Annotated in this window: 54 protein-coding genes, 1 tRNA gene and 1 riboswitch (1 of these 56 running past the window's edge); of the genes, 26 read left to right on the top strand and 29 right to left on the bottom strand. The window is 65.9% G+C overall.

The window, feature by feature from the left end; translation table 11 throughout:
* The 6 genes from B161_RS19835 to B161_RS0108640 all read right to left on the bottom strand — a co-directional run.
* A partial coding sequence (locus tag B161_RS19835; RefSeq protein ID WP_040789526.1) for a translation initiation factor IF-2 associated domain-containing protein occupies window positions 1-740 on the bottom strand: 740 nt, incomplete at its 3' end.
* Between the two features lie 71 nt (window positions 741-811).
* Complete coding sequence (locus B161_RS0108665) at window positions 812-1,453, bottom strand: RNA-binding protein (protein ID WP_018632987.1); 642 nt, start codon at window positions 1,451-1,453, stop codon at window positions 812-814.
* 3 nt (window positions 1,454-1,456) lie between these two features.
* On the bottom strand, window positions 1,457-3,139 hold the full coding sequence (gene nusA / locus B161_RS0108660) for a transcription termination factor NusA (protein ID WP_018632985.1): 1,683 nt from the start codon (window positions 3,137-3,139) through the stop codon (window positions 1,457-1,459).
* An 87-nt stretch (window positions 3,140-3,226) separates the two neighbouring features.
* Window positions 3,227-3,904, bottom strand: coding sequence for a ribosome maturation factor RimP (rimP, locus tag B161_RS17475; RefSeq protein WP_018632982.1), 678 nt, complete (start codon window positions 3,902-3,904; stop codon window positions 3,227-3,229).
* A gap of 420 nt (window positions 3,905-4,324) precedes the next feature.
* On the bottom strand, window positions 4,325-4,702 hold the full coding sequence (locus B161_RS17470) for a hypothetical protein (RefSeq protein WP_018632979.1): 378 nt from the start codon (window positions 4,700-4,702) through the stop codon (window positions 4,325-4,327).
* Between the two features lie 660 nt (window positions 4,703-5,362).
* On the bottom strand, window positions 5,363-5,809 hold the full coding sequence (locus tag B161_RS0108640) for a DUF1489 family protein (RefSeq protein ID WP_018632976.1): 447 nt from the start codon (window positions 5,807-5,809) through the stop codon (window positions 5,363-5,365).
* Window positions 5,810-5,976: 167 nt separating this feature from the next.
* Here B161_RS0108640 and B161_RS0108635 point away from each other — a divergent pair, with 167 nt between their 5' ends.
* Together B161_RS0108635 and B161_RS0108630 are read left to right on the top strand one after the other, a co-directional pair.
* A complete protein-coding gene (locus tag B161_RS0108635; protein WP_018632974.1) occupies window positions 5,977-6,285 on the top strand; it encodes a hypothetical protein in 309 nt (102 codons plus the stop codon).
* A 198-nt stretch (window positions 6,286-6,483) separates the two neighbouring features.
* The gene (locus B161_RS0108630) at window positions 6,484-8,406 is read left to right on the top strand and encodes a TSCPD domain-containing protein (protein WP_018632973.1); all 1,923 of its coding nucleotides are present in this window, start codon (window positions 6,484-6,486) and stop codon (window positions 8,404-8,406) included.
* Window positions 8,407-8,442: 36 nt separating this feature from the next.
* Here B161_RS0108630 and hslU read toward each other — a convergent pair whose 3' ends face one another.
* From hslU to B161_RS0108615, 3 genes are all read right to left on the bottom strand, one after another.
* The gene (gene hslU / locus B161_RS0108625) at window positions 8,443-9,759 is read right to left on the bottom strand and encodes an ATP-dependent protease ATPase subunit HslU (protein ID WP_018632972.1); all 1,317 of its coding nucleotides are present in this window, start codon (window positions 9,757-9,759) and stop codon (window positions 8,443-8,445) included.
* Window positions 9,756-10,331 (bottom strand): ATP-dependent protease subunit HslV, encoded by a 576-nt coding sequence (hslV, locus tag B161_RS0108620; protein ID WP_018632971.1) that lies wholly within the window; start codon window positions 10,329-10,331, stop codon window positions 9,756-9,758. Before hslV ends, hslU begins: the two co-directional genes overlap by 4 nt.
* Before the next feature lie 69 nt (window positions 10,332-10,400).
* Window positions 10,401-10,616 carry an excalibur calcium-binding domain-containing protein gene (locus tag B161_RS0108615; protein WP_157755588.1) on the bottom strand — a complete coding sequence of 72 codons (216 nt, stop codon included), beginning with the start codon at window positions 10,614-10,616 and terminating at the stop codon, window positions 10,401-10,403.
* Between the two features lie 156 nt (window positions 10,617-10,772).
* Between B161_RS0108615 and B161_RS0108610 the strand changes: the two genes are divergently transcribed.
* A complete protein-coding gene (locus B161_RS0108610; protein ID WP_018632968.1) occupies window positions 10,773-11,327 on the top strand; it encodes a hypothetical protein in 555 nt (184 codons plus the stop codon).
* Here the strand turns inward: B161_RS0108610 and B161_RS0108605 are convergent.
* The 10 genes from B161_RS0108605 to B161_RS19600 all read right to left on the bottom strand — a co-directional run bounded on the left by B161_RS0108605 (window position 11,324) and on the right by B161_RS19600 (window position 18,459).
* Window positions 11,324-12,070 carry an ABC transporter permease gene (locus B161_RS0108605; protein WP_018632966.1) on the bottom strand — a complete coding sequence of 249 codons (747 nt, stop codon included), beginning with the start codon at window positions 12,068-12,070 and terminating at the stop codon, window positions 11,324-11,326. The genes B161_RS0108610 and B161_RS0108605 overlap by 4 nt on opposite strands.
* Window positions 12,067-12,870 (bottom strand): ABC transporter ATP-binding protein, encoded by an 804-nt coding sequence (locus tag B161_RS0108600; RefSeq protein ID WP_018632965.1) that lies wholly within the window; start codon window positions 12,868-12,870, stop codon window positions 12,067-12,069. Before B161_RS0108600 ends, B161_RS0108605 begins: the two co-directional genes overlap by 4 nt.
* Entirely contained in the window at window positions 12,860-13,810 is a 951-nt protein-coding gene (locus B161_RS0108595) for an ABC transporter substrate-binding protein (RefSeq protein ID WP_018632964.1), read from the bottom strand. Before B161_RS0108595 ends, B161_RS0108600 begins: the two co-directional genes overlap by 11 nt.
* Window positions 13,811-13,872: 62 nt before the next feature.
* A riboswitch (TPP riboswitch) is annotated at window positions 13,873-13,975 on the bottom strand.
* A 266-nt stretch (window positions 13,976-14,241) separates the two neighbouring features.
* A complete protein-coding gene (locus B161_RS0108585) occupies window positions 14,242-14,721 on the bottom strand; it encodes a F0F1 ATP synthase subunit B family protein (RefSeq protein ID WP_018632962.1) in 480 nt (159 codons plus the stop codon).
* Window positions 14,722-14,725: 4 nt separating this feature from the next.
* Window positions 14,726-15,265, bottom strand: coding sequence for a F0F1 ATP synthase subunit B family protein (locus tag B161_RS0108580; protein ID WP_018632961.1), 540 nt, complete (start codon window positions 15,263-15,265; stop codon window positions 14,726-14,728).
* A gap of 81 nt (window positions 15,266-15,346) precedes the next feature.
* Entirely contained in the window at window positions 15,347-15,586 is a 240-nt protein-coding gene (locus B161_RS0108575) for a F0F1 ATP synthase subunit C (RefSeq protein ID WP_018632960.1), read from the bottom strand.
* Window positions 15,587-15,627: 41 nt separating this feature from the next.
* Window positions 15,628-16,353 carry a F0F1 ATP synthase subunit A gene (locus tag B161_RS0108570; RefSeq protein ID WP_026310304.1) on the bottom strand — a complete coding sequence of 242 codons (726 nt, stop codon included), beginning with the start codon at window positions 16,351-16,353 and terminating at the stop codon, window positions 15,628-15,630.
* A 72-nt stretch (window positions 16,354-16,425) separates the two neighbouring features.
* On the bottom strand, window positions 16,426-16,767 hold the full coding sequence (locus B161_RS0108565) for an AtpZ/AtpI family protein (protein ID WP_018632958.1): 342 nt from the start codon (window positions 16,765-16,767) through the stop codon (window positions 16,426-16,428).
* A gap of 178 nt (window positions 16,768-16,945) precedes the next feature.
* Complete coding sequence (locus B161_RS18815; RefSeq protein ID WP_018632957.1) at window positions 16,946-17,833, bottom strand: DsbA family protein; 888 nt, start codon at window positions 17,831-17,833, stop codon at window positions 16,946-16,948.
* Window positions 17,830-18,459, bottom strand: a complete 630-nt coding sequence (locus tag B161_RS19600; protein WP_018632956.1) for a DUF721 domain-containing protein — start codon at window positions 18,457-18,459, stop codon at window positions 17,830-17,832. Before B161_RS19600 ends, B161_RS18815 begins: the two co-directional genes overlap by 4 nt.
* A 166-nt stretch (window positions 18,460-18,625) precedes the next feature.
* On the opposite strand from B161_RS19600, the gene B161_RS0108550 reads away from it, so the two are divergent.
* The 7 genes from B161_RS0108550 (at window position 18,626) to B161_RS17435 (ending at window position 28,702) form a co-directional block, all read left to right on the top strand.
* Window positions 18,626-19,759 carry an A/G-specific adenine glycosylase gene (locus B161_RS0108550; RefSeq protein ID WP_018632955.1) on the top strand — a complete coding sequence of 378 codons (1,134 nt, stop codon included), beginning with the start codon at window positions 18,626-18,628 and terminating at the stop codon, window positions 19,757-19,759.
* Entirely contained in the window at window positions 19,759-21,060 is a 1,302-nt protein-coding gene (locus B161_RS20190) for a DUF2927 domain-containing protein (RefSeq protein WP_018632954.1), read from the top strand. The genes B161_RS0108550 and B161_RS20190 overlap by 1 nt, the downstream gene beginning before the upstream one ends.
* Window positions 21,061-21,179: 119 nt before the next feature.
* Window positions 21,180-21,368, top strand: a complete 189-nt coding sequence (locus B161_RS0108540; protein WP_018632953.1) for a hypothetical protein — start codon at window positions 21,180-21,182, stop codon at window positions 21,366-21,368.
* Between the two features lie 33 nt (window positions 21,369-21,401).
* Window positions 21,402-21,911, top strand: coding sequence for a DUF1993 domain-containing protein (locus B161_RS0108535; RefSeq protein ID WP_018632952.1), 510 nt, complete (start codon window positions 21,402-21,404; stop codon window positions 21,909-21,911).
* Window positions 21,908-23,035: a pyridoxal phosphate-dependent aminotransferase gene (locus B161_RS0108530; RefSeq protein WP_018632951.1), complete on the top strand. Its 1,128-nt coding sequence runs from the start codon at window positions 21,908-21,910 to the stop codon at window positions 23,033-23,035. The genes B161_RS0108535 and B161_RS0108530 overlap by 4 nt, the downstream gene beginning before the upstream one ends.
* A 466-nt stretch (window positions 23,036-23,501) precedes the next feature.
* Window positions 23,502-24,974 (top strand): efflux RND transporter periplasmic adaptor subunit, encoded by a 1,473-nt coding sequence (locus B161_RS17440; protein WP_018632949.1) that lies wholly within the window; start codon window positions 23,502-23,504, stop codon window positions 24,972-24,974.
* Window positions 24,971-28,702 (top strand): efflux RND transporter permease subunit, encoded by a 3,732-nt coding sequence (locus B161_RS17435; RefSeq protein ID WP_018632948.1) that lies wholly within the window; start codon window positions 24,971-24,973, stop codon window positions 28,700-28,702. The genes B161_RS17440 and B161_RS17435 overlap by 4 nt, the downstream gene beginning before the upstream one ends.
* Window positions 28,703-28,744: 42 nt before the next feature.
* Here the strand turns inward: B161_RS17435 and B161_RS0108510 are convergent, their stop codons facing one another.
* Window positions 28,745-30,571 (bottom strand): SLC13 family permease, encoded by a 1,827-nt coding sequence (locus B161_RS0108510; RefSeq protein WP_018632947.1) that lies wholly within the window; start codon window positions 30,569-30,571, stop codon window positions 28,745-28,747.
* 592 nt (window positions 30,572-31,163) lie between these two features.
* Between B161_RS0108510 and B161_RS0108505 the strand changes: the two genes are divergently transcribed.
* The 3 genes from B161_RS0108505 to B161_RS0108495 all read left to right on the top strand — a co-directional run bounded on the left by B161_RS0108505 (window position 31,164) and on the right by B161_RS0108495 (window position 32,484).
* Window positions 31,164-31,535, top strand: a complete 372-nt coding sequence (locus B161_RS0108505) for a DUF2442 domain-containing protein (RefSeq protein ID WP_240471614.1) — start codon at window positions 31,164-31,166, stop codon at window positions 31,533-31,535.
* Between the two features lie 122 nt (window positions 31,536-31,657).
* On the top strand, window positions 31,658-31,990 hold the full coding sequence (locus B161_RS0108500; protein WP_018632945.1) for a type II toxin-antitoxin system PrlF family antitoxin: 333 nt from the start codon (window positions 31,658-31,660) through the stop codon (window positions 31,988-31,990).
* 2 nt (window positions 31,991-31,992) lie between these two features.
* The gene (locus B161_RS0108495; protein WP_018632944.1) at window positions 31,993-32,484 is read left to right on the top strand and encodes a type II toxin-antitoxin system YhaV family toxin; all 492 of its coding nucleotides are present in this window, start codon (window positions 31,993-31,995) and stop codon (window positions 32,482-32,484) included.
* Window positions 32,485-32,598: 114 nt separating this feature from the next.
* Here B161_RS0108495 and B161_RS19190 read toward each other — a convergent pair whose 3' ends face one another.
* Both B161_RS19190 and B161_RS17430 read right to left on the bottom strand, forming a co-directional pair.
* Complete coding sequence (locus tag B161_RS19190; RefSeq protein ID WP_083922934.1) at window positions 32,599-32,889, bottom strand: type II toxin-antitoxin system Phd/YefM family antitoxin; 291 nt, start codon at window positions 32,887-32,889, stop codon at window positions 32,599-32,601.
* A 57-nt stretch (window positions 32,890-32,946) separates the two neighbouring features.
* Window positions 32,947-33,153 (bottom strand): hypothetical protein, encoded by a 207-nt coding sequence (locus tag B161_RS17430; protein WP_018632943.1) that lies wholly within the window; start codon window positions 33,151-33,153, stop codon window positions 32,947-32,949.
* Between the two features lie 337 nt (window positions 33,154-33,490).
* Between B161_RS17430 and B161_RS19435 the strand changes: the two genes are divergently transcribed.
* The 7 genes from B161_RS19435 to B161_RS19595 all read left to right on the top strand — a co-directional run bounded on the left by B161_RS19435 (window position 33,491) and on the right by B161_RS19595 (window position 40,691).
* The gene (locus B161_RS19435) at window positions 33,491-33,634 is read left to right on the top strand and encodes a hypothetical protein (protein WP_018632942.1); all 144 of its coding nucleotides are present in this window, start codon (window positions 33,491-33,493) and stop codon (window positions 33,632-33,634) included.
* On the top strand, window positions 33,631-35,178 hold the full coding sequence (locus B161_RS0108480; protein WP_018632941.1) for a recombinase family protein: 1,548 nt from the start codon (window positions 33,631-33,633) through the stop codon (window positions 35,176-35,178). Before B161_RS19435 ends, B161_RS0108480 begins: the two co-directional genes overlap by 4 nt.
* Window positions 35,179-35,608: 430 nt before the next feature.
* Window positions 35,609-35,809: a helix-turn-helix domain-containing protein gene (locus tag B161_RS20275; protein ID WP_018632940.1), complete on the top strand. Its 201-nt coding sequence runs from the start codon at window positions 35,609-35,611 to the stop codon at window positions 35,807-35,809.
* A complete protein-coding gene (locus B161_RS19185) occupies window positions 35,806-37,068 on the top strand; it encodes a DNA cytosine methyltransferase (protein ID WP_083922933.1) in 1,263 nt (420 codons plus the stop codon). Before B161_RS20275 ends, B161_RS19185 begins: the two co-directional genes overlap by 4 nt.
* Entirely contained in the window at window positions 37,061-39,385 is a 2,325-nt protein-coding gene (locus B161_RS0108470) for an ATP-binding protein (RefSeq protein ID WP_018632939.1), read from the top strand. Before B161_RS19185 ends, B161_RS0108470 begins: the two co-directional genes overlap by 8 nt.
* Entirely contained in the window at window positions 39,382-40,296 is a 915-nt protein-coding gene (locus tag B161_RS0108465) for a response regulator (protein WP_018632938.1), read from the top strand. The genes B161_RS0108470 and B161_RS0108465 overlap by 4 nt, the downstream gene beginning before the upstream one ends.
* Window positions 40,297-40,412: 116 nt before the next feature.
* The gene (locus B161_RS19595) at window positions 40,413-40,691 is read left to right on the top strand and encodes a hypothetical protein (RefSeq protein ID WP_157755586.1); all 279 of its coding nucleotides are present in this window, start codon (window positions 40,413-40,415) and stop codon (window positions 40,689-40,691) included.
* A gap of 9 nt (window positions 40,692-40,700) precedes the next feature.
* Here B161_RS19595 and B161_RS0108455 read toward each other — a convergent pair whose 3' ends face one another.
* Window positions 40,701-41,204, bottom strand: a complete 504-nt coding sequence (locus tag B161_RS0108455; protein ID WP_083922932.1) for an HD domain-containing protein — start codon at window positions 41,202-41,204, stop codon at window positions 40,701-40,703.
* Window positions 41,205-41,605: 401 nt separating this feature from the next.
* On the opposite strand from B161_RS0108455, the gene B161_RS19590 reads away from it, so the two are divergent.
* The gene (locus B161_RS19590; protein WP_157755585.1) at window positions 41,606-41,860 is read left to right on the top strand and encodes a hypothetical protein; all 255 of its coding nucleotides are present in this window, start codon (window positions 41,606-41,608) and stop codon (window positions 41,858-41,860) included.
* A gap of 17 nt (window positions 41,861-41,877) precedes the next feature.
* Here B161_RS19590 and B161_RS0108450 read toward each other — a convergent pair.
* Window positions 41,878-41,968 (bottom strand) — tRNA-Ser (locus tag B161_RS0108450).
* Window positions 41,969-42,003: 35 nt separating this feature from the next.
* Window positions 42,004-42,507 (bottom strand): nucleoside deaminase, encoded by a 504-nt coding sequence (locus B161_RS17425; RefSeq protein ID WP_083922931.1) that lies wholly within the window; start codon window positions 42,505-42,507, stop codon window positions 42,004-42,006.
* A gap of 65 nt (window positions 42,508-42,572) precedes the next feature.
* Here B161_RS17425 and B161_RS17420 point away from each other — a divergent pair, with 65 nt between their 5' ends.
* The 3 genes from B161_RS17420 (at window position 42,573) to B161_RS0108430 (ending at window position 45,167) form a co-directional block, all read left to right on the top strand.
* Entirely contained in the window at window positions 42,573-43,580 is a 1,008-nt protein-coding gene (locus B161_RS17420; RefSeq protein ID WP_240471603.1) for a pseudouridine synthase, read from the top strand.
* On the top strand, window positions 43,577-44,725 hold the full coding sequence (locus tag B161_RS0108435; protein ID WP_018632933.1) for an aminodeoxychorismate synthase component I: 1,149 nt from the start codon (window positions 43,577-43,579) through the stop codon (window positions 44,723-44,725). Before B161_RS17420 ends, B161_RS0108435 begins: the two co-directional genes overlap by 4 nt.
* Before the next feature lie 172 nt (window positions 44,726-44,897).
* Complete coding sequence (locus B161_RS0108430) at window positions 44,898-45,167, top strand: hypothetical protein (RefSeq protein WP_018632932.1); 270 nt, start codon at window positions 44,898-44,900, stop codon at window positions 45,165-45,167.
* 39 nt (window positions 45,168-45,206) lie between these two features.
* Here B161_RS0108430 and lpdA read toward each other — a convergent pair whose 3' ends face one another.
* From lpdA to B161_RS0108410, 4 genes are read right to left on the bottom strand one after another with little or no spacing between them, the layout of a single operon-like run.
* On the bottom strand, window positions 45,207-46,604 hold the full coding sequence (lpdA, locus tag B161_RS0108425; protein ID WP_018632931.1) for a dihydrolipoyl dehydrogenase: 1,398 nt from the start codon (window positions 46,602-46,604) through the stop codon (window positions 45,207-45,209).
* A 1-nt stretch (window position 46,605) separates the two neighbouring features.
* Window positions 46,606-47,928 carry a dihydrolipoamide acetyltransferase family protein gene (locus B161_RS0108420; RefSeq protein ID WP_018632930.1) on the bottom strand — a complete coding sequence of 441 codons (1,323 nt, stop codon included), beginning with the start codon at window positions 47,926-47,928 and terminating at the stop codon, window positions 46,606-46,608.
* A 15-nt stretch (window positions 47,929-47,943) separates the two neighbouring features.
* Entirely contained in the window at window positions 47,944-48,957 is a 1,014-nt protein-coding gene (locus tag B161_RS0108415; protein ID WP_018632929.1) for an alpha-ketoacid dehydrogenase subunit beta, read from the bottom strand.
* A gap of 2 nt (window positions 48,958-48,959) precedes the next feature.
* Window positions 48,960-50,198 carry a thiamine pyrophosphate-dependent enzyme gene (locus B161_RS0108410; protein ID WP_018632928.1) on the bottom strand — a complete coding sequence of 413 codons (1,239 nt, stop codon included), beginning with the start codon at window positions 50,196-50,198 and terminating at the stop codon, window positions 48,960-48,962.
* Between the two features lie 194 nt (window positions 50,199-50,392).
* Here B161_RS0108410 and B161_RS0108405 point away from each other — a divergent pair, with 194 nt between their 5' ends.
* Together B161_RS0108405 and B161_RS0108400 are read left to right on the top strand one after the other, a co-directional pair.
* Window positions 50,393-51,172, top strand: a complete 780-nt coding sequence (locus B161_RS0108405) for an SDR family NAD(P)-dependent oxidoreductase (RefSeq protein WP_018632927.1) — start codon at window positions 50,393-50,395, stop codon at window positions 51,170-51,172.
* A 10-nt stretch (window positions 51,173-51,182) separates the two neighbouring features.
* Window positions 51,183-52,231 carry the 5' portion of an acetyl-CoA C-acyltransferase gene (locus tag B161_RS0108400; protein WP_018632926.1) on the top strand. 139 nt of this gene lie beyond the right edge of the window, so only the first 1,049 of its 1,188 coding nucleotides appear in the window; the start codon lies at window positions 51,183-51,185; its stop codon lies beyond the right edge, outside the window.

Here is a 52,231-nt window from a genome sequence, read left to right as displayed (position 1 = left end):
CGATCCCCGGCCGGACGCGGACCCCGGTCCTGATAGGGCGGGCGGTCGCCATAGGGGCGATCCCCGGCCGGACGCGGCGGACGATCGCCGTAAGGGCGGTCGCCCTGCGGCGCGCGGGCGACGGGCGCCTCGACGCGCGGCGCGGGCTCGGCCTGAACGGGCGCGGGAGGAGGCGCGGGCGGCGGAGCGGCGGCGCGGGCGGCCTCTTCGGCGGCGCGGGCGGCCTCTTCGGCGGCCTTGCGCTGAGCCTCGGCGACGAGGCGCTCGGCGGCCTCCTCGGCGGCCTTGCGCTGAGCCTCGACGGCGGCGCGGGCGGCCTCCTCGACGGCGGCCTCCTCGGCCTTGCGCGCGGCGACGGCGGCCGCGGCGGCCTGCTCGCGCTGAAGCACGGCGGCGCGCTTGGCGGCCTCCAGAGCGCGGGCGCGGCGATCGGCCTCCTCGTCGGAGAGCGTCGGCTGCCCCGAACGGTTCGGCGCGCCGGAGCGGCCCTGAGGCGGGCGGCGCGGCGCGTCGCCCGGACGGCGCGCAGGCCCGCCCGACGCGGCCGGAGCCGCGCCGCCTGCGGCGGCCGGAGCGGCCCCCGTGCGGGGTTTGCGCTTGCCTACATGCTCAACCACCACGGATTTGCTGCGGCCATGCGAAAAGCTTTGCCGCACATGGCTCGGTTCGGAACCGCTGCGACGGGGAGTCGTCCCCGCGCCGCGCGTGGCGTCGTTCATGTCTTTGTCGTTCTCGTTCATCCATTGACCCCGGTCGGCCGCGCCCCATGACGCGCCGCATGCATCCACTAAACGTTCATCGGTTGCGCCCTTTACGTGTCGAAGCCCCCGCCGCCCTCTCGGGCGGGCTCAGGAGCCTCAGCGCGAAAGCCTTGGAGTCGAAGAGCCTCCCGGATCACGCGATCCGAGGTCCCTCCGTTCTCCAGCGCAGCATGTATCACAAACTCGCGCCCAAAGGCCAAACCCAATTCTTCGGAGGAGAGGACCGAGAGGATCGGCAGACCTGCGGCCAGAGGGCGCAGCTTGGCCTTGCCGCCCTCGGCGCCGTCGGAGGCGGCGAGCAGGGCGGCGAGATTCCCCCGGCGGGCGGCTTCGCGCGTTTTTTCGAAGCCGCAGACGGCGGCTCCGGATTTACGCGCGAATCCAAGAGCTTCGACGAGGCGCTTGACCAAAAGCGCCTCGACTTGGGCGGGCAGGTCGGGCGAAGCCTTCACCGGCGCGCGGGCCGCGCGCGAGAAGAGGTTCTTCTTCACCGCCGTCTCCAGAGCGGCCCGCTCGGCGGAGACCCAGATTCCGCGTCCCGGCAGGCGCTCGGCCAAATCCGGGACGACCGCGCCCTCAGGCCCGACGACGAAGCGGATCAGCCCCGCCTTCGGCGCCGATTCGCCGTGAACGACGCATCGACGTTCGGAAGGCTCGTCCTCCGCGCGCCGCGAGGCGCCCCCTCTGCCCAAGGCTCAACGCTCCTCTCCGGCGGCCGCGCCTTCGGCGGCCTCCTCGGCCCCCGCCTCGGCTCCGGCTTCGGCCTCGGCGGCCTCCGCTTCGGCGGCGGCGGCCATGGCGGCGTGCATGGCCTCGATCTCCTCGGCGGAGATCATGCCCACGGCGGCGCGGGCCTGAATGATCAGGCTGCGGGCCTCCTCGGCGGAGAGGTCGAATTTCTCCAGCACGCCCTCGTCCTTCACGCGGCGCCCGTTATGGGTGGACCAGCCGCCGGCCAGCTCCCAATCGGCCATTTCGGCGAAGTCCTGCAAGGTTTTGACGCCCGATTCGGCCAGAGCCTCCAGCATGGGGGCGCTGAGGCCCTCGAACTCCATGAGATCCTCCTGCATGCCCAGATCGCGGGCGTGCTGGAGACGGGCCTCGTCCTCGGCGGCCAGATGGGCCAGAGCCTTGGCGCGCACGGCCTCGCCCGCCTCGAAGGGCAGGCCCTGAAGCTCCTGAAGCTCCTCGTCCTCGGCGTAAGCGAGTTCGTCGACGCTCTCGAAGCCCTCGGTGGCGAGGAGCTGGGCGGTCATCTCCTCCAGCCCGAGCGCGTTCATGAAGAGCGCGGCCCGCTCGGCGAAGATCTTCTGACGGCGCTCGGATTCGGCGGCCTCGGTGGTGATGTCGATGTCCCAGCCGGTGAGCTGCGAGGCCAAACGCACGTTCTGTCCGCGCCGTCCGATGGCGAGGCTCTGCTGATCGTCGGGGACCACCACCTCGATGCGCTCGGCGTCCTCGTCGAGCAGCACCTTGGCGACTTCGGCGGGCTGGAGCGCGTTGACGATGAAGGTCACCGGATCCTCGGACCACGGAATGATGTCGATCTTCTCGCCGCCCAGCTCCTGAACCACCGCCTGAACGCGCGAGCCCCTCATGCCGACGCAGGCGCCCACGGGATCGATGGAGTCGTCGTGGCTGATCACGCCGATCTTGGCGCGGCTGCCCGGATCGCGGGCCACGGCCCGGATCTCGATGACGCCGTCGTAGATCTCCGGCACTTCCTGCGCGAAGAGCTTCGCCATGAATTGCGGATGGGTGCGCGAGAGGAAGATCTGCGGGCCGCGGGCCTCGCGGCGCACGTCCATGACGTAGCAGCGCACCCGGTCGCCGATGCGGTAGGCGTCGGAGCGGATGAGCTGGTCGCGGCGGATCACGCCTTCGGCGCGGCCCAGATCCACGATGACGTTGCTGTATTCGACGCGCTTCACCGTGCCGTTGACGATGCTGTCGATGCGGTCGCGATATTCCTCGAACTGCTGGTCGCGCTCGGCCTCGCGGACCTTCTGCACGATCACCTGCTTAGCGGTCTGGGCGGCGATGCGCCCGAAGCTGCCGCTGAAGTCGAGGGGCGGCAGGGGATCGACGATCTCGTCGCCCTCGACGGCGCCCGGCTTGAGCTTCTGAGCGTCCTGAACGAGGATCTCGACGAAGTGGTTCTCCACCTCCGGCGTGACGCGCCGGATGCGCGCGAGGGACATCTCGCCGCTGCGGGGATCGATCTTGCAGCGGATCTCATATTCGGCGCCGTAGCGGGAGCGCGCGGCCTTCTGGATCGCGTCCTCCATCGCCTCGATGACGATCAGGCGGTCGATGCCCTTCTCACGCGCGACGGCGTCGGCGATCTGGAGCAGTTCAAGACGATTGGCGCTGACCATTCATGCGTCTCCTCGAGCGCGATCCGGAAACCGGGTCCGGATTCATTGCGCGATCTATTGGGTTGAACCAGAGCGGCGGCGCGGCTTTCAGCCGGGCTTCCGCCGCCCGGGGGATTTGGCGGGTTTGCGCGCCCCTTTCCGCGGCGGGGGGGCCTCCGCGACCGCTTCGGCCCCGGCCTCGTCTGCGGCCTCGCCTTCGGGGGCGGGCGGAAGGCGGCTCTGGCTGAGGGCGACGAGTTCGTCCGTCATCACCAGCCGCGCGTCGGCCATATCCGCCAGAGCCAGAGCCACGCGCTCCACGGTTCCCTTGGAATCGACGGCTTCGATCTCCACGGCCTCGCCCGCATGGATCACCCCGACGATCAGGCCCCGGAAGCGCTTGCGGCCCTCCAGATGGGCGCCCATCTCGAATTTGCCCTCATGCCCGACGTAATCGGCGAAATCCTTGACGCGGGTCAGCGGGCGGTCGATGCCCGGCGAGGAGACTTCGAGCGCATATTCGCGCTCGATGGGATCCTCGACGTCGAGCAGCGCCGAAAGCGCCTCGCTGATCTGCGCGCAGCCTTCGACGTCCATGGTCCCGTCGGGCTTTTCGGCCATGACCTGAAGCGTCAGGGGGCTGCGCGGGCTTTTGCCGCCCATCAGCCGCACCCGCACCAGATCATAGCCCAGACCGGCGACGGTCGGCGCGATCAGCGCGAGAATCCGCGCGTCGGCGGAGGTCCGCGCGGCGAGCTGGGCCAGCAGTTCGGAATCTTCGGACATCAGGCGTCTCCCGGCGTTTCGGAGGCCGCGCGGCCCTCCGGGGGAGGGAGGCGCGACGAAAAAAGCGGACCTTGCGGCCCGCCCGAAAAATCGGAACGTCCCGGCTCCAGTCTTCCGACCGGACCAGCGGACGCCGCTATGTCGAGGCCATACTTAGCGCGCGGAAGCCTCCGGCGCAAGAGGGACGCCCAAAAGGAGCTTTCAGGGCCTTCAAAGCGGGAAAAAGCCCCGCTCCGCGGGAAAAGCGGAGCGGGGCCGGCGGAGAGCCGTTCAGAGCGGGGCGTTGCTCATGCGGGTCCGGCGCTCCGCCGAGCGCCGCGCGTCCCTCTCCGCCTCTGGGCTTCCTCCGGCAAGGGGTTTTGGGGGCCGGAGGAAGACGGAGGACGGATCGCGCGGCGTTTGCTGCGCAGGGCCGGAGCCTTAGCGGCGCGGGCCGTGAGCGTGGCGGGAGCCGTGGCCGCCGCGCCAGGAGTTGCGCCAGTCGCGCTTGGGCGAGACCCAGGTGGTCGGCTTATAGGTCGGGGTCGTGTAGACGGGGGTCGAATAGACCGGCGCGCTGTAGACGGGCGCCTTATAGACCGTCACCGGCTGATAGGTGGTGACCGGCTTGTAGGTGGTCACCGCCTGATAGGTCGTCACCGGCTGATAGGTGGTGACGGTGGAGCCGTAGCCCGAAGCATAGCTCGAACCATAATTGTAGGTCACGCCCGGCTGGGCGTAGCCCCCGGCGGCGGCGGGCGCGGCGGCGGCGAAGAGCGTGGCGGCCCCGAGGGCGAGGGCGGCGAGGGTCTTGTTCATGGTCGTCTCCTGTCTGAACGTCATCGCTTCTGCGAGGCCGATCCCGCTCCCTGTTCCGGGAGGGGCTCCAGTCCCGCCCTCCGTGGAGATGGAGAGGTTCAGGACCGGAGCGCGTCGGCGCTTCGAGAGCTAATCAAACCCTGAACGGCGTCCGCGAAATGGCCTCTCAAAGGTCCTTTCGGGTCCGGAATGGGGCGAAACGTCCTAAAAAGGCGCAGAAGCCCCATTGGTTAACTAGACCCATCCGGCGACGCATTCAGGAAGGTGACTGAAAATTCACCAAAAACAGGCCGCTATCCGGAAGGCGAGATTGGAGTCCTTACGGATGAGGTTACGCCTTTGGGTCAGGCGAATAAGGCGGGCCGCCTCATTTCGCGGGAGGCCCCCGGATGAAAAACTTCAGGAGAAACGTCGGCGCCGGATCAGGTTTGCGCAGGGGTTTTTCTGCGAATCCTCCGGCGGGCGCTCCACGCCTTTCAGATAGGATGATTCCCAATATCTTGAAAAACAGAGATTTTCTTCGATTTCAGGCGTTCAGCGCGGCGATTCGGGCGCCTCCGCGATTCCTGAGCCGATCCGAGAATCGATTCGCAGGCCGCGCCGCCGCGCCTCTCCGACCGGCGCGCCATCAAGGCCCTCTGAGGATTTTTTGAGGGCGCCTTAAAGGACGCCGAAATCTCCGAGCCGCGCGAGCAGGTCGTCCGGCAGAGCCTCGGCTTCCGTGGAATCCCCGCCGCCGAGATCGGAGGGCGCGTCCTTCGCCTCCAGATAGCGCCAGCCCTGAAAAGGGCGGCGCGGCGCCGGACGCGTGCGCCAAGCCTCGCGGGACAGGAGGATCGCGCAGCGCTCGATTCCATCCTCGCCCCGCAGAGGCTCCAGCCCGACGATTCTCTGCCGACAGAGGATTCGCCCGGAAATCACCCAGTAAAGCGAGCCTCCGGCGAGGATTTCCCCAGACCGGCGAGGGGTTTGGCGGGTGACGTGGCGGAATCTCCAAGGCGGCGCGCGCCCCGAAACGGAGGAATCCGCCGCTTCGGCTTCGGAAAGCTCGGAGAAAAATTCTTCGATCGTGTCCACGCCGACACAAAGCTTGACCAAATGCAGCATGAGGAGCGTATGGAAATCCTTTTTTAGCTCTTTCGTCAATGGCGCATAACGCGACAGATGAATTTCTGCTATAAGGGCGGCGCGCAGCTTTCACGCTCCTGACTGCGCCAAAACGGGATCAGGCGGCAAGCCTGAAGCATGAAAGCAGGAGCCGCGGAGACTTTCGAATGGAATCCCTTCTTCCCATCATCATTTCGCTGATCTCCGGCGCCGCCGGCGGCAACATCGCCGGCGCCCTGCTGCCCAAATTCAGCCTGGGCACGGCGCTGAACTCGCTGACCGGCATCCTCGGCGGCGGCCTCGGCTCGACGATCATCGGCAGCGTCCTCGGCGGCGGCGCCGCGGCGGCGACCGCTCCGGCGGCGGGCCTCGACATCGGCTCGATCCTCGGCCAGGTGGCCGGCGGCGGCGTCGGCGGCGGCGCTCTGATGGTCATCGTCGGCCTGATCCGCTCGCTGCTCGGCGGCCGTCGCTGAGGCGGGCGCTGAACGGGCGCTGAACGGGCTCCGACGCGAGCGCCGAACAGGCTCGGAACAGGCGCCGGGCGGGATTTCTTTCCGCATACAGAAAACCGCGACCTGAGGTTTTCGGCGTGTTAGGATCGATCCGGAGGCGGGCGAAGAGCCCTCTCCGGATTGATTCGCGTTTGCGAGGAACGCCATGAGGGGACGCCTATGAATCGCTCCGGCGGCGGCGACCGCTCTTCTTCCGCCCGGCCCTTTCCCGAGGCTTGGCCCTCTCCTGCGCAGGAGGCCCGCGGCGCGGCGCTCCCTCCGGACGCCCAGACGCCCGATCCCGCCGAAAGCGAAGCCCGGGACCGCGCGCGCGAAGCCATGGCCGCGCGGCTGGCCGCCCCCGAGCCCGGCGCCCGGCGCGCTTATTGGCGTCTCGCCTTCGGAGAGGCTCTGACGCAGGGCGCGCTGACGCTCTCCGCCTCGCTGGAGAAAGCCCTGCTCGCCGAAGCGGCCCCCGCCCCCGCGGCCGTCGAATCCTATATCGCCAATCCGCCGCAGGAGGGCCCGCGGGCGCTCTGGTCGCTGCTGGCCGATCTGTCGATCATCGCCGCCTCCGACGCTTCGGCGGTCTGCGACCTCTCCGGCCTCGGCGGACATGAGGCCGTGCGGCGTTTTCTGGATCTGCACGCCGCCGCCCAAGCGGGCGCCTCGGGCGATTCGCCGCCGCCTCTGCTGCTGGCGCTGGACGCCGGGCATCCCGAATCCCCCGCCTTCTACGCCGGACGCGGCGCAGGCCCTCGGCGCGCGGCGCTGCTCCCCGACGCGCTGATGAGGGCCGCCGCGGCCGGAAGCGACTGGCGATTCGCCGGCTCGCCGATGCAGGGGCCGCGTCAGGCCGCCGCGATGAAGGCTCAGGCTCTGCTCTTCGCGGCGGCGCAGGGCGCGGCGACGCAGGGATTGGCCGTCTATTTCTCCGATCGTCTGGCCGAGGCCGATCCGCTCGGCGGACGCCTGCCCCTCGCGCCGGACGCTCAGGGCTTCGCCGCGCCGCCGAATTCCGGCGCGCCCATGGGGCTGCTCGACGCGCGCAAGCTGCTCGTCCGCAGGCCCGGCGGCCCCGATCTCGACGAAGCGGCGCTCGGGCCTCTGGTCGGGGCGGCGCTGCGGATGCTCGACGACGCCCATGACGCGCTGGATCCGCCGCTGGAGGCTCAGGCCGCCGAGGCCGCCGCCCGGCGGCGCGTGGCGCTGCGGCTGGGGCATGTGGCCGAGGCTCTGGCGGTCTGCGGGCTGCATCCGGGCGAAGCCGACTGGCGCGCGCGGGCCGAGCGCTGGTTCGCCGCCTTTCAGACCCTCGCCCAGCGGGAGGCGGCGGCTCTGGCGGCCGAGAAAGGCGCCTATCCCGCCTTCGAGCCGGAGACCCGCCTCAGAACGCCCGCCGCCATGGCGCTCGACGCCGAGGCCCGCGCCGTCATGGCCGAAGGGCTGCGCTGCGCCTTCGTCACCGCATGGAGCGCCGAAACCGAAGATCCCGCCTATCTCGGCGAGGATGAGGACCGCATCGCGCTGGCGGCTCTGGCGCGGCGGCGGCTGGACGCGGCGGGGCCCGCGCGGCTGATCCGCCCCGCCTCGCCCGAGGCCGCCATGGAGAAGCTCCATATGGTCTGGGAGGGCGGCGCCAACGGCGCGATCTTCATGGACGCTCCGCCCGAGGGGCCGCCGAGGCCGCGCGCACGGCCGCGTCTGGCGGAGGCTCCGGAGCCCGCGCCCCGGCCTTCCGCGAACGGCGCGGCGCTGAATCCTCCGGCGGGCGGAGGGCGGCCCTGGCGGCTCTCCGGCGCGACCTACGCCGTGGAGGGCCCTGAAGGGCGGCGCTGGCTCTTCACCCTGAACGAAGCCGACGGACGCCCCGTCGAGGCGCTGCTTCAGGTCCGCGGCGAAATCGGCGCGGCCGAGGTCTGGCCCGAGGCCGCGGCGCGGCTGATCTCGGCGGCTCTGACGGCGGGCGTCAAACCGGAGATTCTGGCGGCGGCTCTGGAGGGGCTTGAGGATCCGGCGGGTCCGAGCCTCGTGGAGGGGCGTTTCGCGCCCTCGGTTCCGGCGGCTCTGGCGGCGGCCCTGCGGCGGCACGGCGAGGGCTGAGACGAAAAAGGGCGCCTCGCGGCGCCCTTCAAGGCTTCACAGGATGTAGCGCCCGAGATCCACGTTCTTCACCAGATCCCCCAGCCGCTCCGCCACATAGGCGCGGTTGAGCGCGACGGTCTCGCCGTCGCGGTCGCTGGCGGCGAAGGAGATCTCGTCCAGCACCCGTTCGAGCACCGTATGCAGACGCCGCGCGCCGATGTTCTCCAGCCGGGCGTTGGCCTCGGCGGCGGCTTCGGCGAGGGCCTCCACGCCGTCGGGCGTCACCTCCAGCTTCACGCCCTCGGTGGCGAGCAGCGCCTCGGCCTGTTTGAGCAGCGAGGCGTGGGGCTCGGTGAGGATGCGGCGGAAATCGGCCTCGGTCAGAGGCTTCAGCTCCACCCGGATCGGCAGGCGGCCTTGAAGCTCCGGCAGGAGATCCGAGGGCTTGGCCACATGAAAGGCCCCCGAAGCGATGAAGAGGATGTGGTCCGTCTTGACCGCTCCGTATTTCGTCGAGACGCTGGTGCCTTCGATGAGCGGCAGCAGGTCGCGCTGAACCCCCGAGCGGCTGACGTCGGCGCCGCCGCGTCCGCTTTCGGCGCGGTCGGCGATCTTGTCGATCTCGTCGAGGAAGACCACGCCGTTCTCCTCGACGGCCTTGACGGCCTCGCGGGTGACGGTCTCCTGATCGATGAGCTTATCCGCCTCCTCGGCCACGAGGGCCGCATGAGATTCCGCGACCGTCATCCGGCGCTTCTTGGTGCGCCCGAAGGCGCCTTTGCCGAAGATGTCCGAGAGGTTGAACATTCCCGCGCCGCCGCCGGGCTGGCCGGGGATCTCCATCATCTGGAAGGGATTGGTCGAATCCGCCAGATCGATCTCGATCTCCTTCGCATCGAGCTCGCCCGCATGGAGCTTGCGGCGGAAAGCCTCGCGGGTGGAGGGGCTCGCGCCCTCGCCCACCAGAGCCGAAAGGACGCGCTCCTCGGCGGCCCCCTCGGCGCGGGCCTTCATCTCCTCGCGCTTGCGGGCGCGCACGAGGACGATGGCGCTCTCCACCAGATCGCGGATGATCGCCTCCACGTCGCGGCCCACATAGCCGACTTCAGTGAATTTCGTCGCCTCGACCTTCAGGAAAGGCGCGTCGGCGAGCTTGGCCAGACGCCGCGCGATCTCGGTCTTGCCGACGCCGGTCGGGCCGATCATGAGGATGTTTTTCGGCATGGCCTCGTCACGGAGTTCGTCAGGCAGGCGCTGGCGCCGCCAGCGATTGCGCAAGGCGACGGCCACGGCGCGTTTGGCGGCCTCCTGCCCGACGATATGGCGGTCGAGCTCGGAAACGATCTCGCGGGGCGTGAGATTGGTGGTCATGGGGCCTCGGAGGCGGAGATCAGGGTTTCGACCGTCAGGCGGCCGTTGGTGTAGACGCAGATTTCGGCGGCGATGGCCATGGCGCGCCGCGCGATCTCCTCCGCGCTGCGCTCCGAATCCATCAGCGCCCGCGCCGCCGCCAGAGCGAAATTCCCGCCCGAGCCTATGGCGGTCGCGCCGCCTTCGGGGGCCAGCACGTCGCCTTGCCCCGTGAGCAGCAGCGTCTCGTTTTCATCGGCCACGATGAGCATGGCTTCGAGCCGCCGCAGATAACGGTCGGTGCGCCAGTCCTTGGCGAGCTCCACCGCCGCGCGGCGGAGCTGGCCGGGCGATTGCTCCAGCTTGGCCTCCAGCCGCTCCAGCAGCGTGAAGGCGTCGGCGGTGGCGCCCGCGAAGCCCGCGAGCGCCGCATGGCCGCCGACCTCCAGCCGGCGCACCTTGCGGGCGTCGCCCTTCACGATGGTGGGGCCGAGGCTGACTTGCCCGTCTCCGGCCAAACAAATCACGCCGCCCTTGCGGACGGCGAGGATGGTCGTGCCGTGCATCGACGGCGAGGATTCCGAATTGCGCATGGGGCGTCATTTCGGCGAGCCGGGCCGAAAGGTCAAGAGCCGCCTTGCGCCCGGCGGGAGACTCTCGCCTCAGCAGGCGCGCCCGGCCCGGATTTCATCCGCCTGAGCCTTGCCGCGACAGAGATTCTCGCAAGGGACGCCGTCTCCGTCGCGGTCGGCGCGGGCGTAGCCGCCGCACCAGAGTTCGACCGCTTCGGCGCAGCTTTTCGCCGCCTTGCAGCTTTGCGCCTGAGCGCCGCCCGCCGCGATCAGCGACGTCGCCGCCAAAAGCAAAAGAATCCTCACGCCGCAACCCTCGCTGAATCGAGATTCGTCCTGCGCCCATTGATTGAGCTTCCGCGCGCCGCGTCAAGACCCCCCAAAAGCCCGACGCGAGACTTGACGCAGGCCGGAGGACGCGGCCTCATGCCTCCGCCCCGCCTTCAGAGAGGAAGCCGCCCGATGTCCTCCGCCCGTTTCGCTGTCGCCTGTTTCGCCGCCCTGCTCGCCTGCGGGCCGGCCGCGCCGCCCGCCCTCGCCCAGACGCCTGAATTCGACTTCGCGCCTCTCCTCGCCCTGCTCGAACCGGAGCGGCAGGAATGCCTTGAGAATGAAGGCGAACTCCTCGCGCCGGACTGGGCCTTCATCCGCCATACGGATTTCAACGGCGACGGGATCCTCGACGCGCTTTTCGACGGCGAATATCTGGAATGCGCGCCCATGGCCGCCTTCCACAAAGGCACGGGCGGATCGCCGCGCATCCTCTTCGTCTCGACGGGAGATCCGGAGGCGCCCTGGTCGCGGCATGATTTCCAAGCCCATGGCCACGCCATCGTCTCAGCGCCGGGCGGAGGCGCGATTCCGGTGCTGCTGCTCAGCCTGCACGGCTCTTACTGCGACAGCTACGGCGCGGCGGCCTGCGTCGGGGCCTATGTCTGGAGCGAGCGCTACGACGAAGCCAAGGGGCGGCTTGAGCATGGCTTCCTCTCGGTCGTCCCCTTTCAGGAGGAGGATTAAGCCGCCTCGGGCGCCCAAGAAGTCATGCGCCGCGCCGCCCAGCCCACCAGCGCATGAAAGGCCAGACCGAACACCGCGAGCGTCAGCAAGGCGGCGAACATCAGGTCTATCTTGAGGCGGGCGTTGGCGTAGAGCATGAGATAGCCCAAGCCCTGCGAGGCCCCCGCCCATTCGCCCACCGCCGCCGCGATGGGGGCGTAGGCCGCCGCCACCTTCAGCCCCGAGCCCAGCGAAGGCAGAGCCGCCGGAATCCGCAGCCGCCACAGCTCGCGACGCGGCGAAGCCCCCATGACCCGCGCCAGATCCAGCAAGCCCGGATCGGTGCGGCGCAGGCCGTCGTAGAAATTCGAGGCCACGACGAAATAAATCCCGAGCGCCGCCACCACGATCTTGGATTCCGGCCCAAAGCCCAGCCAAAGCACGATCAAAGGCGCGAGGGCGAAGGTCGGCACGGATTGGCTCAGCACCAGAAAAGGCCCGAGCCAGCGCCGCGCGAGGCTGGAGATGGTCAGCAGAAGCCCCGCCGCGATCCCCGCCGAAGCGCCCAAAGCGAAGCCCGCCAGACTCTCCCAAGCGGTGATTTTGGCGTTGCGCCAGAGCGTCGCGTGGTCGTTCCAAAAGACCTGCGCCACCCGCCAAGGCGAAGGCAGCATATAAGGCGGCAGCTCCGCCATGCGCACCAGAAGCGCCCAGAGCGCGATCAGCCCCGCCGCGCTGATCAGAACGTCCAGAACCCGCCTCACGACGCGCGCTCCCTAAGGCTTTCCTCAAGGGGCGGCTTGCGCAATTCGGCCAAAAGCGCCGCCTGAGCCGCCAAGGCGTCGGGCGAGGCCGGATCGCGCAAAGGCGGCGTCGCAAAGCGATGAGGCTCGGCCAGACGCGCCCCCGCCGGATCGGGAACCAGCACATAGGCCCGGCTCGCCAGACGCGCCGCCTCGCCGGGATCATGGGTCGCCAGAACCACGGTGCGCCCTTGCAGAAGCCCAAAGGCCAATTCCTGCATCCGGGCGCGGGTGCCCGCGTCCAGAGCCGAAAAGGCTTCGTCCATCAGCGCCACGGGCCGATTCTCCATGAGCGTGCGCGCGAGGGCGGCCCTCTGGCGCATGCCGCCCGACAGCGCGGCGGGCCGGGCCTGAGCCCAATCCTTCAACCCGACCTCGGCCAGCAGGGCGTCCACCCGCACCCAATCCGGCTTTTCGCCCCGCAGACGCGCCCCGAAGGCGACGTTCTCGCGCACCGAAAGCCAAGGCGCGAGCAAATCGCTCTGGGCCATCCAAGCCGCCCGCCCCGCGAGCGGCTGCCGATCCGAAACCAGAATCTCGCCCCGAAAGACGCCCGCGGTCTCCAGCCCTCCGAGCAGCCGCAGCAGCGTGGATTTCCCCACGCCCGAAGCGCCCAGAAGGCAGGTCCAGACCCCCGGCTCGGCCTTGAACTCCAGACCCCGGAACAAGGGCCGGCCCTGAGGCAGAATCAACTCGCCCCGAAGCCTCAGGCCCGGCCCGCGCTTGTCCAAACCCACCTTCGCCTTGGGCTCAATCCGCATTGAGGTCCACGGCGAGGGCGGAGACCGGAGGAACCTTTTCAATGGTCCCGTGAGCTTCGAGCCAAGCGCCGAAAGCCTTATAGCGCGCATGATCGAGGGCGGAGGGAATCAGCGAATGACGGCCCCGCGTCGCCTCCCAAGAGGCTTTATTCGCGGCGTCGTCGAGATCGGAATCATAGCCCGCGAAAGCCTCCCAAGAGTCCTCAGGATGGTTGAGGATATAGAGCGCCCCCAAGCCCACCGCCTTGAGGAAGCGGCGATATTTATCCTGATCCTCTTCGCTGGCGCGCTCGAGATTGGCCACGAAGATCAGATCGTCGTCGGGCGGAACGCCGCGATCCTCCGGGAAGAAGCAGCGCCCCTCCACGCCCGCCGCCGCCATCTCGTGCGGCTCGACGTTGCGATAGGCGCCGGTCACCGCGTCGGCCTGCCCGGAGAGCAGCGCCTGAGTCAGCGCCCAGTTGACGTTGACCATGGTCACGTCCTCCAGAGTCAGATCCACGCTGGCGAGCAGAATCGAGACGCTGACCTCGTCCACGCCCGGCGTGGAATAGCCGATGGTCTTGCCCTTGAGGTCTTCGAGGCTTTGAATCGGGCCGTCGGCGCGCACGAGCAGGCAGCTCAGAGGCGAATTGATCAGGCTGCCTATGCGCTTGAGCGGCAGACCTTCCTGATGCTCCAGATAAAGCTGGCTCTGATAATCCAGCGCGATGTCGGCGCGGCCCGCCGCCACCAATTTCGGCGGCTGGGAGGGATCGGAAGGCGCGACGATCTCCACCTCAAGGTCTTCGGCGGCGAAGAAGCCCTTCTGCTGCGCCACGACGATCGGCCCGTGATTCGGATTCACATACCAGTCGAGCAGCAGAGTCAGCTTATCCGCCGCAGAGGCGGGCGCGGCCGCTAGAAAGGCGGCGAAGGCGAGGAGATAAGGGGATTTCACGAAAAGCCTCCAAATTTCGGGAGGCGAAGGCGGCGCGCGCCTGCGACGAAGCCTGAGCCCGCGGCGGCGCGACGCTCATTCCCTCCGCCGGCATGATCCGGATCAGGTTCGATGGGTCGGCGCGGCGGCCTCTCAGTCCCTTGCGGGACGCCCCAATGAGCAAGGCTTCAAGCTCTGGACGCGGCGGAGAAGATTGTCAAGCAGGGAGCGGAAGGCGCTGCGGCCCCTCGTGAAAGCGGCCCCGGCCATCCGCATCGTGATTTCATCGACGCCGGTCGGGAAGAACAGCCGAGGATCGCGGACAAGTCCTCCATTCGTCCGGCGATCGTCCATGTCTTGAGCCTCCCATATCCTGAGCCTCCATGACAAAACGCCCCCCTCCGAGGAGATGGGGCGTTCGTCGCATTGATCAGGAGGCGATTCGGCGGAGCTTAATGCAGCCGCTGCGCGACTTCCTTAAGGCCCTCGTCGAGGGCGGCCTCGCCGGCGGAGCCTTCAAGGCGGGCGCCGAGCACGCGGCTCGCGGCGGAGACGGCGGCGTCGGCCGCGGCGTCATGCACTTTGCGCTTGGCGGCGGCCTCGGCCTGAGCGATGCGCTCTTCGGCGCTCTTCAGACGGCGGGCCATGGCGCGCTCGATCTCCGCCTCGGCGTCGGAGAGGGCCTTTTTGGCCTCCTCCTCGGCGCGGGCGACGATGCCCTGAGCTTCGGCCTCGGCGCTGGCGCGCTTGGCTTCGAAGCTGGCGAGCAGCTCCTGAGCCTCGGCGCGGGCGGCTTTGGCCTCGTCGAGCTGCGCCTGAATCTCGGCGGCGCGGCTGTCGAGAGAAGCCCCGATCTTCTTAAAGGCGCCCACATACCAGAGGATGGCCATGAAGATGATGAAGCTGAGCAGAACCCATTCGTAATCGCGCATGGCCTCAGCTCCTCTTCAGACCGGCGAGCCCGTCCTCGACCGCGCGCGAGACTTCCGCGGCGTCGGCCTGACCGGGCAGGAAACGCTCCAGAATGGCGGCGGCCGCCTCGGAGGCCACCGAACGCACGTCGGTTTCGGCGGAGGCGCGGATCTCGGCGATGCGCGCTTCGCCCGCGGCGGTCTTCTGGGCGATGGAGGCGTCGGCCTCGGCGAGGCGCGCGGCCAGCGCGGCGTCGCTTTTGGCCTTGGCCTCGGCCAAGGTGGCCTGAGCCCGGGCCCGGGCCTCGGCGAGGGATTTTTGATAATCGGCTTCGGCCTGCTCGGCTTCGCGGCGCGCGGCCGCGGCGGCCTCAAGGCTGCCTCCGATGGCTTCATGGCGCGCGGCCAGCGCGGCCTCCATCTGCGGGATCGCCCGACGGCTCAGATACCGATAGAGGACGAAGAGCGCCACCGCGGCCCAGAAGATCTGGGCGGGATAGGTGGAGAAATCGAGTTGCGGCATGCCGGCCGACTGTTCGGCCGCCGCATGGGCTGGGGTCGCCATAACGCCTCCGGCTGCGGGGGGTCGGGATCGGATCAGGCGGGACGCGGATCAAGCCGCGCCCCGCCGAAGGTCGTCCGAAAATCAGGCGACGAAGACCAGGATCAGCGCGACCAGGAAGCCGAAGAGGCCGAGGGCCTCGGCGAAGGCCATGCCGATGAAGAAGTTGCCCTGCTGCTCTTTGGCGGCGGCGGGGTTGCGCAGCGCGCCGTTGAGGAAGTTGCCGGCCACATGGCCGATGCCGATGCCGGCTCCAGCCATGGCGAGGCAGGCGAGGCCCGCGCCGATGTATTTTCCGAGGGCGGCGGCGGCTTCGATTTCCATGATGAGCTCCTGTTGACCGCTATGAACGTTGAAGTCGCGCCTTAGTGCATATGCAGCGCGTCGTTGAGATAGATCGCCGTGAGGATGGCGAAGACGTAGGCCTGAATGGCGCAGACGAGGAATTCGAGCGCCGTCACGCCGAGCATGCCGAGCATCGGCAGGACGCCGGCCACGCCCATGGCCGCCGCGAAGCCCGCGAAGACCTTGAGCATCGCGTGCCCCGCCACCATGTTCGCCGCAAGACGGACCGAATGGCTGAGGGGGCGCACGAAATAGGAGATGACTTCGATCACGGCGAGGATGGGCTTGAGCCAGCCCGGGGCGTCTTTCGGCACGAAGAACGAGAAGAAATGCGTCCCGTGCTTCTTAAAGCCGATGGCCGTGACCGTGACGAAGACCGCGAGCGCCAGAGCGCCCGTCACCGCGAGATGGCTCGTGACGGTGAAGCTGTAGGGCAGCATCCCGAGCATGTTCGCGAAGAAGACGAACAGAAAGATCGTGAAGATGTAGGGGAAGTATTTCAGGCCCTCGTCGCCGGCCGCGTCGCGGACCATGTTGCGCACGAAGCCGTAGAAGCCTTCCGCCACCGACTGCACCCGGTCGGGCACCAGAGCCCCGCCGCGCATCGCGAAGGAGAAGAGCAGAATGGTCGCGCCCACCGCGTAGAACGACCAAAGCGCCGAATTGGTGAAGGAGAGATTCAGGCCCCCGAGATGAATCGGCACGATCTCTTTGATCGCGAATTGATACATCGGGTCGATATGCATTCCGCCGCCGCTCGCGTCCGCCAAAGCTCGCCCTCTCTCGCTTGGCGCGCGCGGCGCCGGGTCTGATCCGTATCAGCTTCGCCGTGCGGAGTTATCCGCTTCCCTCGCGCTGCGCAACATCGTCTTGACGCCCGCCGCGAAGCCCAGCCCGCCGAATATCGCCGTGATGAGGGGGAAGGTTCCGAAAGCCGAGTCCAGAGCCCAGCCGATCAGCCCGCCGAGCGCGCAGCCGATCATCAGCTCGAGCACCATGCGCCAAGCCAAGGAGGCGCCGGCGAATTTGCCGCCCCTCCACGCCGGAGCAGGTCTTTCAGGCGTCAACTTCTCCCTTGCGCGCGCTATGCGCGCTTCAAGAGCTTTGAGCGCCTCCGGATCCGCTTCGCGTTCGGGCCTGACCGCCTCTTCGCCCTTCATTTCGGAGCCATCCTCCAAAACAGGGCGCCGATTTCAGCCGCGGCCCGCTTTTCTCCCCTCAATCCGCCCCGGAGCTTTCGTAAAGTTTCCGCGACGAAGCGCGCGCACCATACAAAGGGGTCTATGGGGCGTCAAGGCGCGGGCCTTCGTCAAAAAGGCCCGCCCCTGCGACCAATGGTCATTTCAGCAGAGGATCGATCGCCGCCGAAAGCTCCGCCAGAGAATGCCCGCCCTTATAGGCCTTGCCGTTGATGATGAAGCTCGGGGTGGAGTTCACGCCATATTGGCTTTCGCCCTGCCGCGCCGTTTCGAGAATCCATTGACCGAGTTCGGCGTTTTCAAAGCAGGCGTCCAGCTTCTCGCCCGAGACGCCGCCCAGCTGCGCGATGCGCTTGACCTCGCGGACGATGCTCTGGCCGTCGCGCTGGAAGGCCCAGGAATCCTGCTGGCGCATGAGCAGGTCGATGAAGGCGTGGTATTTCTGCGGCGAACCGTCGCAACGGGCCGCGATGGCGCCGATCATCGCCGGGTCGTTCAGCGGAAAATCGCGGTGGATGAACCGCACGAGGCCCGTCTCGACGTATTTCGCCTTGAAGGCGGCGGCGGTCTGGGTCTGGAAGACCGCGCAATGCGGGCAGCTCAGCGAGGCGTATTCGATCACCGTGACCTTGGCCTCCGGCGAGCCCAGAGGCGCGTCGGCCATGAGCGGGCCGGAGACCGCCGGAGCCGGAGAGGCCGCCGAAGCCTCCTCTGAAGCCGCCGGAGCCGCTTCGGCCTCCTCCGGGGCCGCCGGAGCTTCGGCGACGGGCGCGGCGGCCGGCGCCGGGGTCGCGGCCTCGGTCGTCGCAGTCGCCGGCTCGGGCGTCGCCTCGGCCTGAGCCGGAGCGGGGGCCGCAGGAGCCGCGGCCGAAGTCGTGGCCGAAGCGGCTGGCGTCGAGGAGGCGGCGGGCGTCGAGCCGGAGCCGGAGCCGGAGGAGGATCCCGATCCGACCTGATCGCAGGCGGCCAGAGACAAGGCGAAGACCGCGGCGGCGGTCAGACGAAGCGTGGAATGGCTGGAGATCATGGAACCTTCCGGGATGTGCTGGGGGAATTGGAGAAGGAGACGCGGTTGCGCGCCAGACGCTCCAGCGCCGCGCGCAGCCCCGGATCGTCTATGGCGTCGAGCGCCGCCAGAGGCTCGGCCAAGGGCGGCGGAGATTCAGGCGGAGGCGCGGACGCCGGAGGCCGGGCCGAAGGCGCGAGGGTCTGATCCACCTTCAGCCGATCCACGACCCGACGGCCGTAGAAGACGTTGACGCGCTCGACGATCTGCGGCGCGGCGTGGGTCAGCTCCATGGCGGCGCCGCTGCGCGCGCCGATCACGAGCAGGCCGCCCTCCTGAGATCCGCGCGGGCCCTGACGCAGAATCTTGATCGGGCGGCAGAGACGCGCCAGCCGAACCCCGACGATGGTCGTCCAGTCGGCGGCGATGCGGGCCTCGGCGAAGCCGCGCTTCTCGAAGACCGGGCGCATGAGCGGCGCGGCGCAATCGCCGAGGCTGGCGAATCTTTTGAGCCGCTTGCCGCCTCCTGAAAAACCTCCGGAGGCCCCGGCCGCGCCTCCGCGCGCCTTGGCGCGGGGCTTCTGCGCGGATTTCGGCGCTTCGGGCTCAGGCTCCGAAGGCGGCGCGTCTTTCGGCGGTTCGGCCATCGGCGCGAGGCTCCTGCGGCTGTTCGGGCGCGCTCCGAACCGACGGAGGCGCGCGGAGGAATGTCGAAGCGCCCGATCTCGCGCCCCAAGCTTGCGGCTTCGGACGGAGAGCGCCATCTTAGCCCCTTCAATAGGTGTTTTCTCAGCGATTGGGAATCAAGCCGACGTGAGCGCCGCCGCCCCTCTCCCGAATCCCCGAACCGCCCGCGCCCTCTCCGCCGGGCTTCTGGCCTGGTACGACCGCCATGGCAGGCGTCTGCCTTGGCGTCTGCGCCCCGAAGACCGCGCGGCGGGCGGGCGGCCCGATCCTTACGCCGTCTGGCTCTCGGAGGCCATGGCGCAACAGACCACCCTCGCCGCCGTGAAGCCCTATCACGCGGCCTTTCTGGCGCGCTGGCCGAAGGTGGAGGATCTCGCCGCCGCCCCGCGCGAGGAGGTTTTGGCCGCCTGGGCGGGGCTCGGCTATTACGCCCGGGCGCGCAACCTCCATGCGGCGGCGCAGAAGCTCGCGGCGGAGGGCTTTCCGCGCTCGGAAGCCGCATGGCGCGAGATTCCCGGCGTCGGGCCTTATACGGCGGCGGCTCTGGCGGCGATTCTCGACGACGAGCCCGCCGTGGTGGTCGACGGCAACGTCGAGCGGGTCATGGCGCGGCTCTTCGCCATGGAGGAGCCTTTGCCGAAGGGCAAGCCCGCCCTGCGCGCCCTCGCCGCCGCCCTGACGCCGCAGGAGCGCCCCGGAGACTACGCTCAGGCCGTGATGGATCTCGGCGCGACGATCTGCCGTCCGCGCGATCCCGATTGCGCGCCCTGCCCTTGGCGCGAGCCCTGCGCAGGCCGCAAGCGGGGAATCGCCGCGCAATTGCCGCGCAAGACGCCCAAAGCGCCGCGTCCCGAGCGGCGGGGCGCGGTCTTCGCGGCCCTGCGGCCCGACGGGGCGATTCTGCTGACCCGCCGCCCGGAGAAGGGCCTTCTCGGGGGGATGCTGGAGATTCCCGGCACCGACTGGACCCCCCTCCCGCCCGAGGCGGAGGCCCGCCGCGCCGCCGCGCCTCTGGCTTTGGCTTGGCGGCGGATCGGAGAGATTAGACAGATCTTCACCCATTTCTCTCTAATTCTCGACGTCTACGCGGCCGAAGCGGCTGATCCGCGCGCCCTCCCCCAACGCGGAATCTGGACGCCCATGGCCGAGGCGCAGGCCGCCCTTCCGGGAGTCATGCGCAAAGCCCTGACCCTCGTCCGCGAAGCCCGCGAGCCGCCGCCGCTCTGGAAGGCCGCCGCCTCGCCGCAGGAGACCGCCTGATGTCCCCCCGCTCCTTTCTCCGCTCCGCTTCGCTGCTCGCTCTTCCGATTTTGGGCGGCCTGCTGCTCTCGGCCTGCGGCGCTCAGGAGGGCGGCCTCTTCGGAGGCGCCGCGACGCCCCCTTACGCCGTGACGGCGCAGTCTCCGGCGGTCTTCAACGCGACGCGCCCCGACGTGATTCCTCTGGCCGCCTCGGCGCCCGCCTCCTCCTTCGCCGCCGGGAGCCCCCGCCGCGCCAACGCCGAGATGGCCCGCGACTTCGTGGATTTGACCTTCCGCAACGAATCCGGAGAAAGCCGCGCCGTCTTCGCCCGCTGGGAGGGCCCGGCGCGGGTGCGGCTCGCGGCGGATTTCGCCGCCGAAGCGCCTTTCCTCGATTCCCTCCTCGCCGAGCTTTCGGCGACGACCGGGCTGGAGATCCGCCGGGCGGCGGCTCTGGAGCCCGCCGAAATCCGGATTCGCTCGGTGCGGCCTTCGCGCTTCGCGGCGGCGGCGCCGGGGGTGCTCTGCGGCTCGCAGCATACGGGCGACTGGCGGAGCCTCAGCGCCTTCCGGGGCGGAATCGTGGACATCCCCGCCGATTCCTCCTCGGCCCGGCGCCGGATCTGCCTGATCGAGGAGATCGCGCAGCTGCTCGGGCCGGTGAACGATCTGGAGCGCGCGCCGGACAGCGTCTTCAACGACGACGGCGCCCACGCCGCCCTCACGCCCTTCGACCGCCTGATTCTGCGGGTCGCCTACGCCCCCGAGCTTCAGCCCGGCATGAGCCCCGCGGCCGCCCGCGCCGGAGCCATCGCGGCCATGGCGCGGCTGAACCCGGCGGGAATCCACGGCGGCGCGCCCTCGGCGCCGGAATCTCAGGCGTGGAGTTCGGCCTATCGGGCGGTTCTGGCCGCCTATGGCCGCGACGCCTCGGGATTCGCCGCCGCCATGGCGCGGCTGGAGGCCGCCGCCGCCGCTCTGCCCCACGGCGACCACCGGCGCGTCAAGACTCTGACCACCCGCGCCGCCGCCGCCCTCGCGCAGGGGGAGGCCGCCGCCGCCGCGCGTCTGGCGGCGGAGGCCCGCGGGCTCGCCCGCGCCGCCGGAGATTCCGTCCGCGAGGCCGAGGCCCTCGGCCTGATGGCGCGGGCGGCTCAGGCGACGGGGAATCCGGCTTCGGCGCTGGCTCTGGCCGCCGAGGCCCGCGCCGCCGCCCTCCGGCTTCAGCGCTGGGATCTTGAGGAATCCCTCGCCGGACTGGCCGCCCCCTCCTCGCCGCCCGCCGCCTCCCCCGCGGTGCGCGCGGCCGGGCTGCGCTAAGCTCGCCTTGAGACGCCGCGTCGCGGGCGGGAGCCCTGGCGGGGCCTTGGCATCCTCCGGCGAAGCGCCTAAGACTCGCGGCGTCGCTCCGCAGCCTACAGTCTTCAGGGGGAATCCTCATGCCGCTCATCCTCGCCGCCGCGATAGGCTGGGCCTACGGCTTTTTCCTGACGCGCCGTCGCGGCCTGCCGGTTCAGGATCAGATTCACCGCGCCTTCGTCTATGCGATGGCTTTCGGGCTTGCGGCCTTCATGCTGGGCGTGCTGGTGTCTCTGCTCTCGCCGAACGCCCCGCCTCCGTCCCTCTGAGCGGCGGCAGGCCGACATCTCAGGAGCCCCCGGATGCCTCAGACCCTTCACGAGATCGCCCGCACCGTCTTTCCTCAGAGCCTCGAAGGACTCTCCGACGTGCTGACCAAGGCGGAGGTCTGGTCGATGGAGAAGCAGATCGACGCCTCGGTGCTGCTGAACTACCGGCTGGCGCCCGACATGTTCCCGCTCTCCAAGCAGGTGCAGACCGCCACCGACCACGCCCGCAACACGCTGACGCGGCTTTCGGGCGGACAGGCCCCCATCTTCGCCGACGACGCTCCGAGCTTCGACACGCTGCGCCATCGCATCGCGCGCACGGTGGCCTTCGTGCAGGAGTTCCCGGCCGAAAAGCTGGCCGACGCCGATTCCCGCGTGATCCGCATCGGCGCGGCGGGCCGCGAGCGCGAAATGGACGCCGCCACCTATCTGCTGCGCTTCGCGGTGCCGAATTTTTATTTCCACATCTCGATGGCCTACGGGATTCTGCGCCATACGGGCGCGCCCATCGGCAAACGCGACTTCCTCGGGCCCTTCACATGACCGAATCCGCCGGCTCCCGCCCGCCCTTCACGCCCTTCATGGCGAGCCTGCCCGCCGAAGTCCCCTTCGTGCCGATGGAGGCGATCCAGAGGGCGCGCGGCGGAAGGCCCTTCCGCGCCCGGATCGGCGCCAATGAATCGCGCTTTCCGCCCTCGCCCAAAGTGGTCGAGGCGCTGAAATCCGCCGCCGAAGAGGCGCGGCTCTACGGCGATCCCGAATTTTGGGATCTGCGCTCGGCTCTGGCGGCGCGCTTCGGGATTCAGCCGCGTCAGGTCTCGGTGGGCGAGGGAATCGACGGCCTGCTCGGCCATGTGCTGCGGCTCTTCGTCGATCACGGGGATCGGGTGGTTCTGCCTCAGGGCTCTTATCCGACCATGGGCTACCACATCCGGGGCCATGGCGGAGAAGCCGTCCATGTCCCCTATCGTCAGGACCGGGTGGATCCCGAGGCCATGGTCGCGGCGGCGCGGAAGACCGGCGCCAAAATCCTCTATGTCGCCAATCCGGACAATCCCATGGGCGGCTGGATCACGGGCGCCGAGATTCAGGCGATGACCGAGGCTCTGCCGCCGAACTGCGTCCTCGTGCTGGACGAAGCCTACGCCGAATTCGCCCCGCCCGAGGCTCTGCCGCCCCTCGACGTCTCGCGGACGAATCTGCTGCGTCTGCGGACCTTCTCCAAAGCCTATGGTCTGGCGGGGGCGCGGGTGGGCTATGCGCTGGCCCATGAGGCGGTCTGCGCGGGCTTCGACCGCATCCGCAATCATTTCGGGGTGAATCGTCTGGGGCAGATCGCGGCTCTGGCGGCTCTGGAGGACGAGGCCCATCTTCAGGCGACCATCGCGGCCTCCGTGGCGGCCCGCGAGGAGCTGACCCGCATCGCCCGCGCCCATGGTCTGACGCCCCTGCCCTCGGCGACGAATTTCGTCACCATGGATTGCGGCCGCGACGGCGCTTTCGCCAAACGGGTTCTGGAGGAGCTGGCCGCGCGGGATCTGTTCATCCGCAAGCCGGGCGCGCCGGGCCTCGACCGCTGCATCCGGGTCAGCGCGGGCCGACCCGACGAAATGGCCCTCTTCGCCGAGACGCTGCCCGAGGCGCTCAAGGCCGCCGCGCGGGGCTGAGGCCGCCGGTCCCGGGCGCTCCCCCGATCCGGGGCGCCCGGACTCTTTCTTCCTTTGCGCCGGATTTGCGCCGGATTTTCGCCGAAACCCGCCTGAAAAGGCCGGATCCCATCCGAAAGCGCGGAAAAAAGCGAAAAATCGCCGGAATCCCGGCTTTGGTCCAGTTTGGCCGCCAAGGCGCCTGAAAAGGCTCCGGCGCTTTTCCTCCGCCGCGCGGATCCCTGTCGAAAGGATGTGGCGCTCTGGAAACAAAACGCGATTCTCGCGGAATTCTCCGCCGTCGCGCGCTTCACATGAACTTCCCCGCCTCTATATAGCGTCGAAATCTTCCCAACGAGGAGGCGTGGCGATTTTCGTCCGTAAACCTCGCGTCATCGCGCTTCAGCGCATGGTGGGTCCGCGCTTTCGACTCTCCCTCGCCTGATCTCTGGACGCCCTGATCGACGGCTGCGAACGCGGAGGCTTCATGTTCGCCCAACTCCTCAAGATCGCCCTCGCGGCGGTCATCAGCTTCTTCGCCGTCTGGTGGGCCACCAACGGCCAGCCCGGCCGCATGGCCGAGGTCGTCCGGGAAGCCGACGCCTACGCCGCCGAGGGCAAGGCCGAGCGGGTCGCCAATCGTCAGACCGGCGCCGAGCTCTCCGCCGAAACCCTTTCGCGCGCCGCCTCGGAGGCCCTGCTCAAGGCCGAAGCCGCCTCCAAGGCCGCCCAAGAGGGCCTCGCCCTCGCCCGCGCCGCCGTGGAGGCCGAGCCCTCGGCGGCCAATCTCGCGGCTCTGACCGCCGCCGCGGGCGCCGCCCGCAAGGCCGCCGAAGACGTCGCCGCCACCCTCGACCGCATCCAGAGCGCCGCCGCCGCCATGGCCGCGGTGAATCCCGAGGTCGCCGCCTTCGCCCGCGCCGCCGGTCTGGAGACCCTCGCGGGCGCGACCCATCAAAACGCGCCGCGCGGCCCGACGCCCGTGGTGGCGATCTCGCCTCAGCCCGAGCAGGTGGCGCGCTCCGTCGCCCTGACCGGCCGCACCGAGGCCCTCCGCCGCATCGAGCTGCGCGCCGAGACCTCGGGCCGCGTGACCGCCTCGCCGGTGCGCCAAGGCCAGCGGGTGAATCCCGGAGATCTCGTCTGCCGCATCGAGCCGGGCGACCGCCCCGCGCGGCGGCTTCAGGCCGAGGCCAATCTGCGGCAGGCTCAGGCGAGCTTCGACAGCATGAACCAGCTCGCGCAACGCGGCTTCGCGGCCCGCAACCGCGTGCTGGAGAGCGAGGCGGCGGTGGAGTCCGCCCGCGCCGCCCTGCGCCAGATCGACGAGGAGATGGGCCGCCTCGACGTGCGCGCGCCCTCGGCGGGGCTGGTGGATCAGGCGCCCGCCGAACAGGGCTCGATTCTGAGCGCGGGCGGGCTTTGCGCGACCCTGGTGGACCTCAATCCCATCCGCGCGGTGGGCTTCGTGCGCGAAGGCGAGGTGGCTTCTCTGCGGGTGGGCGCCAAGGCGAGCATCGTCCTCGCGGGGGGCAAGCGCGTCGAGGGCGTGGTCCGCTACGTCGCGGGCGCCGCCGACGCCGCCACCCGCACCTTCGAGGTGGCCGCCGAATTCCCCAATCCCGATTTCAGCGTCCGCGACGGCCTGACCGCCGAGATCTCGATTCCGCTCGGCGCGGCCACGGGCTTCAAACTGCCGCAATCGGCCCTCACGCTGGATTCGGCGGGCCGCATCGGCGTGATGACCGTTCAGGAGGGCGCGGCGCGCTTCGCGCCCGTGACCATCCTGCGCGACAACGCAGAAGGCGTCTGGGTGGAGGGCCTGCCCGCCTCGCCCAAGGTGATCACGGTGGGTCAGAATTTCGTCAGCTCCGGCGCGCCGGTGACCGCCGTCACGCCTGAGGAGGCCAAGGCTCAGGGCGTCGATCTCGAAGCCCTCGTCGGAGGAGCTTCGAGATGAAGGCGCTCATCGACGCCGCCCTCGACCGGGCGCGGATGATGGCGGTGGTGATCCTGCTGAGCACCATCGTCGGCGTGGTCTCTTATTTCTCGCTGCCCAAAGAGGGCAATCCGAACATCGAGATCCCCATCGTCTACGTCTCCATTCCCTATCCGGGCGTGACGGCGCTGGACGCGGAGCGGCTGCTCGTGCGGCCGCTGGAGACCAAGCTCCGCTCGATGCAGGGGCTGAGCAAGCTCAACTCCACCGCCGCCGAGGGCTACGCCAACGTGGTCATGGAGTTCGAGATCGGGCTCGACATGAAGACCGTCCTCGCCGACGTGCGCGAGGAGGTCAACAAGGCCAAGGCCAGCTTCCCCGAGGGCGCCAAGGAGCCCACGGTCTCCGAGGTGAACTTCAGCGACTTCCCGGTGCTGGTGCTCTCGCTCTTCGGCGAGGCCCCGGAGCGCACGCTCTTCCGCATCGCCGCCGAGCTTCAGGACGTGATCGAGGCCGTGCCTCAGGTTCTGGAGGCGACGCTCGTCGGCAAGCGCGACGAGATGCTGGAGGTGCTGATCGACCCGGTGAAGCTCGAAGCCTACAACATCACGGCCTATGAGCTGCTGAACATCGTCAACAACAACAACCAGATCGTGGCGGCGGGCGCCATCGAGGCCCCGAGCGGCTCTTTTTCGGTGAAGCTGCCCGGCGCCTTCGAGACCCCTGAAGACGTCTACGGCCTGCCGGTCAAGGTCAACGGCGACCGCGTGGTGACGCTCGGCGAACTGGCCGAATTGCGCAGCGGCTTTCAGGACCGCTCGACCCTCGCCCGCTATAACGGCGAAGCCTCGGTCAGCCTCCAGATCAAGAAGCGTCCCGGCGAGAACATCATCGACACGGTGACGGCCGTGCGCGCCGCCGTGGATAAATCCGTCGCCGCCTGGCCCGCCGCGCTGAAGCAGACCGTCCGCGCCGAATTCTCGCAGGATCAGGGCGCCCAGATTCAAAGCATGGTCTATCAGCTCGAAGGCACGGTGCTGGTGGCGGTGTTTCTGGTGATCGTCACCATGGTCGCCTCGATGGGCTTCAACCCGGCGATTCTGGTGGGCCTGTCGATTCCGATCTCCTTCTTCCTGACCTTCGCCTTCATGTCGGCTCTGGGCATGGAGGTGAACAGCATGGTGATGTTCGGCCTTCTGCTCTCGGTGGGGCTGGTGGTGGACGGCGCGACCATCGTCGCGGAATACGCCGATCTTGAGATGGCCAAAGGCGCCGAGCCCGTCGACGCCTTCCGCGAGGCCGCCCATCGCATGGTCTGGCCGGTGATCTCCTCCACCGCCACCACGCTCTGCGCCTTCATGCCGCTGATGTTCTGGCCGGGCATCGCGGGGCAGTTCATGGGCTATCTGCCTCTGACGGTCTTCTTCGTGCTCAGCGCCTCTCTGGTCACGGCGATGATCTACCTCCCGGTGATCGGCGCCTATATGCAGAAGGCCACGCGCGCCGTCTCGCGCTTCGGGCGCTGGCTGGTCGGGCGCTTCACCATCTTCGGCGCGGCCCTGCTGAGCGCGGCGCTTCTGGCGGCGGCGGGCGCGCTCTTCCTGCGGCTTGGGACGGCCGCGAGCCCGCAGGCGGCGATTCCGCTCGGGATCGGCTTCGCGATTTGCGCCTTCTTCTCCACGCTGCTGCTGAGCGCGCTGCTCGGGGGGCTGCGCCGCCGCAAGGACGAGGCGCCTTCGCTGGAGGCGCCCAAGGCCCGCCGCAGCCTCTTCGCCTGGTTCACCTGGCTGATCGCGGGGAATCCGGTGATGCCTCTGGTGGTGATCGGCGCGGCGGTCTTCTCGCTGTTTTCGATCATCCAGCATTTCGGGAAGAATAATTACGGCGTGGAGTTCTTCGTCGAGACCGACGCCGAAATGGCGATGGTCCATGTTCTGGCGCGCGGCAATCTCTCGCTAGAGGAGAAGGACGCGCTCGTCCGCCGCGTCGAGGCGCGGGTGCAGGGCTTCCCTGAGATCAAATCCATCTTCACCAGCGTGGGCGGCGGCGGCGGAGGCAGCGGCTTCGGCGGCTCGACTCCGGCGGACGCCATCGGCACGGTTCAGGTCGAGATGCGCCCGGCCGAAGAGAAATGGGAGGGTCGGCGCAGCGGCAATCAGGTGCTCGACGAGATCCGCCTGCGCACCGCCGACATGCCCGGCCTGCGCGTCGAGGTGACGGCGCAGGAGGGCGGCCCCTCTCAGGGCAAGCCGATTCAGATCGAGATCGCGGGCCAGAACCTCGACGACATGATGGCCAGCGCCCGCCGGCTGCGCGAGCATCTCGAAAACGAGGTGGGCGGGCTTCAGGAGGTGGACGACACCCTGCCCCTTCCGGGCGTGGTCTGGCGCCTCGACGTGAACCGCGAGGCCGCCGGGCGCTTCGGCGCCGACGTGGCCAGCGTGGGCGCCCTCGTGCAATTGGTGACGCGCGGCGCGCTGATCGGCGTCTACCGGCCCGAACACGCCGACGAAGAGGTCGAGATCCGCGCCCGCTTCCCGGAATCCGCCCGCGACGTGGACACGCTGGACGATCTGCGTCTGCGCACGGCCACGGGGCTTCAGCCTTTGTCGAATTTCGTGACCCGCAGCCCGGAGCCCCGGCTTTCGGAGATCTCGCGCCGCGACGGACAACGCATCTTCACGGTGCGGGCCGACGTGGCGCCGGGCGTCAACGCCAATGAGAAGATCGCCGAGATCCAGACCTGGATGACCGACGCCTCGCCCTTGTCTCCGGGGGTGACCTTCGCCTTCCGCGGCGATCAGGAGGAGCAGGCCGACACCATCGCCTTTCTCATCAGCGCCTTCGGCATCGCCCTGGGCATGATGTTCATGATCCTGCTGGCGCAGTTCAACAGCCTTTACAACACGATGGTGGTGTTGTCGGCGGTGATCTTCTCGGTGGGCGGGGTGCTGCTCGGGATGATGATCATGGGACAGCCCTTCTCCATCATCATGTCGGGGCTGGGCATGGTGGCGCTGGCGGGCGTGGTGGTCGGCAACAACATCGTGCTGATCGACACCTATCAGCAGCTTGAGAAGGAGATGCCCCGCGTCGAGGCCATCGTCGAAACCGCTTCTCAGCGTCTGCGCCCGGTGTTTCTAACCACCATCACCACCCTGACCGGCCTTTTGCCGAACATGTTCGCGGTCTCCTTCGACTTCCGCGCCAAGACGCTTTCGGTGGGCGACCCCTCTTCGCTGATGTGGGTGCAGCTCTCGACGGCCATGGTCTTCGGCCTCGCCTTCGCGACCGTGCTGACGCTGGTGGTGACGCCCGCGCTTCTGGCGGCGCGGGTCTGGTGGGGCGGGCATGTTCCGCGCTTCCTCGGGCGGGTCTGGACGCGGGCGCGGGCTCTGGCGACGGAAGGTCCGCGCGGGCCCCATATGCAGGAGGTCGCCTTGCGCCGCCGCTTGGCCGAGTTCAAAGGGCCGCTGATCTGGGAGGCCGCGCCGGATTTCGCGGCCGCAGGAGCCGCGGCGCCCGCGCCCCGGCAGGCGGAGCTTTGGGATCAGGCCCCTCCGCCGCCGTCTCCGGCCGTCTTCACGCGCCCCGCGCCTTCGGCGCAGCCCGAGGAGGATGTCCCTGAGGCCCCCGAGCCTTGGGAGATCGCCCCTGACGACCCCCCGGAGGAGGAGGCGCCTCAGACGGAGCGGTCGGAGCTCTACGGCCCCCCTCCTCCGCCTTCATGGACCCGCGCCGCCGAGTGAGGCGCGGCTTCTCCCTTGAGGGAGGCCGCGCTTCTTCAGCCCTCAGAAAGGCAGAACCACCGGAACCAGCGCCACGCAGAGGACCATGACCAGAAGCGCCAAGGGCCCGCCGATCTTCACGAAATCCATGAAGCCGTAATGGCCGGGCCCGACCACCAGCGTGTTGACCGGCGAGGAGACCGGCGTGACGAAGGCCGCCGAAGCCGCCAGAGCCACCGTCATGGCGAAGGGATAAGGCGAGGCCCCCAGCGTGGAGGCGAGGCTCAGCGCCACGGGGGCCATGAGCACCGCCGTCGCGGTGTTCGAGATGAACAGCCCCAAAAGCGCCGTCACGAGGAAGATCGCCGCGAGGATCCCCCTCGGCCCCGCCGTCCCGGCGACCTCCAGCAAGGCCCCCGCCGCCAGATCCACGCCGCCCGTCCGCTGAAGCGCCAGAGAAAAAGGCAGCATCCCCACGATCAGCACGAGGCTCTTCCAGTGGATCGCCCGATAGGCGCTCTGGAAATCGACGCAGCCGAAGGCCCCCATGAGCAGAGCCGCGATCAGAGCCGCCATGACGTTGGGCGTCAGGCCCGAGACCATCAGCCCCACCATCACGGCCAGAGCCAGAAGCGCGTAAGGCGCCTTTTCGGGGGCGGAGAGGGCGTCTTCGCTCTCGCGCGGCAGGCCGAGCGCGACGACCTCGCCGGTTTCGCCCTGCAGCTTCTTCACGTCGCGCCAGGAGCCGATGACCAGAAGCGTGTCGCCCAGCTCCAGAGGCGTGCGGACGATCCCCCCCGCCATGGCCTTGCGGCCCCGCTTGAGGCCGATCACGGTGATTCCGTGGCGGCTGCGGAATTTCGTCTCCACCACCGTCTTGCCGATCAGATCCGAGGAGGCGGGGATCATCAGCTCCGCCATGCCGATGCGCTGGGCGTAATCGGTGTAATAGGCGTCCGAGAGCGGCAGATGCTCCAGCCCATAGCGCGCGGTCAGAGCCTCGGTCCCCGCCGAGGCCGCGGAGAGGTCGAGCAGAAGCACGTCCTCCGCCGCGAGGGTCGTCCGGGCGCGCGGCTGGATCAGCCGACTCGCGAAGCCCTGCCGGCGCTCGATGGCGAGGATGTTGGCGCCGTCCGCGCCGCGCAGATCGAGTTCGTCCAGCGTCCGCCCGACCAGCGGCGAATCCGGACGCAGCCTCAGGCGGTGATCGCGCCCGGCGAGGGCGTAGTCCTTGATCCAGGTGGCGAAGCGCGGCCGTGAAAGATCGTCGGCCACCACGGTCTCCGCCGAGAGAAAGCGCCGCGCGAAGAGCATATAGACCACCGCGCAGGCCAGAATCGGCAGGCCGAAAGGCGCGAAGCTGAAGAAATGGAAGCCCTCGAAGCCGCGCCGCTCCAGCTCGCCCTGCGCCACGAGGTTGGGCGCCGTGGCCACCAGCGTCATCATGCCGGAGATCAGCGCCGCCACGGAGAGCGGCATCATGAGCCTTCCGGCGCTGAATCCGGTGCGTCGGGCGATGCGCAAAGCGATGGGGATGAAGATCGCCACCACCCCGGTGGAGCTCATCACCGAGCCCACCGCCGCCACCGCGACCATCAGAAAGACGATCAGCCGGGCCTCGCTGCGTCCGGCCTTGGCGGCGAGCCAATCGCCCAGCTTCTGCGCCACGCCCGTGCGCGCCAGCCCCTCGCCGACGACGAAAAGCACGGCGATGAGCACCACATTGGGGTCTCCGAAGCCCGCCAGAGCCTCCCCCGCGCCGACGACCCCGCTCAGCGAGAGCGCGAGGATCATCAGCAGCCCGACGGCGTCCATGCGCGGCCGGTTGAGGACGAACATGAAGATCGCCGCGCCGAGCAGCGCCAGCACCATCGCCAAATCGGAGTTCATCGCGTTTCCTTGTCGCAGGGCTTCGGGCCGCGAGGGATTCGGGGGAGTCCGGGCGGGTTTAGCGCGCGGGACGCGGCCGGGAAACGCCTTTCCGGAGGGCCTGCGCGTCCTTATGGAGGGGGGCGGCGGCGCGCTGTCGAGCGCCTGCGCGCCGGGATCCGGATTCCTTCGCCGCGCGAATCTCCGGGGATCCGAGCGGCGTTTCTCATCCCGCGGGCTTCAGCTCCGGGGAGATGCGGGAGCTGTTTGCAGGACGTCCGCCTGAGGACGTCGCCGCCGAGGATCCATCCGGGATCCGCCGCCGATCTCGCGAGGCGGCGGAAGACGCCGCAGAACCACGGCGGACGCCGATAAGCGCCGCGTTTTCTCTCTTCAGCGATTTCAGGAAAATGGCGGGCTGTGCGGGACCCGGATGAGAACTATATCTACTCTATAGCCCTCCATGACCCTACTTAATGCAGATTTGAAGGCTTGTGGAGATTTGGCTCATCAGCCCTGTAGCTCGAAAATGATGTAAGATGGCCCCTTGAAGCCGTATGTGTTTGGGTTTCCTGACGGACGTGATCTTCGAGGAAATATCCCAGTGGCGGAAATGACGGATGATATGATCGACGCCGCATTGGAGCGTGGCCATCTGGCGCAGATGCACGAATGCCGCGCGGCCAAAGCGACCTATGACCGTCATTCGCGCCAAGTCGTCATCGAACTCGCGAATGGTTGTGTTTTCGCCTTTCCGTCAGCGCTGGTGGAAGCGTTGAGGACGGCCGACGATGACCAGATCGCCGCTGTCGAAATTCTCGGGCAAGGATACGGTCTGCACTGGGAGGCGCTGGATCTGGACCTGTCGCTGACCGGCTTGATGGCCGGGCGTTTTGGGTCACGGGGAACCGAAGGCGCCGATCGTCTTCGCATCGGCTCGGGCCCTAGTGGCCCTGAGCCGCGAGGCTGGATTGACCAATGCTGATGTTGAGGCGCTGAAGCTTCCTCAGACCTCCCGCACGCCGTCATAGTCGGCAGCTACAATCTTTCTTGATAAAGTAAGGAAATTTCCTTACATATGTCGAAGATCAAATTTGGAGCCTGATCATGGGCGCGCTGCTGAAAGAAGAAAGCACCATCACTGCCAAGGGCCAGACGACCGTTCCCAAGAGCGTCCGGCAGGCTTTGGGCGTGGACTACGGCGGACGCATCGCCTTCTTCATGGACGATCAGCGCCGGGTCTATGTCGAGAAGGCGACGGAAGAGGCAAGCGATCCGGTCGTGGATCGCTTCCTCGAATTTCTGGCGCAGGACATGAGCAAGCATCCCGGCACATCCATCACCGCGCTGCCCGCCAGCCTGCGCGATCGTACGGCTGCGCTTGTCGGGGACATGGACGTTGACCTTGATGTCGAGATTGACGGGGATGTCGCGCTCTAGCCATGATGACGATCAATGGCTGGATCATTCTGGCGCATCCCCTCTTTCTCGATCAGTTGGAAAAACTGACCGACGCGGTTGAGGCGTTGAAGGCCAGGAAGCCTGACGAATACGAGAAGAACGCGAGCACGAAGCTCTTGGCCACGTTGAACAAGCTGCTTTTCCAGACAATCCCTGCCGATCCGGCCGCAACCGTCTATCGGCAAGGCTCGACGCTTGGCGAGGCGCACAAGCACTGGTTCCGGGCGAAATTCGGCAACGGTCGCTTCCGCCTGTTCTTCCGCTATGACTCGACCGCGAAAGTCATCATCTTCGCCTGGGTGAATGATGAAACGACTTTGCGGACCTATGGCGCGAAGACCGACGCCTACAAGGTTTTCAAAGGAATGCTGGAGGACGGCAGCCCGCCTGACGATTGGGTCGCGCTTCGTAATGTCGCGTCCGATCAGGCCGCAGTTGACCGGGTGGAAAAAGCCTCGCCGCCGAATCCGTGATGAATGCTGTTGAGCGTCACAGGATAGGGCGTTGCCCTACAGGCCGGGCTTTCGGCTGCGCCGGAACCATGCCACGGGCGCGTTCCGCCGTTCGGATTCGCGGCGGCAGCAGGATCATATCGAGCTGATTGCGTCAGAGAATTTCCCACATGGCAGGCCGGTCTCTTCGTCATAGAGAAAATCCTGGCTGCGGGCAGCAGCGACACCCGCCGACGCCTTCGCTGCACCAGACTTTCGAAGCGCCTCAAGAAGAACCCGGCGATCTTTGACGGATGGAACAGTGCGAACTGGCACGAGCCGCACGGCGGCACGACCATGGCGGGTCAGCACTACGTCCTCGCCAGCTTCGGCACGGCGCACCAGTTCTGCCAGTCGGGCCGGTGCTTTCGTAATAGATACCCTCATGGAGCTTCCTTTCGGATGATCCAATAGACCATCTTCATGCGGCACGCGGCGTCCGTATCAATCGCGAACGTGTCGCCGCTTCGTTTCGGCAAGGATACCTGCATCCATCCGTGCGATGGACTTCGGCTTTCCCCTGTAGGGCAGCGCACCGAAGACATCTTCCGGCCGCGTTGCCGCAAAGGTCGGCGCGGATTTCTGCACGGCGTCGTCTGCCGCATCACCAACCGTCAATATCACGCCGGGCCTCTGCTCTGTATTGTTCATCAGCCATCCTTCCCGATGCGAGCCAAGCATGGATAACCCAACGCGGGCGATGCTTGAAGGCTGCCGCGGGAGAGCGCGGTGACATCGGCTAAAGCCCACGCATCCGCGGGTAGAAAGTGGATTCGGTACATGCTTGCCTTCGGGCAGGAATCGGCGGCTTGCGAAAACTCGTCAATAACACGGTAAATCAGTATATTAGTCGCGTCCTGATGTTTCCATTACTGGCCATTCCAGCGATACGCTGCGGATGTCAAAACCTCCGCGTAAATCCCGACCCGCTTCATCCACGAACTCCAACCCTGCAGCCTCCAGCTCCAAGCGCCGTCCGAAGCACAACGTGTCGACCTGGATCGTCACGGACGACTGGCCTGATGAGGTGCCGATCACCGAAGCTGAGATCGAGGTGTTCGAGCGCTACTTCGGCGACGTCTTCGATGAGATGTTCGGTCCCATCGATCTGATCGACCGGTCAAAGCCGTGACCGCCGCAGGCAGCAGCGCGGCCCAGCGCGTCGCGCTTTACCTGCGCGTCTCGACGACGCGGCAGGCACAGCATGACGTCTCCATCCCCGATCAACGTCAGCAGGGCGAAGCCTGGTGCGCCGCGCATGGGCATCAGCTTATCGACACCTTCGTTGATGCCGGGGTCTCCGCCACCAGCGATCGTCGGCCAGAGTTTCAGCGTCTGATCGAGGCAGCAAGCGTACGGCATGCACCGTTCGACATCATCCTCGTCCATTCCTTCAGCCGCTTCTTCCGCGACCATTTCGAGCTGGAGTTCCATATCCGCAGGCTGGCCCGCAATGGGGTGAAGCTGATCTCGATCACCCAGGCAGTGGGCGACGATCCGATGCATGTCATGATGCGCCGGGTGATGACCCTGTTCGACGAATATCAGTCACGGGAGAACGGCAAGCATACGCTGCGGGCCATGAAGGAGAACGCCCGTCAGGGCTTTTGGAATGGATCGCTGCCGCCGATCGGATACCGCATCGTCGAAGCCGAACGGCGCGGCGCCAAGGTCAAGAAGACATTGGCCATCGATCCCATGCACGCCGACACCGTCCGCCTGATCTATCGGCTGGCGCTGTCGGGCGATGGAACCACCGGGCCGATGGGTGTCAAGGCGATCGTCGGATATCTCAACGACCGGCGGATATTCACCCGCGACGGAGGACGGTGGGGCGTCGACCAGATCCACGCGATACTGACTCGAACGACCTATGTGGGCCAGCACCGGTTCAACAAACGCGGCAAGGACAGCACGCGCAAGGCGGATGGTGAGGTCATCACCGTCGCCGTGCCGCCGCTGGTCGATCAGGCAACGTTCGTTGCTGTTAAGACGCTGTTGCGCGACCGCAATCCGAAGGCGCTGGCACCGCATCTCATCAGCAGCCCGAACATGCTGACCGGCCTGCTGCACTGCGCACAGTGTGGAGGACTCATGACCATGCGGACCGGCAAGGCCGGGCGTTATCGCTATTATGCCTGCCAGAAGACAGCTCGTACGGATACCGTCCGATGCACGGGCATCGCGATCCCGATCGATGCGCTCGATACGTTGGTCGCCCAGCACATGATGGAACGGTTGCTGGATCGGAAGCGCATCGAGCGCATTCTGACGACGATCCTCGAACGCCGGCAGGCGCTGATAGCGCGGGACGGAGCTGGCCGGCTTGACGAAGTGACCCGGCGTGGCGAGGAAGTGCGGATGCGTCTGGAGCGGTTGCGCAAAGCGATCGAAATCGGCGCGCTCGACCTCGAAGACCGATCGCTGCAGGAGCGGCTGGCCTATCTTCGGGCATTACAAGCCCGAACGGCGGAGGAAGTCGTGAGCCTTCAGGCCGAACTCGACCGTGCGGGCGCCATGACGGTGTCTGCATCGATGCTGAGCGCGGTCATCAAGATGGCAGGCCAGCGTCTGTTCGAGCGAGGGGACGGGTTTCGGCGCGAATATGCCTCCGCCTTTGCCGGGCGGATCGTTGCCGAGGCGGACAAGGTACGGATTACGTGCACACTGTCATGAAGGTTCCGCACTTCAGGTCGATAATAGTGGTTCTGCACCGAACTCCGATCTCTGGCTGACAGTAGCCATCTGAAACCACACAGTCCGCTTCGGTCGATCAGAATGTCCGCAATTGCGGACTGACCGGAACGTCGCCTTCGGAAATGCAGGAGACGATAAGCTGCCTTTGCGCTCATCACATTCGCAATATCGCTTGCTACCCGGCCGAATGGGCACGCGCATGAACGCCTGCTTAATAGCCTGACGAACCCTCAAAGGCAGTCGCACCTGTGCGAATCGCGATGGAAATCGCTCCGATCCAACACGTCGCGCGGCTGCTGATTCTTGTGTAATTATGCAGAATTTTGCTGACTTATGCCGTTTTAAGAGTATATGCTGGGAAAGTTGGTTGCGCGTGGCATAAGGGTTGGGCCGCGGGATCTGGGCGATAATGAGCAAGATCAAGAGCCTGCGTTTGGAGGCGAAGCTATCGTTAAACCAGTTCGCGAGGCTTGCGGATCTGGATCGAGCGACCGTTTCCAAGGCTGAGAAGGGCGGAGCAGTGTCAGAACTGACATTGCACAAAATAGCGGCAACGCTGGGTCGGCAACTGGGTCGGACCCTGGATGCAGACGAGTTGGCGTCTCAATGAGCATCGCTCCCAAAACTTCCAGTGAGAAGCCAAAAAAACCAAATACATTTATCGATCTATTCTCTGGTTGTGGCGGCCTTTCGCTGGGACTCCTAATGGCTGGCTGGAACGGCATATTCTCGATAGAAAAGTCAGAGGACGCCTTCGCCACATTTAAGGCGAATCTTTGTGATCCGGATGGACGCTATACGTTCTTGTGGCCAGAATGGCTCCCATGCGAAGCCATGACGACATCTCATATTCTCGAGAACTATTCAAAGCACCTCAAGTCGCTCAAAGGCAGGATCGATCTCATTGCGGGAGGTCCACCCTGTCAGGGCTTCTCAATGGCTGGCCTGCGAAGCAATGACGATCCCCGAAACCGCCTCACCGAGGAATACATTGAGATCGTTCGACTGGTCGAGCCGAAATATCTTCTGCTAGAGAATGTCCGAGGCTTTCAACATCCGTTCTCCGAGGATGAAATGCCATACTCTCACCGGGTTGCTCTGCAATTGGCCACACTCGGGGAGTTTGGATACGAGGTGTATTCGGAGCTTATCGATACTTCGAAATTTGGCGTGCCGCAAATGCGCAAGCGCTTTATCATGATGTGCATTCGCAAGGATCAAGGCGTTTGCGGAAGTGATCCACTCAAGATCCTGACCAAAAATGTTCGCTCATTTCGTGACCGCCGATCTCTAAACGGACACAACGTCGGAGTGCGTGAAGCGATTGGCGACCTGGAAACGCAGCGTGGGCCACTGGTCGACTATCCGGACGATCGGAAGTTCAAGCAAGTTCGCTACGATGGCAGCGGACCCTTGACCGCATTTCAGCAGCTGATGCGGGCTGATCTATCACAGAGCTTCGCGCCTGACAGTCTGCGCCTACCCAACCACACGCCCGAAATCGTCGCACGCTTTTCCCTCATCTTGGAGCAATGCCCCCGCGGCAGGACGCTTTCACCGGAGAACAGGGCGAGGTTCAGCACAAAGAAGCAGTGCCTAACCCCCTTGCATCCGGAGATGCTTGCCCGGACGGTCACGACCTTACCGGATGATATGATTCATTATGGAGAGCCACGGATTCTTACCGTGAGGGAGAATGCGCGACTTCAGACATTTCCGGATTGGTTTAGTTTCAAAGGAAAATATACAACTGGCGGGCATCGCCGGAAAAATGAGTGCCCACGCTATACGCAAGTTGGCAATGCTGTGCCGCCGCTTCTTGCCGAAGCGATTGGAGAAACCCTGCTTGAGATAGCATCGCATGAGTGACTTCTCACCCCTGAAATTCAGCGCTCATGCTAGGCTCAAGGATATTGTTGGTCGTGGCCTCATCATCAGCGATGACATTGCGATAATTGAGCTCATCAAAAACTCGAAGGACGCAGGGGCTTCTGGAGTCTGGATTGAGTTTCGTCAGTCCGGATCAAGCGACGCCAGCGAGCTCGTGATATCCGACAATGGACACGGGATGACGCTCGATGACATCGAGCACAAGTGGCTGAACATCGCCTACTCGGAGAAGAAGAACTCTGCGCCTTCAGTGGGGGCATATGCTGGCAGCAAAGGAATTGGTCGATTCTCTTGCGACCGTCTGGGCACAAATCTGGAAATCATGACCAGAAAAGATCGCCAGACGCCTGCTAAGCTGGACGTCGATTGGACGAAGTTCGAGGTTGATGAACGCGATCAGGAAATCGGCAGTATTGAGCTGTTCGCGAGCGAACCGACGTTGGAAGAGTTCCGAAAGGCGATGGGCGCCGGACGGGGTGCGCATGGGACTGTGCTCACGATCAGAGGTTTGCGCAGCGAGTGGGATGCCGATCGCCTACGTTCTCTGCGTAAGGAACTCGAGCGCTTTATTATCGATCCAGACAACGAGTTTTCCGTCAATTTCTCGCATTGGAGATACAGTGTAAAACATCCGATAAACGGGCCGATCGAAAACAAGATTTTCGAAGAACTCGATTTTCGCGCATCGTCAATTCAAGCCAATATCGATCCTGATGGAAAGTTCATTACGTTTGAACTTCGTCACGATGGTGATTTCCTTTTCAGGAGCACCGAAAAAAACCCGTACTCGCAATTAAGAAACATTAAGCTGACGTTATTTTATCTAAATCAACCGGCTAAAGCCTTCTTCAAAAGGCGAACGGGATATCGTTCGGTGGAATACGGGTCGGTGTTCTTGTTTCTCAACAGTTTCAGGGTTTTTCCATATGGGTCCATCGGCGACGATTGGCTTGGCATTGATAAGCGCAAAGCTCAGGGTCAGCGTCGCTTTTTTGGTCTTCGCGAGTTGGTCGGCTTTATCCAGATTACTGACACGGACGAAAGGTTTGAACCCGTTTCGAGCCGCGAAGGCTTAAAGCGTAATACCGCGTTCCGCGAGCTTGCCTCGGACAGCCAATCCATTGCCAGCTCCTTCGACGATGAGCTCGTCTATGGATTTTTCCATAAGGCGATGAGAAAGCTGGAGAAGTTTGTTGTCGACGGTCTAGATTGGGACCGGATCGACCGCACGATTGGTGAAGATAATGATGAGGAACTTCTGGCGGGTAATTATCAATACCTCCAAGGAGAAAAGCCCGTTCTCGAAACCATAGATTCCGTGGTCACAATCAGATCTCCTCAAAGCCACATCGTCGACATTGATATCAATCTGAAATATCTATCGTCGCTCGCAGATCAAGAAGCTCAAGACTACGACGAACTGATTGAGACGCTTGAGGAGCGTTTCGATGGCACGCCAATCGACAAGTTACGCCCGTCGGAAAAGCGTGACCTATCACGCTTCATTAGCCGTCAGGCGAAGGAACTGGCGCAAAAGAACCGCACCAATCAGGGCCTCGAAATTCAAGTTGGCGAGGTAAAGAAGGAACTTCAATCCGAGCAGCGCAAAAGAATCTTTGCCCAGTTCGAAAGTACTGCCGATCAAACCCGAATTATCCAGCTGCACCATCAGATAGGCCTAGTCGCGGGAGCCCTTCTGAAGCGGATGGACCGTGTCGTTCGCCGCTATAGAGCGAATGAAGCGAACTATACCAAGGCGGAGCTCTTCGATGTCATTGAGGCCAGCCTGTTCGAGATAGAGAAAATTCAAAATGTCTCGAAACTTGCCTCGAAGGCCGATTTCGACATATCGACGAACCGTGTTCGCAACGACATGCTGCAATTTGTTGATGAGTATCTGGAAAATTTCAAGGATGTCGGGCTGGGTTGGAACCTCAGAACTTCGTACGAGAATCCCGAACACTGTCGGCTCGTGCGGTCATTCCGACCGATCGAGTTGACCATGCTAGTAGATAATCTGGTCGACAATGCCGGCAAAGCAGGTGCCAAGAAGCTGGTTGTCAGGGCGTTCCGCAGTGGCAAGAATGTGATTCTTGAGTTTGCCGACAATGGTAGCGGACTGACCGATCGCTTTTCCCCGGACGAACTATTCGAAAAGGGAATTAGCAATACATCTGGTTCGGGTATCGGACTGAGTCATGTCAAACAGATTGTCGACGACCTTCAGGGGACAATTTCTATTGCAAGCGGTTCCGAAGGATTCGGCACCACAGTCCGAATGGAATTCAAAGCATGAAGACTGCTTACCACATTCTTTGGATAGACGATGACCCCAAGAGCACAGATACCGATCAAGAGGACGTGAAAGAGTTCCTCGATGAAGTCGGTATTAGAGCCGATATCACCTTCGTCGAGGCACCTGCGGACGGCTCGATCAAGGAGCGGTTGGAGCACCACCTAAAAGATCCGGATCTGGACCTGCTGATGGTGGATTATCATATGGCTGGTCTGCAAGGCGACCAACTCGTTCGCCTGATTAGGGAAACCGATCATATCTACCTCCCTGTCATTTTCTACTCGTCCAGCACTGTGAGCGATCTGCTTAATGCAGTGCGAACTGCTGAGCTTGATGGAGTGTATATCGCAAATCGGGCGGCGCTTATTCAGAAGGTTCGGAGTGTCGTTGGTAGCCTGCTCGTGCGAGAGCAGACCGTGAAGCAAGTGCGAGGCTTGTTGATGGAAGGAGTGTCCGAGATCGACACGCAATTTCGTGAGATTTTTCTTAAGGTTTGGCCCAAGCTGAATCCAGATCAGCAGGCAGAAGTGGCTAAATATCTTAAGGGGATCGTCGATGAGAGGGTGAAGTCAGCCACAAAAAGGGCGGAAGATTTTCCATTGGATTCTAACGGGTTGGGAGCTCACTTGACGGAAAAATTCCTGACCACGGCGTACGACACCTACACCCGCTGGCGGCTTACGCGCAAAATTCTCGATCTATCAGGCCATGCGGAAGAATGTATCGGCGAGCTCAAGAAGTTCGCCGAGGGGAATAGCGACGGAGTTCCGTTAAACTCTCTACGCAACGATTATGCTCACAAGAGTCGAAAGCTCTTGTCCGAGACCCATGATCTCGACCGCTGCATCTCAATTAGAAGGTCTCTGAGGGCGCAAGCTGCAAACATCGATGCAATCCTCGGATCAGAATGACCGATCGGATGATCGCGCGGTGTTGCCGCGTGTTCTGATTGGAACATATCGATCTGCAATTCACGACCTCTCGTGAAGCGTATGACGAAATATGAGGGAATGAGGGGAGCGAAGGGATGTCACGACGAGAGGTGTATTTCGAAATTTTGTCTCTGATGGACAATGCTCTCGTTCGCGGAGCCAACCATTTTACGACTGAAAATGAGGTTGCGCTCAAGGAGGAACGTGGCCGCTGGATGGAGATGGGCGGATCAAACGACGAGAAAGCGATCATCGACCGATTCCTTTCGGTCACCAGCGCGGCGCGAGGAGAAGAGGACGATCGCGTTCGATATCCTAATGATCAGATTTTGGACCTGAAGCGAGCTTGGCGAAATGCAGGCGCGCCTGAGTAGCGGCCTCGATCAATCAAGTCCGACCAGTTTCCGGGCCGCACCCAACTGAGCAATCGCACGGGCATAAAGCCCCGGATCGCCGTCAGTCATGACTTCCAGAATCCGAGCTTTTTCCTGCAAATAAATTTTCGCGAACCTCGGATCGTGCTCGATAATGGATACGCTGTTGCTGATAAGGTCAGCCAGCTTCACTGTTTGCGCTTCTTCTGAGATCGTACTCAGGCGCACGGCCTCGGCAGCTTTCCGTTTAGCGCGATTTCCCTCTGTGCATTGGTCAGTCAGTTCCATTACCATGTCAGCGACATCAGAACCGAACTCACGCTCAATATCGTCCCGTGTCACCGCAGTGTCCTCGATCGTGTCATGAAGCAGTGCAGCGGCTAACATCAGATCCGTGTAGTGCGATGCGGTCCTTACGATATCCATCACCTCAATTGGGTGGTTGATATAGGGTTCTCCGGTATATTTACGCACTTGCCCAATGCCACCATGAGCTTCGGTGGCGAAGGTCAAGGCCTTTTCGATGAGGTTTGGGAAGCTCTACATCTCTCAATTTAAGCATATTGTCGGCGGCGTTGCTAACTGAACGAGTAATATATTTCCAAATTCCACGGGGGGTCCGAGGCAACATGCTTCTGCGATGGCATTAGCAAAGAGCGGTCAACAGCGCATTCGCACTAACAATCGAATGGCTGCTTCGTTAGCGGAAACGGCCAGCATAGGAAGCAGGATCAGGGTGCCAGAGACCACGTCCACCCTTCCGTAGCCATCGCCGCGCTGATCCAAGGAGCAACATCACCGATAGGCCCGCTGCAATACCACAGGAGTGAGTCGCCTTCTTCTCGCACCCACGCGACCAGTTCCGCAGCCTGGCGTGAAGTGTAGGAAACGACTGCCCCATTTGCCGAGTGCCAATGAATTCCGGCGAGCGCAGACCAAAGCTCAACGCCGCATGCGCCATCCGCTCTCACCTGTTCACCAACGGCACGATCGATGGTGGCTTCGAAATTCTTTCTCGGTCGAAGCAGGCGCTGGCTGGGCACACCCGCAAAATCGGCTTTGTCGAAAAAGGGGAAAATGAACCTCCTGCGGCTCAGATCTATTTGATCGGGTACTTAATTTTGTGCGGGAAACGGCGGCTAACGGCGGTGTTTGGCGTTCTTAAATAGGGCCGAAACAGGAAGTATGGCGGAGAGGATGGGATTCGAACCCACGAGGCGCTTTTGACGCCTACTCCCTTAGCAGGGGAGCCCCTTCGGCCACTCGGGCACCTCTCCGGCGGCGGCATCTATGTCTCGTTTCGCGCGGCGGGTCAAGCGCGACGGGCGCCTGAAGGCGCGCTCTTCAGGAGAGGCGCGGCCTTTTCCTCACGCAGGCCTGCGAAGAACCCTCGCAGGATCTCCAAAGATTCTCCCGCCGCGATCCCGCCATAAACCTCGGGACGCCAGAGCCCCGAGCGCCGGAACACCTCCGGCCCATGCGCCACCCCGCCGCCTTTAGGGTCTTCGGCGCCGTAATAAACCCGCCCGATCCGCGCATGCGCGATCGCCCCCGCGCACATCGGGCAAGGCTCCAGAGTCGCCCAGAGGTCCAGCCCGTCGAGCCGATCCCGCCCCAAAGCCGCGCAAGCCGCCCGAATCGCCAGAATCTCGGCGTGGGCGGTGGGATCGTGGCGTCCGCGCATGGCGTTGCCCGCCCGCGCGAGAATCTCGCCGCTGCGGGGATCGGCGATCAGCGCCCCCACGGGGGCCTCGCCCCGCGCGGCGGCGGCGCGGGCCTCCGCCAGAGCGGCGGGCATATGGCTGCGGAACCTCATAAGCCGCAGGATAAGCCTCAGCCGCCCCCTCGCCAAGCGCGCGCGCTGCGGATATGGTCGCGCCCATGAACATGACGCCCGACGCCAAACCCGAACAGCCGGATTCCGAAGCCGCCCCCTCCGCGGAGGGCGAGCGCATCGCCAAACGCCTCGCGCGGGCGGGCATCGCCTCGCGCCGAGAGGCCGAGCGCCTCATCATGGAGGGCCGCGTCACGGTGAACGGCGAGCGCCTCGACAGCCCCGCCTGCGTGGTCACGCTGAAGGATCTCGTCACGGTGGACGGCGTCGCCGTCGGCGCGCCGGAGCCCGCGCAGCTCTGGCGGTTCCATAAGCCGCGCGGCGTGGTCACCTCCACCAAGGACGAGGCCGGACGCCCCACCATCTACGACGTGCTGCCGCAGAATCTGCGCCGCCTCATGCCGGTGGGCCGCCTCGACCTCAGCTCCGAGGGGCTTTTGCTCCTCACCAACGACGGCGAGCTGAAGCGCCGCCTCGAATTGCCCGCCACGGCCTCTTTGCGGCGCTATCGGGTGCGGGCGCACGGCGTCCCCACCGAGCGCCAGCTGCGCCCGCTCATGCAGGGCGTCGAGGTCGAGGGGGTGCGCTATCAGCCGATGATCGTCGAGGTCGAGCGTCAGACGGGAACGAACGTCTGGCTGAACATCGGCATCCGCGAGGGCAAGAACCGCGAGATCCGTCGCGCGCTGGAATCCGTCGGGCTGATGGTCAACCGGCTGATCCGCATCGGCTACGGCCCCTTCACGCTGGACGACCTGCCCGAAGGCGCCGTCGAGCGCATCAGCGCGGGGCTGCTCAAGAAGCATTTCTCCATCGGCGGCGCGCCGGAAGGCTGGGCCAAGGCCGGAGGCGGCGTCTTCAAGCCCCGTCCTCTCCCCGCCCTCCCGAAGACGGGCGCGGGCGCCCCTCCCTCCTCCAGCGGACCCGCCCCGAGCGGGCCGGCGAAGGGCTGGGCTTCGGCCTCGCCGCCCAAGAGCAAACCGAAAGGCCGGGCCTCCACGCGCCGGGACGGGCCTCAGGGCCAGCCGCCGCGCAAACCCGGAGGGCGCGCTTGAAGGAAGCCTTCGTCCTTCTGGACGACGGAGATCCCGAGCGCCGTCGGCTTTACCGGACCCCCGGGCGCATCATCCTCGCGCGGCGGCCTTCGGCGGTCCCCCGCGCGCTGAAGGCCATGCGGGCCGCTCTGGAGGCGGGCCTCCACCTCGCCGGATACGCCTCCTATGAATTGGGGCTTCTTCTGGAGCCGCGCCTCGCGGCCCTCGCGCCGGAACGCCCCTCCGCGCCTTATCTGGCCTTCGGCGTCTTTCGCGCGCCCGAGTTTCAGGAAGGCCCGCCGCCCGGACCTCAGGCGCCCGCCGGAGTCCTTTCGGCGCGGAGTCTGCGCGCGCGGGCGGATTACGCGCCGCGCTTCGCCAAGGTTCAGGATTATCTTCGCGCGGGCGACGCCTATCAGATCAATCTGACCTTCCCGCTGCGGGTGAAGACCCATGGGACGCCCCAAGATCTGCACGCCGCGATTCGCGGGCGTCAGAAAGGCGCGCGCTTCGGCGGAATCTGCGCTTTGGGCTGGCCCATCGCGGTCTCATGGTCGCCGGAAAGCTTCTACCGCATCGATTCGCAGGGCCTGATCCGCGCCCGCCCGATGAAAGGCACGATCAAACGCGGCGCCTCGCCGGAGGAGGACGCCGCCCTCGCCGCCTGGCTCAGGGCCGATCCGAAATCGCGGGCCGAGAATCTCATGATCGTGGATCTGCTCCGCAACGACATCGGGCGCCTCAGCCGAATCGGCACGGTGCGGGTCCCGGAGCTGTTCAGCGTCGAGACCTATCCCACGCTCCACACCATGACCTCCGAGATTCAGGGTGAGATTCTGAACCCCCGCGATCCCCAAGCGGTCTTTCGGGCGCTGTTTCCCTGCGGCTCGATCACCGGAGCGCCCAAGATCCGGGCCATGGAGATCATCCATGAAGTCGAGGCCCGTCCGCGCGGGATTTACTGCGGCGCCATGGGCTGGATGTCCCCCGATGGCGCGGCGGGGTTCAATGTGGCGATCCGGACTCTGGCGCTCGGGCCGACCGGAACGGGCATCTTCGGCGTGGGGGGCGGCGTCCTCGTCGATTCCGAGATGGAGGCCGAATATGACGAGGCCCTGCTCAAGGCCCGTTTCCTGCTCGGCGAGACCCCGCTGAAAGGGATTTGAAAGCAATCGCTTACCTGATGTTCAGATAATTAGCCGGGATCTTATCCATAAGCCTTCGCCGTTCTGAAAGATCCGGAATTTAGCCTCTTCCGAAACGTCGTCTCATCGGGCGGCGCGCATGGCGCGCTTTTCGCAAGGCCCGCAGAGAACGCACGCTTATGGGGGACTATCCATGACGTCGAATTTCCGCGCGGGAGCGATTCCGCTCGCCTGCCTTCTCTTCGGACTCGCGATCTCGGGCTGCGCGCATCAGGAGACGGCCGGACAGCCGCGTCCGGCGCAATATGCGCATATGACCTGCGGCCAGCTCAGCGCCGAGGAGATGTCTCTGCGCGTGCGGCTCTCCTCCGCCGAGGCCGACCGCTCCGCCCTCGAAGGGCAGCGCACCGCGCTCCATCGGGCCTATAGCTATAACCAATGCTATCTCTACGCCTCTTTGTGAGGCGATCCCCCCACGGCTGACCGCAGGGGGAATCGGCTTTCAGATATGCAGAGCCTTGCCGAGCGCCCGCAGAGCGGCCTCCGGAACGGCCTCGCCCATGGTGGGATGCGCGTGGATCGTCGCCGCGAGATCTTCGAGCCGCGCGCCCATCTCCAGAGCCAGCCCGAATCCCGAAGCCAGCTCCGAGACTCCCGCGCCCACCGCCTGAATCCCGAGGATCAGGTGATTATCCGCGCGGGCCACCACCCGCACGAATCCCTCTTCGGATTGCAGCGTCATGGCGCGCCCATTGGCGGCGAAGGGGAAAAACGCGGTCTTGACCTCGCGGCCTGAGGCTTTGGCCTCCTCCGGCCCGAGGCCCACGCTGACGATCTCGGGATCGGTGAAGCAGACGGCGGGAATCGCCTGTTTGTCCCAAGCCCGCTTATGCCCCGCGACGATCTCCGCGACCATCTCGCCTTGCGCCATGGCCCGATGCGCGAGCATGGGCTCGCCCGTGGCGTCGCCGATGGCGTAGATGCCGCGCATAGCCGTGCGGCAGCGGTCGTCCACGCGGATATGACGGCCCTCCATGTCGATGGCCAATTCCTCAAGACCGAGGCCCTCGAAGTGAGGCTTGCGCCCCACCGCCACGAGGATCTTGTCGGCGGGCAGGCTGCGGGCCGTCTCCTCGCTCTCGACGCGCAGAGAGGCACCGTCCGGCGAGAGCCCCAGCGCCTTGGTGGAGGTCAGAACCTCCACGCCGAGCTTGGCCAGACGCCGCGCCACCGGCGCCGAAAGCTCGGCGTCGTAGAGCGGCAGAATCCGCGGCGCGGCCTCGACCACCGTGACCTGAGAGCCGAGCTTGGCGTAGGCGGTGCCCAGCTCCAGCCCGATATAGCCGCCGCCCACCACCACCAGCTTTTCAGGCGGCTCGGAGAGCTTCAGCGCCTCCTTGGAGGAGATGATGCGATCTCCGAAAGGCAGGCTCGGGATCTCGACCGGAACCGAGCCCGTGGCGATGACGATGTTTTCGGCGTGGATCTCCTGCTCGCCCATATCGGTCGCGACGATCACCGTCTCGCCGTTCTCGAAGCGGGCCGTCCCGGAGACGTATTTGACTCCGGCCTTCTTCATCAGCCCGGCGACGCCTCCGGTCAGACGGGCGACGATTCCATCCTTCCATTCGACGGTCTTCGCGAGATTCAGGACCGGCGCCGAAGCCGAGATTCCCAGAGGGTTGTTCGCCTCGGCCGCCGCCTTGGCCGCCTCGAAGGCTTCGGCGGCGTGGATCAGCGCCTTGGAAGGGATGCAGCCGATGTTGAGGCAGGTGCCTCCGGGACGCAGGGCCTCGACCACCACCGTGTCGATCCCGAGCTGACCCGCGCGAATCGCGCAGACATAGCCGCCCGGACCCGCGCCGATCACCAGAAGCTTGCAGGACATGGGTTTGAGCATCTCAGGCCTCCATGAAGAGCAGGGCCGGAGTCTCCAGCAGGGCGCGGATGCGCTGCACGAAGGTCGCGGCGTCCCAGCCGTCGATCACGCGATGATCGAAGCTGGAGGAGAGATTCATGATCTTGCGCGGCGCGAAGGCCGAGCCGTTCCAGACCGGACGGACGGCCATCTTATTCACCCCGATGATCGCCACCTCGGGATGATTGATCACCGGCGTGCTGACGATCCCGCCCAAGGCCCCCAGAGAACTGATGGTGATGGTCGAGCCGGAGAGCTCTTCGCGGGTGGCGGTTCCGGCCTTGGCGGCCTCCGCGACGCGGTTCATCTCGACGGCGCAATCCCAGAGGTCGCGCGCCTCGGCGTGACGCACCACCGGGACCACCAGCCCCGCCGGAGTCTGAGCCGCGATTCCGATATGCACGCCGCCATGACGCCGGACGATTCCCGCCTCGTCGTCGAAAACGGCGTTGAGCTGCGGCTGCTCGGCGACGGCCTTGACCATGGCCCGCATGAGGAAGGGAATGATCGTCAGCTTGGGCCGATCCGGGCCGCGCGTCTTATTGAGGCTTTCGCGCAAATCCTCCAGAGCGGAGACGTCCACTTCCTCGACATAGGTGATGTGCGGGATGCGCGATTTCGACAGCGCCATCTTCTCGGCGATGCGGCGGCGCAGGCCGATGACCTTGACCTCCTCGACCGCCGTGTTCGCGACCAGACGCGAACCGCCGCCTTCGGGTTCTCCGGCGCCGGAGAGCCAGGCTTCGAGGTCTTCATGAGTGATGCGCCCCGCAGGCCCGGTTCCCCGGACGCGGCGCAGATCGGCGCCCGCCTCGCGCGCCTTCAGACGCACCGCCGGAGAAGCCAAAGGCTTTTCTCCCGGCGGACGCGGCGGACCGCTGGTCCGGAGTCCGGGGGTCGGCCGGCTGGCGGCGGCTTTGGGCTTTTCAGCCTTGGGCGCGGGTTTTTCCGGTTCGGCGGCTTTCGGCGCGGGAGCCTGAGGAGCCGGTTGGGGAGCCTCGGCTTTCGGGGCCTCCTTTTGCGGCGCGGCGGATGCGGCTCCGCTGGCGGCGACGTTGCCTTCGCCCGCCACCTCCAGACGGATCAGCGGGCCGCCGATGGCGATCTTGTCGCCCACCTCCGCCCCGAGCCACAGCACCTTTCCGGCGATGGGAGACGGGATCTCCACCGTGGCCTTATCGGTCATCACCGAGGCGAGGACCATATCCTCGCGCACGAGATCGCCCGGCTTCACATGCCATTCGACAAGTTCGGCCTCGGCGATGCCTTCGCCCACATCGGGGGTCTTAATCAGATGTTCGCCCATGTCAGCCCTCCCCCCTCAACCTTCCATTGTTTCAAGCATCGCCTGACCCACGCGGGCCGGGCCGGGGAAATAAGCCCATTCCTGCGCATGGGGATAAGGCGTGTCCCAGCCCGCCACGCGGCGAATGGGCGCCTCCAGCCGATAGAAGCAATGCTGCGCCACCAGAGCCGCCAATTCTCCGCCGAATCCGGAGGTCAAAGTGGCTTCATGCAGGATCACGCAGCGCCCGGTCTTGTTGACGGATTCCACGATGGCGTCGAGATCCAGCGGAACCAGCGTCCGCAGATCGAGGATCTCGGCGTCCACGCCGGTCTCCGCCGCCGCGGCGAGCGCCACATGGACCATGGTGCCATAGGTCAGCAAGGTGAGGTCCGCGCCCTCGCGGATCTTCGCCGCCTTGCCGAGCGGAATGGCGTAGCGCCCCGCCGGAACCTCGCCCGCGTCATGTTTGGACCAAGGCGTGACGGGGCGGTCGTGATGCCCGTCGAAGGGGCCGTTATAGAGGCGCTTGGGCTCCATGAAGATCACCGGATCGGGGTCTTCGATGGCCGAGATCAGCAGGCCCTTGGCGTCATAGGGATTGGAGGGAATCACCACCTTCAGGCCCGAGACATGGGTGAAGAGCGCTTCGGGGCTCTGGCTATGGGTCTGGCCGCCGAAGATGCCGCCGCCCGTGGGCATGCGGATCGTGATCGGGCAGGTGAAGTCGCCGTTGGAGCGATAGCGGATGCGCGCCGCCTCCTGCGTGATCTGGTCATAGGCCGGATACATGTAATCGGCGAATTGGATCTCGACGCAGGGCCGCAACCCATTGGCCGCCATGCCGATGGCCGCCCCCACGATGCCCGATTCGCTGATCGGCGCGTCGAAGCAGCGGTCGCGCCCGTATTTCTCCTGCAAGCCCTGCGTGGCCCGGAAGACGCCGCCGAAATAACCGACGTCCTCGCCGAAGACCACCACGCTCGGATCCTGTCCCATGGAGACGTCCATCGCGTCCCGCACGGCTTCGATCATGGTCATGCGCGCCATGGTCAGACCCCCGCCTCTTGCCGCTGACGCCGCAGATGCGGCGGCATTTCGGCGTAAACCCCTTCGAACATCTCGCGCGACGAGGGGCGATCCCCCGAATGCAGCGTGCCGAGGCTTTCGGCCTCTTTCTGCGCGGTCATGACCTCATCCATGGTCTCGGCGGCGAGCTGCACATGGCGCTCCTCGCTCCAGAGGCCCTTTGCGATGAGATGGTTCTTCAGCCGGATCACCGGATCCCCGAGCGGCCATGCGTCGGATTCGCCCTTGGGCCGATAGGCGGAGGGGTCGTCCGAAGTGGAGTGGGCGCCCGCGCGATAGGTCACATGCTCGATGAGCGTCGGGCCGAGATTGCGCCGCGCCCGCTCCACCGCCCATGAGGCCACCGCATGCACCGCGAGATAATCATTGCCGTCCACCCGCAGCGAGGGGATGCCGAAGCCCAAGCCGCGCGCCGCGAAGGTGCCCGCGCCGCCGCGCGCCACGCCCTGAAAGGTCGAGATGGCCCATTGATTGTTGACCACGTTCAGGATCACCGGGGCCTTATAGGTCGAGGCGAAGACGAGCCCGGCGTGGAAGTCGGATTCGGCGGTCGAGCCGTCGCCGATCCATGCGGCGGCGATCTTGTCGTCCTTCTTGATCGCCGAGGCCATGGCCCAGCCCACCGCCTGAGGATATTGCGTCGCCAGATTGCCCGAGATGGTGAAGAAGCCGTTTTCGCGGGTCGAATACATGATCGGCAATTGGCGGCCCTTCAGAGGATCGCCCGCATTGGAGTAAATCTGATTCATCATCGTCACGAGGGGATAATCCCCCGCGATGAGCAGGCCCGCCTGACGATAGGTCGGGAAGTTCATGTCTCCCGGCCCGAGCGCCTTGCGGAAGGCGCAGGCGATGGCCTCCTCGCCGAGATTCTGAATGTAGAAGGAGGTTTTGCCCTGACGCTGCGCGATGACCATCCGCGAGTCGAAAGCCCGCAACAACAGCATATGGCGCAGACCGGCCTTCAATTGCTCGTCGGTGAGCGAGCCCGCCCAAGGCCCGACGGCCTCGCCCTCGCGGTTCAGCACCCGGATGATGGTGAAGGCCAGTTTGCGGATGTCCTCGGCCTTGGCGTCGGGCTCGGGACGGGGCGCTTCTCCGGCGCGCGGAATCTTGACGTTGGAGAAATCCGGCGAGCCGCCGGGCCGAACCTCAGGCTCGGGCACATGCAGGCTCAGGGACGAGCGATGAAGCTCGGACATGGCGTTTCTTCCCCTTTACGGCGGCCGCGCTTGATTGGCGGCTCTCCTCATAAAGAATGAGCCTAGAGCAATCTTCAGGGCCTGGGAAGCGTCGCTCCGCGCGGGGAAACAGGGGCGTTGCGCGGCTTTGGCGGGCTTCCTATGCTGAGGGAAAGAATCTTTCGCAAAGATAAGAATTCCACAGGGAGAGACGCATGGAGATCTCGGGACGCGGCGTGATCGTGACGGGCGGAGCTTCCGGCCTCGGCGCGGCTACTGCGAAAGGATTAGTCGAGGCGGGCGCCCGCGTGCTGCTCGCGGATATGGATTCCGCGCGCGGCGAGGCGAAAGCCGCCGAACTGGCCGCTGAATTCGGGGCGGAGACGCTCTTCCGCAAGACCGACGTGACCAAAGCCGAAGAGGCCGCCGCCGCCGTCGAGGCCGCGAGGGAGGCTTTCGGCGGGCTCTGGGGTCTGGTGAACTGCGCGGGCGTGGCCCCGAGCGAGCGCGTCCTCGGCAAGACCGGGCCGCATGGGCTGGAGAGCTTTTCACGGGCGATTTCGATCAACCTCATCGGCAGCTTCAACATGCTGCGGCTCGCGGCCGAGGCCATGAACGCCAATGAGCCCACCGCCGAGGGCGAGCGCGGCGTGATCGTCAACACGGCCTCCATCGCGGCCTATGACGGCCAGATCGGACAGGCGGCCTACGCCGCTTCGAAAGGCGGCGTGGTGGGCATGACCCTTCCGGCGGCGCGGGAGCTGGCGCGCTTTGGAATCCGGGTGGCCGCCATCGCGCCGGGCCTCTTCGAGACGCCCATGCTCGCGGGATTGCCGCCCGCCGCTCAGGAGGCTCTGAACGGCGTGGTGCCCTTCCCCGCCCGACTCGGAAAGCCCGCCGAATACGCCGCTCTGGCTTTGCATATCTTCGCCAATCCCTATCTCAACGGCGAGACGATCCGCATCGACGGCGCCTTGCGCATGGCCCCGAAATAAGGAGACCTTCATGGCTCAGGATCCCATCGTCGTCGTCGGCATGGCCCGCACGCCCATGGGCGGCTTTCTCGGCGATTTCAAAGACGTCGCGGCGGCGCAATTGGGCGCGGCCGCGATCCGCGCCGCCGTGGAGCGCGCCGGACCGCCTCCCGAAGCCGTCGAGGAAGTGGTCTTCGGCTGCGTGCTGCCCGCCGGACAGGGACAAGCCCCGGCGCGTCAGGCGGCTTTAGGCGCGGGACTCCCGCTCGGCGCGGGGGCGACCACGGTCAATAAAATGTGCGGCTCGGGCATGAAGGCGGCGATGCTGGCGCATGATCTGATCCTCGCGGGCTCGGCTTCGGTGGTCGTGGCGGGCGGCATGGAGAGCATGTCCAACGCGCCCTATCTGCTCGACCGCGCGCGGACGGGCTATCGCATGGGCCATGGCCGGACGCTGGACCATATGTTCCTCGACGGCCTTGAAGACGCCTATGACAAAGGCCGCCTCATGGGAACCTTCGCCGAGGATTGCGCCGGGGCCTTCGCCTTCACGCGCGAGGAGCAGGACGCCTTCGCCATCGCCTCCCTGGAGCGGGCGCAGAGAGCCATGGCTTCCGGCGATTTCGCCGAAGAGATCATCCCGGTGACGGTGAAATCCGGCAAGAGCGAGCATATGGTCTCCGAGGACGAACAGCCGCCCAAGGCCCGCATCGACAAGATTCCGGGCCTGCGCCCCGCCTTCCGCGAGGGCGGCACCGTGACGGCGGCGAATTCCTCCTCCATCTCCGACGGCGCGGCGGCCCTCGTGCTGATGCGCCGCTCCGAGGCCGAAAGGCGCGGCCTGACGCCGCTCGCCACGATCCTCGGCCACGCCACCCACGCCCGCGCGCCGAAGGACTTCCCCACCGCTCCCATCGGCGCCATCGAAACCCTGCTCGGCAAGCTCGGATGGACCGCCGAAACGCCGGATCTCTATGAGATCAACGAGGCTTTCGCCGTGGTGGCCATGGCCGCCATGAAGGCGCTGAATCTGCCCCATGAGAAGGTCAACGTGAACGGCGGCGCCTGCGCTCTGGGGCA

Origin of the sequence: Neomegalonema perideroedes DSM 15528 (assembly GCF_000374145.1) — a bacterium.
GTDB classification, from domain to species: domain Bacteria; phylum Pseudomonadota; class Alphaproteobacteria; order Rhodobacterales; family Rhodobacteraceae; genus Neomegalonema; species Neomegalonema perideroedes.
The sequence above is the reverse complement of the archived record's forward strand: the minus strand, read 5'-3'. Positions and strand labels throughout refer to the sequence as shown.

Coding starts and splice junctions, on each gene's coding strand:
- B161_RS0108530 (WP_018632951.1), top strand. CDS start 21,908: ATGACCGAATCCGCCGGCTCCCGCCCGCCCTTCACGCCCTTCATGGCG.
- B161_RS0108580 (WP_018632961.1), bottom strand. CDS start 15,265: ATGGCGACCCCAGCCCATGCGGCGGCCGAACAGTCGGCCGGCATGCCG.
- B161_RS19185 (WP_083922933.1), top strand. CDS start 35,806: ATGAGCATCGCTCCCAAAACTTCCAGTGAGAAGCCAAAAAAACCAAAT.
- B161_RS0108585 (WP_018632962.1), bottom strand. CDS start 14,721: ATGCGCGATTACGAATGGGTTCTGCTCAGCTTCATCATCTTCATGGCC.
- B161_RS0108410 (WP_018632928.1), bottom strand. CDS start 50,198: ATGTCCGAGCTTCATCGCTCGTCCCTGAGCCTGCATGTGCCCGAGCCT.
- B161_RS0108465 (WP_018632938.1), top strand. CDS start 39,382: ATGAAGACTGCTTACCACATTCTTTGGATAGACGATGACCCCAAGAGC.
- B161_RS18815 (WP_018632957.1), bottom strand. CDS start 17,833: ATGATCTCCAGCCATTCCACGCTTCGTCTGACCGCCGCCGCGGTCTTC.
- B161_RS20190 (WP_018632954.1), top strand. CDS start 19,759: ATGTCCCCCCGCTCCTTTCTCCGCTCCGCTTCGCTGCTCGCTCTTCCG.
- B161_RS0108630 (WP_018632973.1), top strand. CDS start 6,484: ATGAATCGCTCCGGCGGCGGCGACCGCTCTTCTTCCGCCCGGCCCTTT.
- lpdA (WP_018632931.1), bottom strand. CDS start 46,604: ATGCTCAAACCCATGTCCTGCAAGCTTCTGGTGATCGGCGCGGGTCCG.
- hslV (WP_018632971.1), bottom strand. CDS start 10,331: ATGCGCAATTCGGAATCCTCGCCGTCGATGCACGGCACGACCATCCTC.
- B161_RS0108610 (WP_018632968.1), top strand. CDS start 10,773: ATGTCCTCCGCCCGTTTCGCTGTCGCCTGTTTCGCCGCCCTGCTCGCC.
- B161_RS0108505 (WP_240471614.1), top strand. CDS start 31,164: ATGACGGATGATATGATCGACGCCGCATTGGAGCGTGGCCATCTGGCG.
- B161_RS0108535 (WP_018632952.1), top strand. CDS start 21,402: ATGCCTCAGACCCTTCACGAGATCGCCCGCACCGTCTTTCCTCAGAGC.
- B161_RS17425 (WP_083922931.1), bottom strand. CDS start 42,507: ATGAGGTTCCGCAGCCATATGCCCGCCGCTCTGGCGGAGGCCCGCGCC.
- B161_RS0108420 (WP_018632930.1), bottom strand. CDS start 47,928: ATGGGCGAACATCTGATTAAGACCCCCGATGTGGGCGAAGGCATCGCC.
- B161_RS0108635 (WP_018632974.1), top strand. CDS start 5,977: ATGGAATCCCTTCTTCCCATCATCATTTCGCTGATCTCCGGCGCCGCC.
- B161_RS17435 (WP_018632948.1), top strand. CDS start 24,971: ATGAAGGCGCTCATCGACGCCGCCCTCGACCGGGCGCGGATGATGGCG.
- B161_RS0108405 (WP_018632927.1), top strand. CDS start 50,393: ATGGAGATCTCGGGACGCGGCGTGATCGTGACGGGCGGAGCTTCCGGC.
- B161_RS0108470 (WP_018632939.1), top strand. CDS start 37,061: ATGAGTGACTTCTCACCCCTGAAATTCAGCGCTCATGCTAGGCTCAAG.
- B161_RS19595 (WP_157755586.1), top strand. CDS start 40,413: ATGTCACGACGAGAGGTGTATTTCGAAATTTTGTCTCTGATGGACAAT.
- rimP (WP_018632982.1), bottom strand. CDS start 3,904: ATGTCCGAAGATTCCGAACTGCTGGCCCAGCTCGCCGCGCGGACCTCC.
- B161_RS17430 (WP_018632943.1), bottom strand. CDS start 33,153: ATGAACAATACAGAGCAGAGGCCCGGCGTGATATTGACGGTTGGTGAT.
- B161_RS17470 (WP_018632979.1), bottom strand. CDS start 4,702: ATGAACAAGACCCTCGCCGCCCTCGCCCTCGGGGCCGCCACGCTCTTC.
- hslU (WP_018632972.1), bottom strand. CDS start 9,759: ATGACCACCAATCTCACGCCCCGCGAGATCGTTTCCGAGCTCGACCGC.
- B161_RS17420 (WP_240471603.1), top strand. CDS start 42,573: ATGAACATGACGCCCGACGCCAAACCCGAACAGCCGGATTCCGAAGCC.
- B161_RS0108540 (WP_018632953.1), top strand. CDS start 21,180: ATGCCGCTCATCCTCGCCGCCGCGATAGGCTGGGCCTACGGCTTTTTC.
- B161_RS0108575 (WP_018632960.1), bottom strand. CDS start 15,586: ATGGAAATCGAAGCCGCCGCCGCCCTCGGAAAATACATCGGCGCGGGC.
- B161_RS19190 (WP_083922934.1), bottom strand. CDS start 32,889: ATGAGGGTATCTATTACGAAAGCACCGGCCCGACTGGCAGAACTGGTG.
- B161_RS0108495 (WP_018632944.1), top strand. CDS start 31,993: ATGATGACGATCAATGGCTGGATCATTCTGGCGCATCCCCTCTTTCTC.
- B161_RS0108565 (WP_018632958.1), bottom strand. CDS start 16,767: ATGAAGGGCGAAGAGGCGGTCAGGCCCGAACGCGAAGCGGATCCGGAG.
- nusA (WP_018632985.1), bottom strand. CDS start 3,139: ATGGTCAGCGCCAATCGTCTTGAACTGCTCCAGATCGCCGACGCCGTC.
- B161_RS17440 (WP_018632949.1), top strand. CDS start 23,502: ATGTTCGCCCAACTCCTCAAGATCGCCCTCGCGGCGGTCATCAGCTTC.
- B161_RS19590 (WP_157755585.1), top strand. CDS start 41,606: ATGAATTCCGGCGAGCGCAGACCAAAGCTCAACGCCGCATGCGCCATC.
- B161_RS0108430 (WP_018632932.1), top strand. CDS start 44,898: ATGACGTCGAATTTCCGCGCGGGAGCGATTCCGCTCGCCTGCCTTCTC.
- B161_RS0108500 (WP_018632945.1), top strand. CDS start 31,658: ATGGGCGCGCTGCTGAAAGAAGAAAGCACCATCACTGCCAAGGGCCAG.
- B161_RS0108570 (WP_026310304.1), bottom strand. CDS start 16,353: ATGCATATCGACCCGATGTATCAATTCGCGATCAAAGAGATCGTGCCG.
- B161_RS0108510 (WP_018632947.1), bottom strand. CDS start 30,571: ATGAACTCCGATTTGGCGATGGTGCTGGCGCTGCTCGGCGCGGCGATC.
- B161_RS19600 (WP_018632956.1), bottom strand. CDS start 18,459: ATGGCCGAACCGCCGAAAGACGCGCCGCCTTCGGAGCCTGAGCCCGAA.
- B161_RS0108415 (WP_018632929.1), bottom strand. CDS start 48,957: ATGGCGCGCATGACCATGATCGAAGCCGTGCGGGACGCGATGGACGTC.
- B161_RS0108640 (WP_018632976.1), bottom strand. CDS start 5,809: ATGCTGCATTTGGTCAAGCTTTGTGTCGGCGTGGACACGATCGAAGAA.
- B161_RS0108600 (WP_018632965.1), bottom strand. CDS start 12,870: ATGCGGATTGAGCCCAAGGCGAAGGTGGGTTTGGACAAGCGCGGGCCG.
- B161_RS20275 (WP_018632940.1), top strand. CDS start 35,609: ATGAGCAAGATCAAGAGCCTGCGTTTGGAGGCGAAGCTATCGTTAAAC.